Consider the following 55,039-nt stretch of genomic DNA (forward strand, 5'->3'; position numbering starts at 1 on the left):
TCCCCCCCCGCCGCCACCCACGCCGCCAACACCGGGCTGGCCTTCTTGGGGGACTCGCCGCCAGACCCCCCCCCCCCCCCCCCCCCCGGGGGGGGGGGGGGGGGGGGGGGGGGGGGGCGGCCCCCCCGGCGGAGGATGTGGCGCCGCCTGCACCTCAGTTCGGAGGCTTCTTCTTGCTGCGCTTCGGTTGAGCTACCGGCGCGGTCGCCGGGGCCGTTGTTGTCGGTGAACTGCCTAATTGCGACCTGCTCTCCTGCAATCGCCTGTCATAGCCGGGAGAGTTCATGACCGTCGGCGGCCGGGCCTCCGCGACCGAGGACGCAACGCAGAGCAAAGACAGCGCGAACCCGATCATCAGACGACGCTTCATCGTTGCTCCTCGCTTCGCCCAGCCTGAACTCATGCGTTACCCGCGAATCTGCTGCGGCGTCAGCCGCGGCGGGCCCTTGCCCGCGGCCTCAGCCTCATTGATCAGCGCAACAATGCGGCGCGACAGCGGCACGTCGACACTGTTTTGTTCGGCGAGCGCGATGATCGCGCCCTGGAGATAGTCGATCTCGGTCTTGCGCCCCTGGTTCAAATCCTGCCACATCGAGGAGCGCGCCTCGGGATCGATCTTCATGGTCCTTCCCAGGATCAGGTTGAAAATCGGATCAGGCAGTCTCAGCAAGGTCGGCGTCCAGGACGACGGGATCGGCGTCGCCGAGACCGGTGTGATGCCGGCGGCCCTCATCGCCGCCAGCCCCTCCGCCATCTGATCGGCGAACAGCCTTCGCCAGTCGCGGTTCGCCAATTGCGCGGCGAGCGGCACGTCGGACAAGGCGCTGAGCGCGTTATTCAAATTGATGATCAGCTTGCCCAATTGCACCCCGGTGATGTCGCGGCTTGCGCGCATGGTGAGCCCTGGCACCGACAGCGCTGCGGCCGTGTTCGTATCATCTTGGCCAACATGAATGTCGCCGGAGGTCGAGCGGTGGAAGCGGCCCTCACCCATCCCGACCACGTTGAAAGGCACCATGCCGGCGAGCACGCGGCGGTCGCCGAGGCGCTCGCGCAGCACCGCGACATTGCCGACGCCGTTTTGCAGCGAGACGATGACGGCGTCCTGCGGCGCATGCTGCGCGATCTGCTCCGCGACAGCGGCCGTGTCGGCGCTCTTGACCGTGACCAGCACGATGCCGGCGCTGTGGAAGATCGCGGGATCTTCCGACAGCGCGAGTTGCCCCGCGCTGAGCTTCTTCTCTGAGCCTTCGAAATCGGTCAGATGCAAGCCGAACCGCTCGATCTCGGCCTTCACCCGCGGCCGCACCAGGAGCGCGACGCGGCGGCCGGCAGCGGCCAGGGTGCCGCCGACGAAACATCCGATGGCGCCTGCGCCGGCCACCACGATCGGTCGATCCGTAACCACCTTGGCTTGCCCCCTCAACGATCTGCCCTCGATAGCAGAGGCTGTGCCTGCTGCCCATTCCCGCAGTTGCGGCGCAATCGCCTTGTAACCGTCATGACAGCCTCATATGTTTTCGAGCGGGGCTTGTTACGGCAAGAAAGCGCCAAAGGAGAACGCCATGGGTTTGCTCGACGTCCTCAACGGCATGCAGAACGGCCCGCGCGGCCCAAGCACGCCGAGTTCACAATCCTCATCCAGCGGCGGCATGTCGCCCATGACCATGGCGCTCCTTGGCCTGCTCGCCTGGAAGGCATTCAAGCATTTGAGCGGCAACCAGAGCGGCAGCGCGCCGCAGCCGTCCCCGGCACCGACGCCGACGCATCTCCCCCCGCCGGTGAATGCGGGCGCTGACGGCGGCCTCGGTGACTTGTTGAAGGGTGGCCTTGGCGGCCTGCTCGCGGGCGGCGCGGCCGGTAGCGTACTCAGCGGCGGTCTCGGCGATCTCCTCAACCAACTCCAGCAGAGCGGTCATGGCGATGCCGCCAATACCTGGGTCGGCAAGGGCGAAAACAAGGCGATCGCACCAGGCGATCTCGCCAATGCGCTCGGCGCCGACCAGATCGAGAGCTTGTCCGCCCAGAGCGGCCTGTCGCGTGACGAGCTGCTCTCGGGCCTCAGCCAGTATCTGCCGCAGGTGGTCGACCATCTGACGCCGGACGGACGGCTGCCGACCGAGCAAGAGATCGCGGGTAGAGTCTGATTTAGTTTAGTCAAAGCGAGGGAAGCACGGACATGAGCATGGGTGGCTTGTTGTGGATCATCGTCGTCGGCTTCGTCGCCGGCCTCATCGCGCGTTGGCTGGCGCCGGGACCGAACAATCCGAGCGGCTTCATCCTCACCACCATCCTCGGCATCGCCGGCGCATTTCTCGCGACCTTCATCGGCCAGGCCATCGGGCACTACAGTCCCGACCAAGGCGCGGGATTCATCATGGCCACGATCGGCGCCGTGGTGGTGCTGTTCATCTGGCACCGTCTGGTAGCGAGCGGCGTGATCAAGGGGTGACGCTTCAAAGCGTCGAAAGCGGCACACCGCCACCTCATCGTCATGCCCGGGCTTGACCCGGGCATCCACGTCTTTTGATCCGCGCGGGAACGCGTGGATGGCCGGGTCAAGCCCGGCCATGACGTGGAGAGAGTTTGGCGACCTCACGTCACCAAATGCATGCCCGCATCCATGCGCACGACCTCGCCGGTCATGTTGCTGGAGGCCGGCATCGCCAGGAAGCAGACGAGCTGCGCGATGTCTTCCGCCGATGACGCGACCTTCAGCGGCACCTTGGCCACGACGCTGTCGCGCACCTGCTTGGCGCCAGCCTCGCCGCGGCCCTTGGTGAACCAGGGGGTGTCGATATAGCCCGGACATACCGTGTTGACGCGGATCAGCGGCGCCAGCGCGCGCGACAGCGACAGCGTCATGGTGTTGAGCGCGCCCTTGCTCGCGGCGTACGCAATCGACGATCCGACACCGCTGATGCCGGCAACCGAGGAGATGTTGACCACGGCGGACGGCCGCCCAGAGGCCTTGGCGCCGGCCTCAAGCAGGCCGCGCGCCGCGCGCACCATCTGGAATGGGCCGATGGTGTTGACGCCGTAGAGGCGCTGGAAATCTTCCGCCGACAATCCGTCGAGATCGGCATGGGCGACATGCTTGGTGGTGCCGGCATTGTTGACGAGCATGTCGAGCCGGCCCCAGCCGCTGGCTGCCGCAACGATCTTGCGGCAATCGTCATCCTTCGAGACGTCGCCCTGCACGACCAGAACTTCCGGTGAGCCGGCCTTGCGGCACAGCTCCGCGGTCGCCTCGGCTTCCTTCTGGCTCGAGGAATAGTTGATGACGAGCCGCGCCCCGCTCCGTGCGAGAATTTCCGCGGTCGCAGCACCCAGGCCGGAGGCGGACCCCGTCACGATTGCGCACAAACTGTCCTTTGCCATCCGGATTTCCTTCCCCTTGATTGACTATCGACGTTCTGTTTAGCGAGTTTGCCGCGCCCTGCAAATCGAGCAAACTCCGCTAAGCGGAATTAGCTCATCGCCCATGTCCGCGCCGCAGGTTGACCTGCGATCAACGCTTGTCAGGGCCATGGCTTTTTTGGATCATCGGGCGCAAGAAGAACCCGCGTGCCCTGCCCTCCGGCCGGACGCGCCAATGGCAAAACACGGGGAACGCTGTGGCGGAGAGTGACAATATCGTCGTCGAGACCGCGGAGAAAATCTTCGCCGATCTCGCCGATCCGCAGACCGTCAACAACGACAAGAAGGATTCGTGGCAGGCGCCGCTATGGCAGGCGCTGAGCGAAGCCGGCTTGCCGTTGTCGTGGGTGCCCGACGATCTCGGCGGCTCCGGCGCGAGCCTTGCCGACGGCTTTGCGCTGCTGAACGCCGCCGGCCGTTTCGCAGTCGCGGTTCCCCTGGCCGAAACCATGCTGGCAGGCTGGCTGCTGGCGCAGGCGAAGATCGCATCCCCCGAGGGCGAGATGACGGTGCTGCCGGCATCCCCGAAGGATCGGATCACGCGCGATGCCGATGGTGCGCTCTCCGGCCGCGCCCGCGGCGTGCCCTTCGCGAAGGCGGCAAAGCACTTCGCGGTGCTGGCCCACGGCAAGGACGGCGCCTCGATCGCGCTGGTCGATGCGAGCAAGGGTCGGATCGAGACCGGACTCAATGTCGGCTACGACCACAGCGACACCGTCACGCTCGACAAGGTGCAGCCCGTCACCATCAAGCCCGCCCCGAGTGGCTTTGACCAGACCACAATGATGCTGATGGGCGGCGTCGCGCGCAGCCTTCAGATCGCGGGCGCGCTGGAATCGATGCTCAACATCTCCGTGCGCTATTCCAACGAGCGCGTCGCCTTCGAGAAGAAGATCTCCAAATTCCAGGCCGTGCAGCACAACCTCGCCCGCCTCGCCGGCGAGTCGGCTGCTGCGCTTGCCGCGGCGACCTCTGCGGCCGATGCCATCGCCAACGCAAAGTCGTTCAATGACGAGGTCTATCTCGAAGCTGCCTCCGCAAAGATCCGCTGCGCGGAAGCCGCGGAAAAGGGCGGCGCCATCGCGCACCAGGTCCATGGCGCGATCGGCTTCACCCTGGAGCACATCCTGCACCGCTATTCGCTGCGGGCGCTGGCCTGGCGCGACGATTTCGGTTCGGAAAGCCACTGGGCCGTCGAGCTCGGCAAGCTGGTTGCAAACCGCGGCGCCGACGAATTGTGGCCGCTCGTGGCTTCGCGCTGATCAGGGACGAGACAACAATGACCGCTGCCCTCCGTTTCGATCCGATCCGCCTGCCCGAGAAATGCGAGCAATTGCGCAAGGAAGTGCGCGCGTTCCTCGCGGAAGAGATCGCCGCCGGCACCTTCGATCCGCACAAGCCCAACCGCGAAGACACCGACGCGCCGGAATTTTCCCGCCGGGTCGGCGCCAAGGGTTGGCTGGGCATGACATGGCCGAAGAAATATGGCGGCCAGGAGCGCTCGTTCCTCGAACGTTACGTGGTGACGGAGGAGATGCGCGTCGCCAACGCGCCGACTCGGCGGTTCTTCGTCGCCGACCGCCAGAGCGGGCCGGTGCTGATTAAATACGCGCCTGAGCACATCAAGATGGACATCCTGCCGCGCATTTGCCGCGGCGAGATTTGCTTCGCGATCGGCATGAGCGAGCCGAACTCCGGCTCGGACCTGTTCGCCGCGAAGACCCGCGCGACCAAGACCGACGGCGGCTATCTCATCAACGGCACCAAGATCTGGACCTCGTCGGCGCATATCGCCGACTACATGATCGCGATCTTCCGGACGTCGCAGCCGACCAAGGAAAACCGGCGTCACGGCCTGACCCAGTTCCTGGTCAAGATGAAGCAGCCGGGCATCCAGGTGAACCCGATCGGACAGATCACCGGGCAGTACGAGTTCAACGAGGTCGTCTTCACCGATTTCTTCGTGCCTGACGATCATGTGCTCGGCGAAGTCGACGGCGCCTGGAAGCAGGCGACCAGCGAGCTCGCTTATGAACGTTCGGGACCCGAGCGCTTTCTGGAGACCTATTACGTGCTGACCGAGCTGGTTCGCGCCGTTGGCCCCAATCCAGACACCCGCAGTGCCGAAGGGATCGGCCGGCTGGTGGCGCAGCTCCACACCATGCGGCGCATGTCGGTCTCGGTCGCGGGCATGCTGCAGGCTGGCAAGGAGCCGGTCGTCGAAGCCTCCATCGTCAAGGACATCGGCACGGTGTGGGAGCAGCAGCTTCCGCACCGCGTGCGCGATCTCGCCGCCTTCGTCGAGGAGACCGCGACCAATCGCGAGACGCTGGAGCGGCAGCTCGACTTCGCCATCAAGACCGCGCCGAAACTCACCATCCAGGGCGGCACCACCGAGGTGCTGCGCGGCATCATCGCCCGCGGGCTTGGCTTGCGCTAATCATTCGAGGACATCATGAGCACTTACAAAGATATCGGCGTCGAAAAAGTTGGTCACGTCGGCACCATCGAGATCCGCCGCCCGCCGCTCAACTTCTTCGACATTTCGCTGATCAACCAGATCGCGGACGCGCTCGACGAGTTCGATCGCAACATCGAGATTCGCGCCTCGGTGCTGTCGGCGCAGGGCAAGGCGTTTTGCGCCGGCGCCAATTTCCAGGACCCGGCACGGCAGGCGCAAGAGGCGCGCGAAGCCGATAAGACGGCCAAGGGCGACCCCGCCGACAGCCTCGGCGCGATCAATCACCTCTACATCCAGGCCGTGCGCATCTTCCGCGCCAAGAAGCCGATCGTCGCCGCCGTTCAGGGCGCTGCCATCGGCGGCGGATTGGGTCTCGCGGTCTCGGCGGACTTCCGGGTCACCTGCCCCGAAGCGCGCTTCTCCGCGAATTTTACCAAGCTCGGCTTCCATCCCGGCTTCGGCCTGACCGTGACCCTGCCCGAGCTGATCGGCAAGAACAACGCCGAGCTGATGTTCTACACCAGCCGCCGCGTCACCGGCGAAGAGGCCTTTAAATGGGGCCTCGCCAACGAACTCGTGCCGCAGGACCAGGTCAAGGCGGCCGCACTGAAGCTCGCCGGCGAGATCGCCGAATGCTCGCCGCTCGGCCTCGTCTCCACCCGCGCCACGATGCGTGCTGGCCTCGCCGATCGCGTGATGGCGGCAACCAATCACGAGCTCGAGGAGCAGACCCGGCTGCGCGCGACGGAAGATTTCAAGGAAGGCGTGAAGGCCACGGAAGAACGGCGGGTGGCGAATTTCAGGGGGCGGTAGCTTTCAAATTTGGCCGGAGGGAGATGTTTGGCGAAGACTCTTAGTCGTTCTTCGGTATGAACACTGTGCTCCCTCGATAGATCACGCGGTATGGGTCCCGGCCCCCGTGCGCAATTGCGCACTAGGCCGGGACGACGGCGTTGATTGTGACTACTACTTCCGCCCCACCAAGCGATCAAGCAACAAGCCGGAACGTCACCCCGCCCAGCAGGAACTCATCGCCCGCGACCGGAAGACCCTTTGCCCTGGCGGCATGCAACACGCGCGCCGTATCCGCCACCCGAAACTCCAGCGCGCCCATGATTTCGCTGGCGCCCTTCACGAAACGGAAGGTCGCGTTGGGCAGCGCCAGTTCGGCATCGCCACTCGGCGCAACGCCGATGAGCTTGCCCCAATGCTCGGCCAGCCCTTTCGGGTCCGGGCTCTGCATTTCCACGCTCGTCAACGCCTGCGTCACGTCCTTGCGGATGAATTTCTGCCAGTCCGGCCCCGCCGGCGGATAAGGCCCTAAAATGTCGTCGCTGCCTTCGGTGTGGTTGAACTCGATGAAGGCGGCGCGGCAGTCGCGGGGATGGAGCTGCACGCCGTGATAGGGCGCGTGGTCGATGACGTTGGCGGTGCGCACGCCGAGCGCGTTGGCATTGCGACCGCGCTCGTCGGGATCGTTGCAGCAGAAGATCGCCATGTAGCCGCCGCGCCCGCCGCTCTTCTCGATGAAGCGGCCGGCGGTGGTGCCGTCCTTGAACGGCGCGACCACCTCCAGCAGGATGGTGTCGACCGGCAGCAGCGCGTTCTCAAGGCCGTATTTCGCGACGTTGCCGTCGCGGTAGCAGACAGCGAGGCCCATGATATCGGCGATGTCAGTGATCACGGGCGCGAGCTGCGGCGCGACCAGGCAGATCTGCCGCAGACGCATATAGGGCGCCATCGTCATGTGCCCTTGAAGGTCGGCTTGCGCTTCTCGACGAACGCCTTTGCCGCCTCCTTGTGGTCCTCGGTATCGCTGCAGCGAGTGTGGTGGATCGCCTCGCCGTCGAAGCAATCTTCCAGCGCGAGATGCTCGGCATTGTTGATGTTGCGCTTGATGAAGCCGAGCGCGATCGACGGGCCCTGCGCCAGCGACAGCGCGAGCCCGTGCGCGGCCGTGTCGATCTCGGCGTCGGGGACGACCTTCGTCACCATGCCGATCGCATGCGCTTCCTTCGCGGAAAGCACCGGCGAGGTCAGATAGAGCTCGCGCGCCCGCGCGCTACCGAGGAGTTGTGTGAGAAAATAGGTGCCGCCGTAATCGCCGGAGAAGCCGACTTTTGCGAAGGCGGTGGTGATCTTGCAGGATTCGGAGGCGACGCGGAGGTCACACGACAGCGCCATCGACAGACCCGCGCCGGCGGCCGCGCCGTCGAGCTGTGCCACCACAGGCTTTGGCATCTGGTGCAGGATGCGCGACACCTCCATGCCGCGGCGCAGGTTCGCCATCTTCACTTCGAACGGCAGCGGCGCCCGGCCCTCGGCCATCGACTTGACGTCGCCGCCGACGCAGAAGCTGCCACCCGCGCCCTTGAACAAGACCGCGCGCACCTCCGGATCATCCGCCGCGCGCCGCGCCGCCACGACCAGCCCGGCGACCATGTCCGGATTGAGCGCGTTCTTCCGCTCGGGCCGGTTCATGGTGATGGTGAGCAGCCCGCCTTCGAGCTTTTGCAGGACCATGTCGTTACTCATGGGGCGTCTCCCTTGTTGTTGTTTTGTATCTCCGTCGTTCCGGGGCTCGCGAAGCGAGAACCCGGAACCTCGAGATCCCGGGTTCGCTTCGCGCCCCGGGATGACGTCGTGACTGACGTTACGCCGTCACTTCTTCACCAGCGGACAGCGCGACTGCTCCAGCGACTGGAACGCCTCGCTGCCGGGCACAGTGGCGAGCAGCTTGTAGTCGTCCCAGCGGCCCTTGGATTCCGACGGCTTCTTGACCTCGAACAGGTACATGTCGTGCAGCATGCGGCCGTCCTCGCGGATCTTGCCGTTCTTGGCGAAGAAGTCGTTGATCGGCGTCTCCTTCATCACTTTCATCACCGTCGCAGCGTCGGTCGTGCCGGCCGCCTTCACCGCTTTCAGGTAGTGAGTCACGGAAGAATAGACGCCCGCTTGCGCCGAGGTCGGCGGCCGCTTCATGCGCTCCTGGAAGCGCTTCGAGAACGCGCGGGTGTCGTCGTTGAGATCCCAGTAGAAGGCCTCCGCAAGCAGCAGGCCCTGCGCGGTCTCGAGCCCGATCGAGTCGATGTCGGTCACGAAGGCGAGGAGCGGCGAGACCTTCTGGCCGCCCTTGGTGATGCCGAACTCGGCCGCCTGCTTGATGGCGTTGACGGTGTCGCCGCCGGCGTTCGCGAGCCCGATCACCTTTGCTTTCGAGGCCTGGGCCTGGAGCAGGAACGACGAGAAATCCGACGTGTTGAGCGGATGGCGCACGCTGCCGAGCACCTTGCCGCCAGTCTTGGTCACGACGGCGCTGGTGTCCTTCTCCAGATCCTGGCCGAAGGCGTAGTCAGCGGTGAGGAAGTACCAGGTGTCGAGGCCCGACTTCACGGCCGCAAGGCCGGTCACGTTGGCCTGGCCGTAGGTGTCGAACACGTAGTGAATGGTATAGGGACCGCAGGCCTCGTTGGTGAGACGGATCGAGCCCGGGCCGTTGAACATGATGATCTTGTTGCGCGCTTTCGCGATCTCTCCGGCGGCGAGCGCGGTCGCGGAGGCCGCGACGTCGTAGATCATCTCGACGCCCTGATTGTCGAGCATGTCGCGGGCGATGTTGGCGGAGAGATCGGCCTTGTTCTGATGGTCGGCAGCCAGCACCTGGATCTTGCGGCCGAGCACCTCACCGCCAAAGTCCTCCACGGCCATCTTGGCCGCGGTCTCGCTGCCGGGGCCGGTGATGTCGGCATACAGGCTCGACATGTCGAGGATGCCGCCGATCTTCAGTGGCGGTTTATCCTGGGCCTGCGCGGCGCTTGCACTCAGCGCCAACGCAGCAGCAAAAACGCCCGACAAAACATGCTTCATCGAAAAAGACCTCCCTTATCGCGCCGTACTCTGATGGCGGCTTGGTTGTTGCTCTTGGTTAAAGCTGTTGCCGCAATCATGCCGCATGCACAAGAGCGCATCAAGCGAAGCTGCGCTACGAGAACAGGATTGGCGCGCATGTTTTCCGCAAAGCGGAATGGCGAAGTACAGACAACTGCTTCCACCTCGTTGCTTCGCTGCGCTCGCAATGACGGAGCCTGACGAAGCCTCTTCGCGACACGCCACGCTTGAGTTAAGACTGGCACGCAACGCAACCTCACCGGGCAACGTGACGCAACGGCTTCGCCTGATCGCAATCCTTCTCGTCGCGAGTCAGAGCGCATTCGCGAGCCCGTGCCAGTTCGAGTCCCAAGGCGAAGGCCGCGTCACCGCGATCGATGCGCGCAGTCTGCGGCTCGATGACGGCCGGGAAATCCGCCTGACCGGCATCGAGCCGACCGCGACCACGAGGCAGGCGCTGACCGCGCTGCTGGTCGGGCGCGACGTGATCCTGCGCAGTGCCGACGACACGCCCGACCGCTATGGCCGCCAGGGCGCGCTGGTCTTTGTCGGCGAGAGCGATATCTCTGTGCAGGCGACGCTCCTCGCCCGGGGCGACGCCATCGTCTCCGCCGAGATCGCCGATAAGGACTGCGCGGCCGTCTTGATGGCATCGGAGGCCGAGGCGAGGCGCCAAAAAAAGGGCAATTGGGCTGACCCATCGGCCATAAAAAACGCGGAAAGTTCGGACGATATTTTGGCGGGGATCGGGCGTTTTGTGGTGGTCGAAGGCAAAGTTCTGTCGGTCCGGCAAGCTGGGGCAATGACCTACCTCAACTTCGGACGAAACTGGACACGCGGCTTCGCCGTGACTATTTCAAAGCGCATGGTACCCGCGTTCGAAAGTGCCGGGATTGCTCTTAAGTCTCTGGAAAATAAACGTATTCGTGTCCGGGGCTGGGCTGAGGGGAATACGGGGCCGCGTATCGATGTACGCCTCGTGGGACAAATCGAGTTGCTGGGCGCAAACGAGCCGACAGGGGTAAGGCCCTAAAAGGGGCCAGGCACGGGTTAAGCGACGTGAATGGGGTGCTAGGACGGCACGGACAAGGTGAACGCCGCCGCCTGCGGGCAGCGCCGGCTGCGCTATGCCTCGTGCTCGGTTCAGCCCTTGCCGGTTGCGGCGATATGGGCCGCTTCCAGACCGCGGCGGCGCCGCCGACCGTCGCGATGCCCAAGCCGAAGCCGGCCGTCGCGCAGACCCCCGCAACCGAGAAGGAGCACGAGCGCATCCTGGCGAGCTATGGCGGCACCTATGACGACCCAAGGCTCGAATCGCTCGTCAGCAAGACCGTCGACCGGCTGGTCGCGGCGTCCGACCGCCCCGACCAGGGTTACAGGGTCACGATCCTCAATTCCGGCGCGGTGAACGCGTTCGCGCTGCCAAACGGCCAGCTCTATGTCACGCGCGGTCTGCTTGCGCTCGCGAGCGACACGTCGGAATTGTCCTCCGTGCTCAGCCACGAGATGGCGCATGTGCTGTCCAAGCACGCCGCGATGCGCGAGGACCAGGCCCGCCAGGCCGCGATCGTCACCCGCGTCGTCACCGACATGAGCAACGATCCCGATCTCACCGCGCTCGCGCTCGCCAAGACCAAGCTCACCATGGCGAGCTTTTCGCGCAATCAGGAGTTCGAGGCCGACGGTGTCGGCGTCGGGATTTCCGCCAAGGCCCGTTTCGACCCTTATGGTGCCGCACGCTTTCTCTCGGCGATGGAGCGCAATGCCGAGCTGAAGGTCGGCAAGACCTCGCTCGATCCGCGCGCCCAGGATTTCACCTCGTCGCATCCGGCAACGCCCGAGCGCGTGCAGAACGCGCAGACCATCGCGCGGCAATACGCAGCGCCAGAGGGCGGCGAGCGCGACCGCGAGACCTATCTCGCCGCGATCGACAACCTCGTCTACGGCGAAGATCCCAGCGAAGGTTTTGTCCGCGGCCGGCGCTTCCTGCATCCGAAGCTCGGCTTCACCTTCCAGGCGCCGGACAATTTTACGCTCGACAATACCGCGCAAGCCGTGATCGGCGTGCGCGACGGCGGCTCGCAGGCGATGCGTTTCGACGTCGTGCGGGTGCCGGCCGAACAGTCGCTCGGCGATTACCTGAATTCCGGCTGGATGGAGGGTGTCGAGAAGGCCTCCACCGAGGACATCACCATCAACGGTTTTCCGGCTGCGTCCGCCACCGCCAAGGGCGATCAGTGGCAGTTCAAGGTCTATGCCCTGCGCTTCGGCAGCGACGTCTACCGCTTCATCTTCGCGGCACGGCAGAAGTCGACCGAGAGCGAGCGCAATGCGCGCGAGACCGTCGGTTCATTCCGCCGCCTGACGCTCGAGGAAATCCAGGCCGCGCGCCCGCTGCGCATCAAGGTCATCACCGTGCAGCCCGGCGACACCGTGGAATCGCTCTCCCACCGCATGGCGGGCGTCGATCACCCGGCCGAGCGTTTTCGCGTCCTCAACGGCCTCGATCGCAACGCGCAGGTGAAGGTGCGCGATCGCGTGAAGGTCGTGGCGGATTGACGTACGCTAAACTGCCGTAGGGTGGGCAAAGCGAAGCGTGCCCACCATTCCCGATCAGGATTGTTGAAAGATGGTGGGCACGGCGCTTACGCGCGTTTGCCCACCCTACAAGCTCCGCCCGATCAGCGCCCCGCGTCCATATCGCCGGCCTCGCGCTGGCCGCTGAGCCAGAGCGCGAGCAAGGTCCAGAACGCGCCCGACAGCAGGTACGCACCCGAGGCGATGACGCCGAGATTGGTCGCAAGCAACAGGGCGACGAGCGGCGCAAAGCCGGCGCCGAACAGCCAGGCCATGTCGGAGGTCAGCGCCGAGGCCGTGTAGCGATACGTCTGCTTGAAGTTCGAGGCGATCGCACCCGACGACTGGCCAAACGACAGACCGAGCAGGATAAACCCGATCACCATGTAGATGGTCTCGCCGAACGCGCCGGCATCGAGCAGCTGCGGGGCAAAGCCGCTGTAGATCGCGATCGCGATCGCCGATCCCATCAGCAGCGACTTGCGGCCGACGCGATCGGCGATGACGCCGGAGAGCACGATCGCGCCGACGCCGAACACGGCGGCGACGATCTCGATGATCAGGAAGCGCACCGGGCTTTCGCGGGTGAACAGGAACACCCAGGACAGCGGAAACACCGTGACCATGTGGAACAGAGCGAAGCTTGCCAGCGGCGCAAACGCACCGAGCATGATGTTCTGGCCTTCGCGCGCCACGGTCTCGGAGATGCGCGAGGGCTGCAATTCGCGGGTCTCGAACAGCGAGGCATATTCTTCCGTCGTCACCATGCGCAGCCGCGCGAACAGCGCCACGACGTTGATGGCAAAGGCGACGAAGAACGGATAGCGCCAGCCCCAATCGAAGAAATCGTCGGCCGAGAGATTCCCGGCGAAATAGGCGAACAGCCCGCTCGCCACGATCAGACCGAGCGGCGCGCCAAGCTGCGGCACCATCGCGTACCAGCCGCGCTTCGAAGGCGGCGCGTTCAGCGCCAGCAGCGAGGCCATGCCGTCCCAGGCGCCGCCCCAGGCCAGACCCTGTGCGATGCGCGCCAGCGCCAGCAGCCAGATCGCGGCAACGCCGATCTCGTGATAGCCGGGCAGGAACGCGATCGCGACGGTGGCGGTGCCGAGCAGGAACAGCGCCGAGATCAGCTTGGCCGTCTTGCCGTATTCGCGGTCGACCGTCATGAAAATGACGGTGCCGATCGGCCGCGCCATGAAGGCCAGCGCGAAGATCATGAAGGAATAGAGGGTGCCGGTCAGTTCGCTCGTGAACGGAAATACCAGGCGCGGGAAGACGATCACCGAGGCGATCGCGAAGACGAAGAAGTCGAAGAATTCCGAGGTGCGGCCGATGATGACGCCGATAGCGATCTCGCCGGGACTGGCCTGGTCGTGGCCGTGCTCGCCCGAGTGGTCTGCCATTGCGGGGGTCTGTGCCATCGCCATTCGTGCGCCCTTAACGTCCTGAAAACCAAAGCCGACCGCCCGGCAAGGCGCCAGGCAATCCAAGCCTGGATGGCGCAACATCCCGCACTGCAACATTGGACAAATTGTCCAATGTCCCGATTGCTGCGCCGCAGCTACCCCTTGGGTCCGCAAAGGAAACTCATTCTCATAAGGCTCGGCCCGTGTCCCGTTTCAAGATTCTGGCGCTGCTACCCCTGGCGGTTGCGCTCAGCGGCTGCAACTACGTCGTGCTGGCGCCGGCCGGCGATATCGCGGCGCAACAGCGCGACCTCGTCATCATTTCCACCGTCCTGATGCTCTTGATTGTCGTGCCCGTGATGGCGCTGACGGTGCTGTTCGCCTGGCGCTACCGCCAGTCCAACACCGACGCCCGGTACGAGCCGGAATGGGACCACTCGACCAGCCTCGAGCTGGTGATCTGGTCGGCGCCGCTTCTGATTATCGTTTGCCTGGGCGCGCTGACCTGGATGGGTACGCATCTGCTGGACCCCTATCGCACGCTCGGCCGCATCCATGCCGACCGCGCCGTGGACCAGTCAAAGGCCCCGCTCGAGGTCGACGTCGTCGCGCTCGACTGGAAGTGGCTCTTTATCTATCCGGACTACGGCATCGCCACCGTCAACGATCTGGCAGCTCCGGTCGATCGTCCCATCAACTTCCGCATCACAGCGTCCTCGGTGATGAATTCGTTCTACATCCCCGCGCTGGCCGGCCAGATCTACGCGATGCCGGGCATGGAGACCAAGCTCCACGCCGTCGTGAACCACGCCGGCACCTACCGGGGCTTTTCGGCGAACTACAGCGGCGCCGGCTTCTCCGGCATGCACTTCAACTTCCAGGGTCTCGACGACAAGGGCTTTGACGCCTGGATCGCCAGCGCCAAGTCCGGCGGCGGTTCGCTCGGCCGCGCCGAATATCTCCAGCTCGAAAAGCCCAGCCAGAACGAGCCGGTGCGGCGCTACGGCACGATCGATTCCGATCTCTACCGCCTGATCCTCAACATGTGCGTCGAGACCGGCAAGATGTGCCAGAGCGAGATGATGGCGATCGACGCCAAGGGGGGCCTCGGCCATGAGGGCCTGAACAACACGCTGCCGCTGGCCTACGACAAGTACGCCCGCCGCGGCACGGCGCTTGGGCCGGAGCCGACCTTCGTCGCCGGCACCTGCACGCCCGAGGCGCCGCAGGGCAGGACCACCGCCTCCATCACGGCACCTGTCGACACCGCGCCGCTGCTCGGCGCCGGCCTGAAGCGGCCGACTTTCACGCCGCTGAAGTCCTCGTCCTTCTTCCTCGGACAACGTCCGAAGTCAGATTCGTAAAGAGATCCCGCATGTCTCCTGATCTTCTCAAGCTCATCTTCGGCCGGCTCACCTTCGAATCGCTGCCGCTGCACGAGCCGATCGTCGTCGGCACCTTTGCCGTGGTCGCGACCGGCGGCCTCATCATGGTCGCCGGCCTGACCTATTTCCGCGTCTGGGGTTATCTCTGGAGCGAGTGGTTCACCAGCGTCGACCACAAGCGCATCGGCATCATGTACATGATCCTCGGCATCGTGATGCTGCTGCGCGGCTTCGCCGACGCGCTGATGATGCGGTTGCAGCAGGCGCTCGCCTTCGGCGGCTCGGAGGGCTATCTCAACTCGCATCACTACGACCAGGTCTTCACCGCCCACGGCGTGATCATGATCTTCTTCGTGGCGATGCCGCTGGTCACCGGCCTGATGAACTTCGTCGTGCCGCTCCAGATCGGTGCGCGCGACGTGTCGTTCCCATTCCTGAACAATTTCAGCTTCTGGATGACGGTCGGCGGCGCTGTGCTGGTGATGGCCTCGCTGTTCATCGGCGAATTCGCCCGTACCGGCTGGCTGGCTTATCCGCCACTATCGAACATCGGCTACAGTCCGGATGTCGGCGTCGACTATTACATATGGGGATTGCAGGTCGCGGGCGTCGGAACGACGCTGTCCGGCATCAACCTGATCTGCACCATCGTCAAGCTGCGGTGCCCCGGCATGACCATGATGCGGATGCCGGTGTTCACCTGGACCGCGCTCTGCACCAACGTGCTGATCGTCGCCTCCTTCCCGGTTCTGACCGTCGTGCTCGCGCTGCTCTCGCTCGACCGCTACGTCGGCACCAACTTCTTCACGAACGATTTCGGCGGCAGCCCGATGATGTACGTGAACCTGATCTGGATCTGGGGTCATCCCGAGGTCTACATCCTGGTTCTCCCCGCCTTCGGCATCTTCTCGGAAGTGACCTCGACCTTCTCGGGCAAGCGGCTGTTCGGCTACACCTCGATGGTCTACGCCACGGTGGTCATCACCATCCTGTCGTACCTGGTCTGGCTGCACCACTTCTTCACGATGGGGTCGGGCGCCAGCGTCAACTCCTTCTTCGGCATCACCACGATGATCATCTCGATCCCGACGGGCGCGAAGATGTTCAACTGGCTGTTCACGATGTATCGCGGCCGCATCCGCTTCGAGCTGCCGATGATGTGGACGATCGCGTTCATGCTGACCTTCGTGCTCGGCGGCATGACCGGCGTGTTGCTCGCGGTGCCGCCGGCCGACTTCGTCCTGCACAACAGCCTGTTTCTGATCGCTCACTTCCACAACGTGATCATCGGCGGCGTCGTTTTCGGCGCGTTCGCCGGCATCGGCTACTGGTTCCCGAAGGCGTTCGGCTTCAAGCTCGACCCGTTCTGGGGCAAGCTGTCGTTCTGGTTCTGGGTCACGGGCTTCTACCTCGCCTTCATGCCGCTCTATGTGCTCGGCCTGATGAGCGTGACCCGCCGGCTCCGTGTGTTCGACGACCCGAGCCTGCAGATCTGGTTCATCGTCGCCGGCATTGGCGCCTTCCTGGTCTTCCTCGGCATCCTCTCGATGCTGATGCAGTTCGCCGTCAGCTTCCTCAGGCGCGAGCAGCTCAAGGACGTCACCGGCGATCCCTGGGATGCGCGCACGCTGGAATGGGCGACCTCCTCGCCGCCGCCGGCCTACAACTTCGCTTTCACGCCCGTCGTTCACGACAATGACGCGTGGTGGGACATGAAGAAGCGCGGCTATCAGCGCCCGCTCCTTGGGTTCAAGCCGATCCACATGCCCAGCAGCACCGGCACCGGCATCATCCTCGCCGGCCTTGCCACCGCGATGGGCTTCGGTCTGATCTGGTACATCTGGTGGCTGGCGGCCGCGAGCTTCATCGCGATGCTCGCCGTCGGCATCGGTCACACCTTCAACTATCACCGCGATTTCGACATTCCGGCCGACGACGTCATCCGGGCCGAAGACGCGCGCACCAAACTGCTCGCCGGAGCCAAGTAAATGACTGTCGCTGTCAATCCCACGCAAACCGGCAAACCGGTGTTCTACCTCGCCGACGAACACCCGCATCCGGAAGGCTACAGCACCTCGCTGGGCTTCTGGATCTATCTGATGAGCGACTGTCTCATCTTCGCGATCCTGTTCGCCACCTTCGGCGTGCTCGGCGGCAATTACGCCGCCGGGCCGGCGCCGAAGGATCTGTTCGAGCTGCCGCTGGTCGCGGTGAACACCTCGATGCTGCTGCTGTCGTCGATCACGTATGGCTTTGCGATGCTGACGATGCAGCAGAACAAGATCGCGCAGACCCAGATGTGGCTGGCGATCACCGGGCTGTTCGGCGCCGCCTTCATCGGCATCGAACTGTCGGAGTTCGCCCACATGATCCATGAAGGCGCGACGCCGCAGCGCAGCGCCTTCCTGTCCGCCTTCTTCACCCTGGTCGGCACCCACGGCCTGCACGTCTCCTGCGGCCTGATCTGGCTGGTGACCCTGATGGTGCAGGTCTGGAAGTTCGGCCTGATCGAGGCCAACCGCCGCCGCCTGATGTGCCTGTCGATGTTCTGGCACTTCCTGGACGTGGTCTGGATCGGCGTCTTCACCTTCGTCTATCTCCTGGGAGTTTTGCGATGAACACCGATACTCACGCCGCCCACGCGGACGATCACCACCATGGCGATGGCCACGCTCACGGCTCGTTCTCGACCTACATGCTCGGCTTCGTGCTCTCGGTCGTGCTCACCGCGATCCCGTTCTGGCTGGTGATGAGCGGCGCGCTTCCGAGCAAGCAGATCACCGCGCTCGTCATCATGGCCTTCGCGGTGGTGCAGATCGTCGTGCACATGATCTACTTCCTGCACATGAACACGACGTCCGAAAACGGCTGGAGCATGATGGCGCTGATCTTCACCATCGTCATGGTGGTGATCGCGCTGTCCGGTTCGCTGTGGGTGATGAACCACCTCAACAGCAACATGATGCCGATCCACCAGATGACCGGGATGAAATGAACGAGACTAGGGCCGTGGCAAGCAAGACAGACGGGGCTCGCGGAAAGGCCGCGCGCCCGTCCTGGTGGCTCGCGGTCCTCTCGCTCGCGGCTATTGCGCTTCTGATCGCGCTCGGCGTCTGGCAGATCGAGCGCCGAGCCTGGAAGCTGGCGCTGATCGATCGCGTCGAGCAGCGCGTTCATGCTCAGGCCCAGCCGATCCCCTCGCCGGCGGCATGGCCGACCGTCTCCGCCGCAAGCGACGAATACAGGCACGTCAGCGTCAGCGGCCGTTTCCTGCATGACCGCGAGACGCTGGTTCAGGCCGTCACCGAAGAAGGCCCGGGCTACTGGGTGTTGACACCGCTCAGGCGCGACGACGGCACGCTGATCCTGGTCAACCGCGGCTTCGTGCCCTCCGACCGGCGCGACGCCTCGACGCGCCGGGACGGCAATCCGCAAGGCCCGGTCGAGATCACCGGCCTCTTTCGCGTGACGGAGCCAAAGGGCGGATTCCTCAGAACCAACGTGCCTGAACACAATCGGTGGTACTCGCGGGATGTCGCAGCGATTGCGGCGGCACGCGGCCTCGACCATTTCGCGCCCTTTTTCATCGATGCCGACGCTCGATCACAATCCGGCAGCGGCCCAATCGGCGGATTGACCGTGATCAGCTTTCCCAATAACCACCTGATCTACGCGGTGACGTGGTTTGCCCTGGCTTTCATGCTGGCCGGCAGACTTATCGTCACGTTCGGCGGCGGGCTGTTCCGCCGCAAGAAGCCCTGGAGCGGCTTCGTCCACGAAGCGGCCCGCGGCTCCGATGCTGTCGCCCGCAGGACGGGATCAGATGCTGGAACGATCGTCGAGCCCACCTGACGACGGAAGAACGCATGGCGCCGTCACGCTGCAATCGCAGGCGGACGCGCGCAGCGAGCTGATCGGCGCTGCGCCGACCGACGACGAGACCAACCGCAAGAACATGGCGCTGCTGATCCAGCTGCGCTGGACTGCAGTGGTCGGCCAGATCGTGACCATCGGCGGCGTGCATGTCTGGCTCGGCATTCCCCTGCCCCTCACCCGCATGGGCGCGGTGATCGGCGCACTGATATTTCTCAACATCTCCAGCCTCGTCTGGGTGCGCCATCGCGCCGCGATCACCAACAACGAGCTGCTGGTCGCCCTGATGCTGGACGTCGCCGCGCTGACCGCGCAGCTTTACCTCAGCGGCGGCGCTACCAATCCTTTCACCTCGCTGTTCCTGCTCCAGGTGACGCTGGGCGCGGTGCTGCTCGATGGCCGCTCGACCTGGTCGCTGGTCGCGTTGACCTGCGCGAGCTTCGTCTGGCTGACCGTCGCCTACCGGCCGCTCGATCTGCCGCCGAACCCGCTGAGCGAGACCTACACGCTCACGGTGGCCGGCATGCTGCTGGGTTTCGTGCTCAATGCCGTGCTGCTGGTGGTGTTCGTCACCCGCATCAACAGGAATTTGCGCGAGCGCGACGCGCATCTGGCGGCGCTGCGCCAGCATGCCGCCGAGCAGGATCATATCGTGCGCATGGGTCTGCTCGCCTCCGGCGCGGCTCACGAGCTCGGCACGCCGCTCGCCTCGCTCTCGGTCATCCTCGGCGACTGGCGCCGCATGCCCGACCTCGCCGCCGATCAGGAGCTGGCTGAGGACCTGGCGGAGATGGAGACCTCGCTGCAACGTTGCAAGTCGATCGTGACAGGCATCCTGGTGTCGGCGGGCGAAGCCCGCGGCGAAGGATCGTCGCCGACGACGGTGGCGGCTTTCGTCACCGCGCTGGTGGAAGAGTGGCGCGACGCGCGCTCGGCGCGCACGCTATATTTCGTCAACACCTTCGGCGAGGACGTAGCGATCGTCTCGGACGTCGCGCTGAAGCAGGTGATCTTCAACGTGCTCGACAACGCCTACGAGGTCTCGCGCGACTGGGTCGAGCTCGTTGCCGGGCGCGAGGGCGATCATCTCGTGCTGTCGATCAGCGATCGCGGCCCCGGCTTTGCGCCGGAGATGCTGGCACAGATCGGAAAGCCCTATCAGTCGAGCAAGGGCCGCGCCGGCGGCGGGCTCGGCCTGTTCCTGGTGGTAAACGTCGTGCGCAAGTTAGGGGGCAGCGTGACCGCCGAGAACCACAGGAAACGCGGCGCCACGGTCCGCCTTACGCTGCCGCTCGCCACGCTCGCGATCGGAGGCAGTTTTGACGCCTGACCGTTCGCTCATCGTCGTCGAGGACGATGCCGGCTTCGCCCGCACCCTGAAGCGTTCGTTCGAGCGCCGCGACTACGAGGTCGTGCTCGCCGCCTCGATCGAGGACGTGCGGAAGGTCCTGGAGGAGCGATCGTTCGGCTATGCCGTCGTCGACCTCAAGCTCGGCGGCGCCTCGGGGCTGGCCTGCGTCGAGCTGTTGCACACGCACGATCCGGAGATGCTGATCGTGGTGCTGACGGGCTTTGCCAGCATCTCCACCGCCGTCGAGGCCATCAAGCTCGGCGCATGCCACTATCTGGCAAAGCCGTCGAACACCGACGACATCGAGGCCGCCTTCAACAAGGCTGCAGGCAATGCCGAGGTCGCGCTCGACGCCCGGCCGACATCGATCAAAACGCTGGAATGGGAACGCATCCACCAGACCCTGATCGAGACCGATTTCAACATCTCGGAAGCGGCAAGACGGCTCGGGATGCACCGTCGGACGCTGGCGCGGAAGCTCGAGAAGCGGCCGGTGAAGTGAGGTTGGTCAACTTTGTAGGGTGGGTTAGCGAAGCGTAACCCACCACTTCTTTGCGGCAGCATGGTGGGTTACGCCTTCGGCTAGCCCACCCTACGGACCGAGCAAGATCATCCGGCGCCCAAAACAAAAAGCCCGGCCAAGCGGCCGGGCTTTTGCTTGGTTGTGATGAACGCGCGAGACGCTTACGCGGCCTCGTCGGCGACCGTGGCGCCGCCATCGGTCTCGTCGCTATCGCCCTCGGCGTCCGCATCGGCCTCGCCTTCGGCGGCTTCAGACTTGGCGCCGGTGCGGCGCGGGCTCTTGGCGAGCTGGGCCTCGATCTCCTTGACCGCTTCGGTCTCGGTAGAGTGCTGCACCACCGCGATCTCGCGGGAGAGACGGTCGAGCGCGGCTTCATAGAGCTGGCGTTCGCTGTAGGACTGCTCGGGCTGCGACTCGGAGCGATAGAGGTCGCGCACGACTTCCGCGATCGCGACGATGTCGCCCGAATTGATCTTCGCTTCGTATTCCTGGGCGCGGCGCGACCACATGGTGCGCTTGACGCGGGCACGGCCCTTCAGTGTCTCGAGCGCACGCTTCACCAGCGCGGGCTCCGACAGCTTGCGCATGCCGACATTGGCGACCTTGGCGGTCGGCACGCGCAGCGTCATCTTGTCCTTGATGAAGTTGATGACGAACAGCTCGAGCTTCGCACCGGCGATCTCCTGCTCCTCGATGGCCAGAATCTGGCCGACGCCGTGAGCGGGATAGACGACGAATTCGTTGGCCTTGAAGCCCTGGCGCTGGGTCACGACCTTCTTTTCCTCGACCTTCGGCGCAGCAGCCGCGGGCTTCACGGCCGGCTTGGCGACAGCGACAGGAGCCTTGGCAGGAGCAGCCGCAACAGGAGCCTTCGGCGCGGCGGGCTTGGCAGCTTGAGCCTTGGCAGCGGGAGCCTTGGCAACAGCGGGCTTGGCGGCAGGCTTGGCGGCAACAGGCTTGGCAACGGTCGCTTTCGCGGCCGGCTTGGCAGTCTTGTGAGGCATTGCGCTTCTTTTGTTCTTCGAGGACTTTGCAGCCGGCGCCTTCGTCGCGGTCCGACCCTTGGATGCGCTACGGCTGGCCGCGGCGACTTTCTTGGCGTCCTTATGGGAAGCCTTCGCTGAAGTACTCTTTTTACGCGTTTTCTGTGACACAGCCTGCGCGCGGAAACTGCCACGCCCCTGTTCGACATTTGGTTTCACGGGAACCCAACGGGGCCGACGGGGCTAACCAGGGTTCGGCTCAATGTGCCCAATATAGCACATTTCCCGCAAAAATCAATGATTTAGGGGTCTTAAGGGCTGGTTTTCAGCGGTTACGCCGCTAATAGGGTTAAGTTTGACCCGAATTAGTCGCCGGAGCCGGGGTTCGGCGAGAAATACTTGTCGAACTTGCCCTCCATGCCGTCGAAATCCTTGGCGTCGGCGGGTGATTCTTTCTTCTGGGTGATGTTCGGCCAGCTCTTGGCATAGTCGGCGTTGACGGTGAGCCACTTTTCCAGGCCCGGTTCCGTGTCCGGCTTGATGGCATCGGCGGGGCATTCCGGCTCGCACACGCCGCAGTCGATGCACTCGTCAGGATGGATGACGAGCATGTTCTCGCCCTCGTAGAAACAATCGACCGGGCAGACCTCGACGCAGTCGGTGTACTTGCACTTGATGCACGCTTCAGTGACGACGTAAGTCATCCAACGCTCCGAAAAGCTCTTTTAAAAGTCGCGGCTTGCGTAGCGCGGATGGCCCGGCGCCGCAAGCTCAGGAACGGCCGATCATGACGGCTTTATGCGCTTGATCGACCAAGAAATGAATTCAAAGCGCAATTAATTGCGCTGAGAATTCGGATGGCCTTCGCTCAGCTCTTCGTAGAGCACACGAGCCGAGGCAGCATCGCCGCGGCGCTCGTTGAAGGCGACGACTCTCAAGACGCGCACGGTGCGATCGAGCGCGACGGTGAGCACGTCGCCGATCTTGATCGCATGCCCCGGCGATTTCTCGCGTGCGCCGTTGACGCGAACATGGCCGGACTCGACAAGCTCGGCAGCGGAGGTGCGCGCCTTCACCACCCGCGCGTGCCACAGCCATTTGTCGATGCGCTGCCGCTCGGTCGTGACTCTATTCCTTCTGACGCGTCTTCTTCACGCGAACCGCTCCGCACTTCGCTTGAAAACGCTGCGCTACTCCTTGCGCCCGGACAGCTGCTCCTTCAGCGCAGCGAGCTTCGCGAACGGCGAGTTCGGATCGACCGGACGATCGCGTTCACGCGGGGTGGCGCTCGATGCGTAGGGGCGCAGCGACGGTCCACCCTGGCGGTCGCGGCCCTTGTCGCGGTCGCGGCCGCGGTTGTCGCGGCCCTTGTCGCGATCGCCGCCGAACTTGCCCTTGTTGCGATCCTTGTTGTCGCGGTCCTTGTTGCCGCCATTCTTGCCTTCGAAGCGACGGTTCTTGTCGTCGCGCCCCTCGGGACGTGGCGCGCCTTCGGCGCCGCCTTCGCGCGGCTTGCGGAAGTCTCTGCCACCATCGCGACGATGACCGCCGCCATGGCGATGACGCTCACCGCGCTTCTCGCCGTCGGCGGCAGGCTGGGCTTCGCCTTCGGCAGGAGCAGTGCCGGCTTCCGCAGTCGCCTGCGGACGCGGCTGGTGATGGCGCTGGTTGCGATGGCGCTCGTGGCGCGGCTTGCGATCGTCGTGACGGCCGGCGGGACGCCAGACCTCGATGAGCTCGGGCTCGGCGGGTGCGGCCGCGGCCTCCACGGGTGCTGCCGCATCGGCCGACGCAGCGGCTTCGGTTGCAGCAGTTTCTGCGGGCGCGGTTTCCGCAGGAGCGGCTTCGGCAGGAGCGGCAGCTTCAGTGGAGACTGCAGCTTCTTCTTCCGGTGGCGCGATGCCGGGAGCGTCTTCCGGCGTGACGGAAGCCTCAAGCGCCGGCTCATCCTGCGCGGGCTCGTCGTGCTGCTCCATCCCTGGCGCGTCTTCGACGGTCACAGGCTCGGCGGCGGCTTCGATCGAGGCATCCGCAGGCGCTGCGGCGTCCTCGACCGGCGTCTCTGCCGGAGCTTCGGTGCTTGCTTCCGCAGCCGGCGTTTCCGCAACAACCGGCTTCGCCGGCAGCGGCGGACGCTTGTCCATGCGATAGCCGAGCGCGCGCAGCACGGAGGCAAAATCTTCGCCGGCCGAACCGGTGAGCGACGTCATCGCCTGCGTCACGACAAAGCTGCGGCCGTCGAACGCACCGGCGGGCTTTTCGCCGGACGCGTTCTCGCGCCAGGCCAGCGCCGGACGGATCAGATCGGCCAGGCGCTCCAGGATGTCGACGCGGACGGCGCGCTCGCCGGCCTGCTTGTAGCCGAGCACGCGATAGGCGTCGCGCGGCAGCTGCTTGTCGACCGGGAACGAGGTGCGGCCGGAGCTCGCCAGATGCTGCGCGCCCGACAGCGCGGAGGGATCGACATTGTCCTGCTTCAGCGCCCAGAGCAGCGCGGCCAGCGCACGCCCGGCCGGCTTGAGCAGGCCGGGGAAATAGAGGTGATAGGCGCCGAAGCGGACGCCGTATTTGCGCAAGGTCGCGCGCGAGGGCTGGTCGAGGTCCTTCAGCTCGTTGGCGATCTTCGGGCGCTCCAGCACGCCGAGCGCCTCGACGAGCTGATAGGCGATGCCGCGGGCGATGCCGGTGACGTCCTCGGCCTTGCTGAGCTCGAACAGCGGCCCGAGCAGCTTTTCGATATGCGTCTTGAGCCAGAGGTCGAGCCGGGCCTGCACCTTGTCGCGAGGACCGCCCGTGAGGCGTTCGTCGGAGATGATGCGGATGCGCGGATGCAGCGCGTCCTCTGCGGCAGACAGCCGCGCCACGGCGTCGCCGGTCCAGCGGATGATGCCTTCCGAGGTCAGCACGAACTGCTCGTCCGGCGCATTGCCCAGTTTTTCGGCGCGCGCGTTGATCTCGCCGGCGAGCACGGCCTGCGCTGCAGCCTGCAACGCTTTCGCATCGGAGCCGGCTTCCGCCGCATCCGGTGCAAAGGTGAAGCCATCGAGGCGGCCGATGACATGGCCTTCGACGATGACTTCGCCGGTCTTGCCGATTTCCGTATTCAAGCTCGTGTTCTCCCGCAGGCGGCGCATCAATACACTGGTCCGGCGATCAACGAAACGCTCAGTCAAGCGTTCATGGAGCGCATCCGATAATTTATTTTCGACCTCGCGGGCGATCCCCTGCCATCGTTCCGGGTCTTTCAGCCAGTCGGGGCGGTTGGCGACGAAGGTCCAGGTGCGAATCTGCGCGATCCGGGCCGACAGCGTGTCGATATCGCCGTCGACGCGGTCGGCCTGGTCGATCTGGGTCCTGAACCAGGCGTCGGGGATGCATCCCTTCCGCATCAGGAAGCCGTACAGCGTCGTCACCAGCTCGGCGTGGGCGGCCGGCGACAGCTTTCGATAATCCGGGACCTGGCAGGCCTCCCACAGCCGTTCCACCGCGTCCTTGCCATGTGCGACATCGCGCACCTCGGCGTCGCGGGCGGCGTGGTCGAGCACGCGCATGTCCACGGCGATGGGCGCGCGCGTCAGCGCCTCGTGACCGGGGGCCAGGTTCAGCGAGACCTGGAGCGCGCCGAGGGAGGCAAAATCCAGCTTCGAATTGCGCCATTGCAAAACCTTCACGGGATCGAAGGTGTGGTTCTGCAGCGCATTGACGAGTTCGGGCTCGAACGGCGCGCAGCGGCCGGTGGTGCCGAAGGTGCCGTTGCGGGTGGCGCGGCCGGCGCGGCCGGCGATCTGGCCGAATTCGGACGGCGTCAGGCGGCGGAACTGGTAGCCGTCGAACTTGCGGTCGGAGGCAAAGGCGACGTGGTCGACGTCGAGATTGAGGCCCATGCCGACGGCGTCGGTGGCGACGAGGTAATCGACCTCGCCGTTCTGGAACATCGCGACCTGCGCGTTGCGGGTGCGCGGCGACAGTGAGCCCAGCACCACGGCGGCGCCGCCATGCTGGCGGCGGATCAGCTCGGCGATGGCGTAGACCTCGTCGGCCGAGAAGGCGACGATGGCGGTGCGGCGCGGCTGCCGCGTGATCTTGCGGTCGCCGGCGAATTCCAGCTGCGACAGCCGCGGCCGCGTGATCATGGAAACGCCCGGCAGCAGCCGCTCGATGATCGGTCGCATGGTCGCAGCGCCCAGCAGCAGCGTCTCGTCGCGGCCGCGGCGGTTGAGGATGCGATCGGTGAAGACGTGGCCGCGTTCCAGATCAGATGCAATCTGCACCTCGTCGACGGCGAGGAACGAGACGTCGAGATCGCGCGGCATCGCCTCGACGGTCGAGACCCAGTAGCGCGGCGATTTCGGCTTGATCTTCTCCTCGCCGGTCACCAGCGCGACGGCATCGGGGCCGACCCGCGCGGCGATCTTGTTGTAGACCTCGCGCGCCAGCAGGCGCAGCGGCAGCCCGATCATGCCGGAGGGATGCGCGAGCATCCGCTCAATGGCGAGATGGGTCTTGCCGGTGTTGGTGGGACCAAGCACCGCAGTGACGCCGGCGCCGGGAAGCCGATCGGAAGCGAAGGGGGAGGAGGAAAAAAGCATCTGGGGGATTAGGTAATGGCGATTGGGGCGAATGTCAGTGCTGTTTTGGGGCGGTGGCGCGAAGGGCTGGCCTCACACACTGCTGTCATCGCCCGGCTCGACCGGGCGATCCAGTATTCCAGAGGCGGCGCAGATCAAACCGAGAGGGCGCGGCGTACTGGATGCCCCGGTCAAGCCGGGGCATGACAGCGGAGAATGCGGCGCCCCTCCCCAGATCCCGCGCAACTGTCTCACTTTGCGACGCTTTTCCCGTTGGCTTTAAGCTTCGGAACGAGTTGAGAACGAATCGCGGCCGAATCGCTGACTCCCCCTTTGAGTCCTGTTCCGTTCACGCAAGATGTCGCGGGAGGCTTATTGGGTTCGCACTAGATGGAGTTTTGGCCCGCCGCACAAGCGACGTTTCGGTGGCGGATTCGTTAAAGCTGGGGACGGCGCGGAGTCGAATCAGAATCGGGGAGGAGTCAAATGGATTCCCGTCCTCGCCCCCCCTCCAAACAAAAAGCGCGAAAACAACCCCATGCACAGTAGGCATGTCGTTGAAATCATTCGTGTTTATTTTGCCAAAAAGGGGAGTTCGGCGCGGGACGCCAGCCCTACTGAGTCTTCGCCACCCTGGGCGGCTGCGCCGTGGTGATGAAGCTGGTGGCTTCCAGCATGGCCGGCCCGAGCGGGGTCGGCACTTTCAGCCAGAACGGGACCAGGATGCGCGTGCCGGCGATCGGCGCGAACGCGACCTCGATGTTGCGCTGGGCGGCGAGATATTTGATCACCGGACGGTCGGGGATGTAGCCGGCGATGGGCACGAAATACAGCGAGCAGACCACGACCTGGCCGTGATAGCCCTTTTCCGCCTTGACGTTTTCCATGCGCTTGAAATCGAGCTTGAGCTCGTAGCGCATGCGGCCGTCGAACACGGCGGCGCTGCCGTGGCAGGCGTCCGCCGACAGCACGTCGCCGGTGCCGGATACGCGCACCAGCGAGGCCGTCATCGGATCCCAGACGCCGCGGCGATGCGCGTCGGTGACGACGATGCGGTCTGGATCGACCGGCGGCTCCGGCAGGATGGCAAAATCCTTCACATTGCCCTTGTCGAGCGTGATGCGGATCTCTTCGGTCTTCTTCGAGGTGGTGGTGGAGGCCTGGTAGCCGGTCGCGACCAGCGCGCCGTTGACCACGCGGCCCTGCGAGGCGCCGGTGCCGGACCCGCCCGCGAACGATTTCAAAAGCCCCGAGGTGCCGCCGGAGGCCGCGGCCGCGAACACGTCGTCCTGGATGTCGATGTTCCAGGCGCCCTTGCCGACCGGAATGCCCGCCAGCGTCGCCTCGTATTGCGCCTCGAGCTTGCCTTGCGCCGCCGCGGGCTCCGCCGCCCACGCCAAGACCAGCCCGAAAAGGGCCACCATGACCCAGCGGCCGGCAGAGCGCGGATGACTTGCGCGCCGCTCCGCTGAGCGCAGCTCATTTGGGCGCAGCTCATTTGGACGCAGACTTGGCGCAAGATGAGGCGTTGTGAGCACGAAACAATCCAATCGGGGCGCGAACGGTTGTTACTTAAGCGAAAAACCGCGCCAGGCAATGTGTCCGGGCCTATCGGCGTCCGGAACTCCACTGGACTCTTCGGGCGCGAATACGCCCTTTATGTGATGGTAAGGCGCGATAATCATTGCCGTTTTGGTGATCGGGGCGGGTCAGAAGCGCGCACCTCTCTCCTCCCTTTCCACTGTCATGCCCCGGCTTGACCGGGGCATCCAGTACGCCGCGGCCCCTCTGGTCAGCCGTACCGTCTCGGAGTACTGGATCGCCCGGTCCCGGCTCCGCCAAGGCTACGCCGAGGCCCACACGGGTGCTCGGCCCGCCGAAGCTTCAGCGAAGGCGGCAAGGCGGGCGATGACACCGCTTTATGCCGCTCGAGATCCCGGTTTCGCGCTCTCGCGCGCCCACATTGCGCAAGCGCGCAATGGGGGAACGACGGGCCAAAAACGGCCCGTCGCCTTGACGTCCCGCCGCTTCCCCCCTATACGTCCGCCCGCTCCCTGCAAGGACAGAGAATTTGCCCGTGGCGCCCCGAATGGCGGCCGCACATCGTTGGGAAAGATTGAGGATTTTGCCATGTCTCGCCGCTGCGAATTGACGGCCAAGGGCCCCCAGGTCGGCCACACGGTCAGCCACTCCAACATCAAGACCAAGCGCCGCTTCCTGCCGAACCTGGTCAACGTGACCTTCATCAGCGAAGCGCTGGGCCGCAACGTGCGCCTGCGCGTCTCCACCAACGCGATCAAGAGCGTCGACCACAATGGCGGCCTCGATCCCTTCCTGCTCAAGGCCAAGGCGGCCGTGCTGTCGCCGCGCGCCCTCGAGCTGAAGCGCGCCATCCAGAAGAAGGTCGGCCCGACTCCCGCGCCGGAGAAGAAGGCGAGCTAAGAATTTTCGAATTGGGCGAGGGCTTGCGTCGGGTGGCGTAGGCTGAGCCGGAAGAGTTTTGCATTGCGGCCGGATCGGAAGATCCGGCCGTTTTTGTTTGCGATGCAACGTGAGCGCGGGGCGTGGATAGTCTGAAAGACTAGCTATCATTTAGGTTGCAGATCTGAAATTCGCTATCTTTCCGCCGCTGAGTTCTAGCCATGACTATCAAACCACCCCTCTTGGGCCAACTAAACCAAGGATCAATTTTCTCCTTTGCAAGGGCCGAACGGTATCCAAAATGTAGAGTTGACGGCATCGTTCTCACAGCGCGATGCGACCTTGAGCAGGACAAGTACAACGTTCTCAATTATGCGCCCATTGTCTCGCTTGCGGACTGGTTACGAGTAGATGGCTATGAACTAATCGTGTCGAGAATAGCCAGTGACCTTTCGTCGAGAACAGAATCTGCTCTAAAGACTATCGAACTAGCGGTATTGCTGGGCGAAGTACCCGGAGCCAACGTCTCAGCGTCTCTTAGAATCACATCACATGGCGAAGGCGTCTTCTTTGTGGGGCGCAAATTATCTCAAGAAAGTCGATATCTGGTCATCGATGAAGAGCAGTCGGGACTTATCTGGCGCAGAAGGCGCACACGTGACGGCTATGACGCAGTGCTGGTTGACGAGACGCATTTATTCAACATCAATGAGCTTCAGCTATTTCATTATTTTACCCGCCTGGAAGGGCCGCACCCTATCGCTTACTCGGTAGATAAATCCCAAGCCGTAGGAGACAGAGGGTGGAGTACCGAAGATATCGCAAACACGTTGGCGGATTCTCGCGGCATCCACGCGGATGAGCAAAGCGAAGTCGTTCGTACGGTATTCAGATCTTCGCCTGATATCGTAAATCTAGCGTTTGCCATTCTGTCCTCTGGGGCGACGCTTTTTACTAATTTCGATAATCCGATGGAAGCCGCAGCATCTGGCTTCACCGAAGTAGACGAACGACTTTGCTCTGAGCCGATCTACTACCATGTTGCAAATGAGCAGGCGTTGATTGCTGGAACGTTCGAGCGCGCCGAGATACTTCAAAGAGAACTTGGGTGTCGCCGGAGCGATATTTTGATCGTCAGTCTGAGCAAGGCTCTTGTGACCGAACTTACCGATTACGCGAAGGGTCGAAATAAGCCTACCCTTCTCTTGACTAAACGAGGCGACGCTAGCGCCGTGGGCGCCGCACGCGAGGCTGCACAGTGGGTCGTAGGTCACGCGGATTTCGTTGGAGGACTTGAGTTTCACGCCGCAATCATTGTGGGGGTTGACGGCGGCCGCGTCCCTCCAACGGCGGACAACGAAAACTTCAGCAGCAAGAGCTTTCTTTCCTATGTCTCACACAACCGATTATACGTCGCCGTCAGTCGCGCACGCTACCGGGTCGAGTTGCTAGGAGAGAAAGCTCGGGGGCCCAGTCGACTAATTGCGTCAGCCATCGAAAATGGGCTTCTCAAAGAGCTTGACCTTGAGGTTTAGATCGGTCGAACGATATTCCTCTTCCTTTCCGAGGTGACCGCGCCGATAGCGCCATCGGGAGAGGTATGCGGTTGAGCCGAACCGCAACATTCGACCACAAATCCAGGCCCAAAATCCTCGTGAACTGCTGACCGCGCCTGCAACGACACCTCGAAGGACATCTCCAAACGTCCTGAAACTCTATCGCTGCCCACGCAAGGACGGCGAGGACGCAGCCGACAGATGATGTCACCATCCTGGGGCATGGTGACGAAGGAAACGACGTGGCACCTGATCAAGGCAAAAGGTCCGATCTGGCTGGCTGGGGCCACCGGCTCCAAGCTAAATGATAGGAGACCGTCTATCGCATCAAGAGCTCTAACCCCGAAAATCAATGCTCCGCAGCACGATCCCCGGCGGCGTGCCTTCGAACTCCGTCGCCTGATATTTGCGTCCGGTGCAGGCTTCGATGCGTTCGCGCAGGCGCGTGAACTGCTCTTCGCGCTCGCTGGGCCTGGCGCGCGGGCCGCGCTCGAGGTCGTCCATGGCGGAGGTCGAGATCGCGCAGGCGATCTCCTTACTGCCGTCCTGCATCGAGAACTGGACGATGCCGCGGTCCTGGTCGTGGGCGATGAAGCGGCTGCTGGTGAGCGTCATGGGGTACTCCTTTTGCGTCCGCGCGGCGTGCCGGCCTTGTGCAACGCGCACACGGGGACGCCGGTCGGCGTTATCGAAGCACGCTGTGACACAAGGGTGCACGACAATTCACTTCGGTGGTTATGGGTCCCGGCCTTCGCCGGGACGACGCCGGTGTTTGCGCGACTTGGCCGGCTTCAGCCGTCGCCGTTGAGTCTTGCGAAATCGTCGAATAGCGCGGCCACCAGCGCGCGGTGGCGGGTGTCTTCGGCGGGCAGGCTCGCGGCATAGAGGTTGAGCAGATGGCGGGCCTTCACGGCGGCCTCGGGCCAGGACGTGGCGGGCACCGACATCATGCGGTTTTCGAGCTCGGCCTCGCGCTCGCGCAGCTCCCTGACCTGGGCCTCGACATCGGCCAGCGCGCGGCGCAGATCGGTTGCCTTCTGGGCGGCCATGCCGCGGTGGCTGTCGAGATCGACCGGGATGTCAGTCATTACAGGCACTCGCATCGATACGTTGGGCATCCGCCAGGTCGACCGAGCCGATCGACAGCATCTCCGTCGCACCGCGCACGCCTTCGGAGGGCACCGTGATCATGGTGGCGACGCGGCGATAGGACGCGAACGACAGGCCCTCGATCATCTGCTCGTCGGTGACGACCTCATAGGCGCCGGCCGGCAATTCGCGCTCGAGGCCGCGGATGTGGAATGGATGCTTGAAGGTGATGGTTTCTCGCCGCGAGCGGATGGTCATGCGCGCCTGCCTTTCGCAAAGAAGGGGCCCCAACCGACGCCAGCCATGGCGAACCATGCGCTTGTTACCCGGCAATAGCCAGCTTTATGTCAGCGCGGGCCGGGACTTAAGGCGCATCGCGATACTCGTGCGCGGCGTTTTAGTCCTCGCCATCGGCAGGACGCGGGCGTACGCTCGACCACGTCAGCGCAGCTCACGCAATTGCCGCGCGTCGATGTTGCGCTGCATCTTTCGCGCCTCGTGTGCGCGGCGGCGATCTTTCAATGGCTCGGGCAGGTGCATCTCGTCGCCTGGCCTAGCGACCATTGCAGCGCCGATCTCGCACGCGGACGAATTCGAAACCCAGGAGGAGACGACGTCATGGCCAAGGGACAGCAACGCAGCAACCGCGAGACCAAGAAGCCGAAGAAGGACAAGATCAAGACCAGCGCCGCAGCGCCCAGCCGCAAGGATGCGGCGTGGCAGCCGGAGATCGGTCAGAAGAAGAAGTAGCGGCGGATAGGAGGGCGGGCTCGGCGTATCGCCGGACTCCGTCATGGCCGGGCTTGGCCCGGCCATCCACGTCTTTCGCGCGGAAGCAAGAACGTGGATGCCCGGGACAAGCCCGGGCATGACGAGTTTGTGGCGCGATCACGCGTTCAATCTCGCCACCATCTCCTTCTCCCCACTCTTTTCCGCTATACTCGCCCGGGTAGCATCACCTGGAGGGGCGTCCTGTGGAGCACGAGCGCAACGCCGACCACACATCCGAGCCGAAGAATCTCGTCATCTGCTGTGACGGCACCGGCAACGAGATCTCGGAGAACATCTCCAACGTCCTGAAGCTCTATCGCTGCCTGCGCAAGACCGACAAGACGAAGCCGCGGCAGATGGTGTTCTACGATCCAGGCGTCGGCACCGTGACGGAGCCGTCGACGTGGCACCGCTGGAAAGCCAACGTCAATCTGGTGCTGGGGCTCGCCACCGGCTACGGGCTCGATGACAACGTGCTCTCGGCCTATTGCTTCCTGATCGAGCATTACGCACCCGGCGACAGGATTTACCTGTTCGGCTTCTCGCGCGGCGCCTACACGGTGCGGGTGCTGGCGGGGCTGATCCACAAGATCGGCTTGATCTCGCCGGAGCAGGCCAACCTCGCAGGCAGTGGCCTCGTCGCCTACAAGCAATATTCCGGCACCGGGCGCGGCAACGACGTCGAGGATCTCAAGGACGTCGCGATCGACGAGAGCGGGCCGCTGCCAAAGGACGCGTTCGACCTCGCCGCGCAATTCGCGCGCATCACCTCGACACGCTGGCCGACCATCCACTTCATCGGCGTCTGGGACACGGTGGCGAGCGTGATCGTGCCGCGGCGCGACAACTTCTTCTTTCTGTTCAGCCTGGAGGAGCTCGCCTTCACGCTGCGCAATCCCAGCGTCAACATCTTCCGCCAGGCGATCGCGATCGATGAGCGCCGCTGCATGTTCCGCCTCAAGCAGTATGAGGAGCCGCAGGATTATTGGCGCAACCGCTATGTGCCCGACGAGAAGAAGGAGCCGCAGGACATCCTGCAGGTGTGGTTCGCCGGCGTGCATTGCGACGTCGGCGGCGGCTATCCGGAAGTCGAGAGCGGCGAGTCCAAATATCCGCTGCTCTGGATGATCGAGGAGGCGACGAAGGCCGGGCTGAACTTCAACCCGCGCACGGTGAACCAGCTCGCCTGGGGCATCCAGCGCAAGAACTCACCATTTCAGTACGTGCCGCCGGCCTACACCGGCAAGACCGGTGAGCTGCACAATTCGATGACGGCGCTGTGGCGCGTGCTGGAGTATCTGCCGAAGAGCGCGACGTACAAGGAATGGCCGGAGCGGAAGGTGTTTCTGGGGTTCTACATCCCCGATTGCGAACCGCGCCCCATCCCCGAAGGCGCGCATGTGCATGAGAGCGTGGTGAAGCGGATGGCGGTGGAGCCGGACTATCGGCCGGTGAATCTGCCGAAGGATTATGTGACCGTGCCGATGCCCGTGCCGCCGCATGTGGGGATGGCGGCGGAGGCGGGGGAGATCGTGGTGGGGTGAGGTTTGCTTGGCGGTACTGCCGCCCCAAAAAAGGTGTCGTCCCGGCGCAGGCCGGGACCCATAACCACAGGGAGCAGTTTGGCGAAGACTCGTCGCTCGGTACTCCTACTTTCCGCAACCGAGAGATCACGCGGTATGGGTCCCGGCCTTCGCCGGGACGACGGCGAATTTGGAGCGCCCGCCGCACCCCGCTACCGCTGCTTTCTCCATTCACCGACACATTTCATTAAAATTCTCCGCCCCGCCTTAGCCGGATCGCATCAACTCCTCTGCATCATCTGCCAAACCACCCGCGCCATCCGCGGAAATTGGAGGAGAGTGCCAATGCATCCGCGACGACATGCCCGCGTCAAACCCGCGGGCCTCGTATCCCGCCAGGCCAAGATCATCACCGACCCGCGCGCGCCGGTGATCCCCTGCACGCTGATCGACTATTCGCCCGGAGGGGCCTGCGTCGATCTCGGCGGACAGGTGAAGATTCCCGATCGGTTCGAGCTGCTGCACGTCAACACCAAGAAGCGCTGCCGCGTGGCGTGGAAGCGCGGCACGAAGGTAGGCGTGGTGTTTTAGAGGGAGCGAGACGTCAGCTTAATCACCCTCTCCCCTTGTGGGAGAGGGTGGCTCGCCGCAGAGCGGCGAGACGGGTGAGGGGTCTCTCTCCGCGGGTACATCTCTCACAGTTGGATCTGCGGAGAGAGACCCCTCATCCGGCGCCATAGCCGATGCGAAGCGTCGGCGTTTTCAAGAACGGCGGCCGAAGGCCGCCTATGCCACCTTCTCCCACAAGGGGAGAAGGAAGAAGCCTACGTCCGCATCCGCGCCTTCGCGCCCGCGACGATCTGCATCGCCACGCCCGCGATCCAGCCAAACAAGGCGAACCAGCTCCACGCGATATGCGGCTCGAGGCGGAGCACGATGATGGCGACGGAGGCGAGCGCGGTGAACGTGGCGCAGAGCGTGCCGGCGGAGCTCAACAGCTCCGCGGCGTCGATGTCACCGTGGGCCTCGTCGAACGGCAGCTGCGGCGTGTCGATGCCGAGATAGAAGCCGACAAAGCCCAGCACCATCATCAGCAGCAGGAAGCCCTCGGTGGTGAGCGCGGGAATCGCAGATCCCACGTAAGCGCCGACGAACAGCCCGCACGCCGCGCCCGCCATCGCAAGACCCACGCGCTCGATGACGTGGGCAGCTTTCCGGATACGAAACCGCATGGCGGGCCTCCGTGAGGCGTTGAACGCGCGCGAGGTTAGGCCAGATTTGGCGGAGGTGGAAGGTGAGGGGATCTACGGATGCGTGAGGCGGGGTGGAGTGGGACGTGACGACCCAAGCCCCACTCTCGCGTCGTCCCGGCGAAGGCCGGGACCCATAACCCCAGGGAGATGTTTTACGAAGACTCAGAGTTTAGTTGCACACTGACAACTCCCACCACGCCTCGTCGTTAGATCACGCGGTATGGGTCCCGGCCTTCGCCGGGACGACACTGTAAATGCGGCGTGGTCCTCGCGCCACACTCGCTCCCCTCACCGCGCCCCGAAACTGGTCTTGCCGAACAGCGCCTTCTGCGTCGAGGGCTGCGAGCGCCAGTATTGCGGCGGGGCTTCGACCTCGCCGCCGAGCTCCGCTGCGGCGTGCCAGGCCCAGCGGGGGTCGTAGAGCAATCCACGGGCGAGCGCGATCATGTCGGCCTTGCCGGATGCGACGATGTCTTCGGCCTGCTTCGGCTCGGTGATCAGGCCGACGGCGATGGTGGGCAAACCCGTCTCGCGCTTGATGGCCTCTGCAAACTGCACCTGGTAGCCGGGGCCGAGCGCGATCTTCTGCAGCGGCGAGACGCCGCCGGAGGAGGCATCGATCCAGTCGACGCCGCGCGCCTTCAGCGCATTTGCGAATACGATGGTCTGCGCCAGTCCCCAACCGCCCTCGACCCAGTCGGTCGACGACACCCGCATGCCGACCGGCTTGTCGTGCGGGAACACCGCGCGGACCGCGTCGTAGACCTCCAGCGGGAAGCGCATGCGGTTCTCGAGCGAACCGCCATACTCGTCGGTGCGCTTGTTCGAGATCGGTGACAGGAATTGATGCAGCAGATAACCGTGCGCGCCGTGCAGCTCGATGGCGTCGATGCCGATCCGGTCGGCGCGTTTGGCGGCATCGACGAAGGCGTCGCGGATGCGCTTGAGACCGGCGGCATCGAGTGCCAGCGGCGCGGCTTCGCCCTCCTTGTGCGGCAGTGCGGACGGCGCCACGGTCTGCCAGCCGCCCTCGCTCTGCGGGATCAGCTGGCCGCCGTCCCAGGGCCGCGCGCTGCTGGCTTTGCGGCCCGCATGCGCGAGCTGCATCGCCACCGCTGTCGAGGAATGTTTCCGCACCGAGGTGAGGATCTGCTTCAGCGCGGCCTCGGCGGCATCGCTGTAGAGCCCGAGGCAGCCCGGCGTGATGCGGCCGATCGCCTCGACATGGGTCGCCTCGATGCAGAACATCGCCGCGCCCGACAGGCTGAGATTGTTGATGTGGGTGAAGTGCCAGTCGGTGGGGACGCCGTCCTCGGCCGAATATTGGCACATCGGCGACACCACGACGCGGTTCTTCAAGGTCAGGCCGCGCAGCTTGATCGGGGAAAACAGGGCGCTCATGCGGGGGAGTTCCGAGGGATGGAGGGCGGGAGTTGGGGAGAGTGTAGTGGGCGATGCGCCAATTGCCAGCCGCGCGGCGGGAATGGCGGCTCGCGGGGGATGCATTGCGGCTATTCCACCAGCGCGAACTGCAGCAGCAGCGTGCGCTGGAGCATCGAGAAATTGTCGTCGGACACCAGCGTCAGCACGGTCTCGCCGTCGGCGGTGAAATGGGCGTCGATGCCTTCCATGTTGTCGATCTCGTGGCCGAGATCGGCCTTGAACAGCACGGGGCCGTCGACCAATGCGCCCGGCGCAATCGATTTCAGGGGGATCGCGCGGATGCGGATATCGACGCCGGTGAACCAGGAGAATTTGCGTTCGAGGATCAGGAGATCGCCCGAGGGCAGCAGCACGGCGTCGCTGATGAGCTGCTGGTCGGTGCGGCGAATGCTGAACTGGCCCGGTGTGGGGCCGCCGATCAGAAATCCGATCAGGTTGCCGTCGGCATCGAAGCCGCCTTCCGACAGCGCGATCAAGGTCCCCGCGAGCGGCTGCCCCTTGGGGACGAACACCAGCGCCTCGAGACCCTTGTTATAGGGCAGTTTCCGCAAGCCCGGCGGCGTCGGCAGCACCTCGCCGCGGGCGCTTGTGCCGCCCTTTGAAAAATCGAACCGCATGATCTGGTTGACGCGCTCGAGCCCGACATAGACGAGGTCGCCGTCACGCGCGAGCGCCTCGGTATCGTACCACAGCCGCTTCTCCGTGATCGGCCGCCCCTGCGCATTGAGCACCGGCGCGGCCTCGACGTCGTCGAGACCCGCCATGCTCCGCCCGGAATAGCGGATGCGACCGGTGAACCAGGTGCCCTGGTCGGACATCGCGAGGAAGCGCTCGCCTTTGCTGTCGAGGAAGCGGAAGCCGGACAGGCCGCCGAAGCCGCGATGCGGCGAGGTCAGCACCAGGCCGCCGCGATAGTCCAGCGAGCCGAAACGCGTGCGCGCGCGGTCGCGCGGCTCGAAATTGGGAATCGGCCGCGCGTTGACCTCGATGCCGACAGGCGCGGCGACGGCGTGCTCGATGAGCGCCGGCTTCGGCGCGGGCTGGGCCTGCGCCAAGCGAGATAGTGCGAGAGTGGAAAATCCCGCCGCCGCGTGGCCGATAAAGCTGCGGCGGGATCGATGGTTGCTCACGAATGCAGTTTGCGTCGCGGGCGACCGGCCGGCTGCGTGGGCGCGGTGTTGGTCTCGCTGAAGAGTTCGGCAAGTTTTTCGGTGATGGCGCCGCCGAGCTCTTCGGCGTCCACGATCGTCACCGCGCGACGATAATAGCGCGTCACGTCATGGCCGATGCCGATCGCGATCAGCTCGACCGGCGAGCGGGTCTCGATCTCCTCGATGATGTGGCGCAGGTGCCGCTCGAGGTAGTTGCCGGGATTGACCGACAGCGTGGAATCGTCGACCGGCGCGCCGTCCGAGATCATCATCAGGATCTTGCGCTGCTCGGGCCGGCCGAGCAGGCGCTTGTGCGCCCAATCGAGCGCCTCACCGTCGATGTTCTCCTTCAGCAGCCCCTCGCGCATCATCAGGCCGAGATTCTTACGCGCGCGACGCCACGGGGCGTCGGCCGACTTGTAGATGATGTGGCGGAGATCGTTGAGGCGGCCGGGACTGGCCGGCTTGCCGGCGGCAAGCCACGCCTCGCGCGATTGCCCGCCCTTCCAGGCGCGCGTTGTGAAGCCGAGAATCTCGACCTTGACGCCGCAACGCTCCAGCGTGCGGGCGAGGATGTCGGCGCAGGTCGCCGCGACCGTGATCGGCCTGCCGCGCATCGAGCCGGAATTGTCGAGCAGCAGCGTCACCACGGTGTCGCGGAACGTCGCCTCCTTCTCGTGCATGAAGGACAGCGGGTGATAGGGATCGGTCACCACGCGCGACAGCCGCGCGGGGTCCAGGATGCCCTCTTCGAGATCGAACTCCCAGGCGCGGTTCTGCTGCGCCATCAAGCGCCTCTGGAGGCGATTGGCGAGACGGGCGACGATGCCCTGCAGATGCGCGAGCTGCTTGTCGAGATAGGCACGCAGGCGCTCCAGCTCGTCATGATCGCAGAGGTCTTCGGCGGCGATGACCTCGTCGAATTTCGGCGCGAAGGCGTGATATTCCGGCCCGCGCGGCTCGTTCTTGCCGTGCGAATTCGGCCGCGTCGCCTCGCCCGGCGTCTCGTCGTCACCGAGCTCGCCATCGTCGAAGGTGTCGGAGGTCGAAGCCTGCGCGCTTTCCATCGCGCTCTCGCTCATCTCCTCGCTTGATGCCTGGGCCTGGTCGGCGCTCATCTCCTGCGCGGCGTCGGAATCGGGCGAGCCCTCGGCGCCGGACTGATCGTTGTCGCCGTCCTGGTTCTCGTCGTTCTCGTCATTGTCTTCGCTGTCGGCGCTGCGCTCGTCGCCAATCTCGAGCGCCGTCAGGAGATCATGCACGGCATCGCCGAACCTGGTCTGGTCCTCGACCACGGTGTCGAGCCGGTCGAGGCGCCTGCCGATCTTGTCTTCGAGGATGGGACGCCAGAGATCGACCATCTTCTTGGCGGCCGTCGGCGGCGCCATGCCGGTCAGGCGCTCGCGCACCAGCATCGCCAGCGCGTCGGCGAGCGGCGCGTCGGCGCGATCGGTGATCTCGTCGAACTTGCCGCGATGGAAATGGTCGTCGAGCATCGCGGTAAGGTTTTTCGCAACCCCCGCCATGCGCCGCGCGCCGATCGCCTCGACACGGGCCTGCTCCACCGCCTCGAACACGCCGCGCGCCTGCGGATTGCCGGGCATCAGCTTGCGATGCACCTTCGGATCGTGACAGGCGAGCTTGAGGGCTATCGAATCGGCATGGCCACGCACGATCGCGGCATCGCGCCTGGTCATCTTTCGCGCGGGCTCGGGCAGCCGCGCCTTGCCCGGTGCGAGCCCGGGACGCTCGGCGGCGAAGCTGACGTCGAGCTCGGGCGCCTTGGCGATCGCCTTCAGGCAGGAGGCCACCGAGCGCTTGAACGGCTCGGTCGGGGCTTCCTTGGTGTTGCGGAATTTGGAGTTGGAGGTGGTCATTTCACCCTATCCGTCGTCCCGGCGAAGGCCGGGACCCATAACCACCGGCCGTTGTCGGTCAGGGAAAACTATCGGTGTGGCTTCATCGAGAGACCTCGCGGTATGGGTCCCGGCGTTCGCCGGGACGACATATCGCGAGAGTAATCAGCTGAGCGCCACGTTCACCGCCGATTCCGGCAGCTCCGCGTTGAAGCAGCGCTGGTAGAACTCGGCGACGAGGGGACGTTCGAGTTCGTCGCACTTGTTGAGGAAGGTGACCCGGAACGCAAATCCGATGTCGCCGAAGATGTCGGCGTTCTCGGCCCAGGTGATCACCGTGCGCGGGCTCATCACCGTCGACAGATCGCCATTGGCGAAAGCGTTGCGGGTGAGATCGGCGAGGCGAACCATCTTGTTGACGATGTCGCGGCCCTCCGTGGTGCGATAGTGCTTGGCCTTGGCCAGCACGATCTCCACTTCCTCGTCATGGCTGAGATAGTTCAGCGTGGTGACGATCGACCAGCGGTCCATCTGGCCCTGGTTGATCTGCTGGGTGCCGTGATAGAGGCCCGAGGTGTCGCCGAGGCCGACGGTGTTGGCGGTCGAGAACATGCGAAATGCCGGATGCGGCTTGATCACCTTGTTCTGGTCGAGCAGCGTCAGCCGGCCGGAGACTTCCAGCACGCGCTGGATCACGAACATCACGTCCGGGCGGCCGGCGTCGTATTCGTCGAACACCAGCGCGACATTGTGCTGGAGCGCCCAGGGCAGGATGCCGTCGCGGAATTCGGTGACCTGCTTGCCGTCGCGGACCACGATCGAGTCCTTGCCGACGAGGTCGATACGGCTGATGTGGCTGTCGAGGTTGACGCGCACGCAGGGCCAGTTCAGCCGCGCGGCGACCTGCTCGATATGGGTGGATTTGCCGGTGCCGTGATAGCCCGTGACCATGACGCGGCGGTTGTGGGCGAAGCCGGCAAGAATGGCGAGCGTGGTGGCGCGATCGAAGCGGTAATCGGAATCGACTTCGGGGACGTGAGGATCGACTTCGGAATAAGCGGGGACTTCGAGATCGCTGTCGATCCCGAACACTTGGCGCACCGACACCTTCATGTCGGGCAAACCGGAAACTTCCTCAACTTTGGACATCGCGGCGGTCGTCATCAATCCTCCGAGGTCCCGGGCGATCCCGAGACCAGTTATTGCACGTTGGCTGCGGCTGGGTGCTGTTGCGAACCTATCAGAGACAACGTGCGGGCAGAAGCCCGCCCCCCAATCAAAGTTCCGTTGTCTTTTCATTTAGATAGGCAAGGAACGCGATTTTTGGAAGGCTGCCCTGCGAATCACGCCTGAATTTCGTGCGGAAGGCACGTCCTGCCCACGTGGGTGGCACTTTTACCGCCGCTCGTTACTTATGTAGGGTCCGAATGCAGGGTCCGAACCCCGAGGCCCAATCCCACCATAGAGACGACGTGACGTCCTTTCTCGATCCCCTCATTTCATTCGTCTCGGCCCATGCGTGGCTGGCCTATCTGACCCTGTTCCTGGCGGCTCTGCTGGAGGCGGTTCCAGTGGTGGGGTCGGTGATCCCCGGCTCGACCATCATCCTGGCGCTGAGCGCCCTGGTTCCGGGCGGCGAGCTCAGGCTGCAATGGGTGTTGCTGGCGGCGGCGCTCGGCGCAGTGCTCGGCGACGGTTCGGCTTACTGGATCGGGCACCGGCAGCAACGGGAGATCCTCAACACCTGGCCGCTGACCAGCTATCCGCGCGTAGTCGAGCAGAGCGAGAATTTCTTCCACCGCTTCGGCACCTGGGCGGTGTTCTTCGCCCGCTTCGTGCCGCCGATCCGTGCCTTCGTCCCGGTCACGGCGGGCGCGCTGGGCATGCCTCCGGCCCGCTTCTACGTCATCAACATTCCGGCGATCCTGGTCTGGGCACCGGCGCATGTGCTGCCGGGTGTTTTGGCGGTGTCGGCCCTGCACGAATATGCCGGGCTGCACCACCATGGACATGTCGGCAAGCACATCTGGATTTTGACTGTGGCTGCAGCGGCGATTTTGCTGGGCGTAGCGGCGTGGGTCTACCGCCGGCGGAACGGCGGCGCGGTCGCCGCGGCGAAGCCGCAGATCTAGCGCCGGCGTCGCGACCTTCTCTCAAGGCGTATTGAGAAGTACCCACAGCCGCGAGATTCTACCATTTTCGACTTCAGCCACGTCGGCCCCTGTCACGGTGGTCGGGCCGTGCTCGGGCCCGGCGTGCCAGGCTAGATGGCCCAAGCCGTGATGCCCGACAGCCGCGCCATCGGGTACGAACCTGAAAGTCGGCCCGAACTGCTTCAAAAGATCTCCCGCGATCCTCGATATTTCTGCCCGCCCGCGGACGATATTCGTCGGCTCGTACATGACGGGCTCATCGACGAACAACACGGCTATGGCCGCTCGCCGCTTGTCCTCGTCACGCTCGTTGAACACGCGCTCCAGATTTGAACGAAGCAGATGGTCGAATTCGATACTACCGGTTGTCATGTCGTAGCCTTTCTTCACATTATTGGTCGGCGAATATCCGCGACGGATCATCAATCGAACTTGACCAGGTTCAACGCGGGAAGCGGGCCACCCGGAAACTGGGTCAACCTTCCGCCGATCGCGAGCGAGCCAAGATCGATGCCGAAGAATCCGAGTTGTTCGATCAGCGCGCCGATGGCGGTCTTAGCTCCGGCATCATCTCCCGAGTAGAACAGCACGCGCTTGCCCCCATCGGTGGTCGGGTCAGCTGCGAGGAGTTCTGACAGCAGATGATTGAATGCCTTCACTACCCGCGCTCCGGGCACCAGATCGGCGAAGACCTCCGACGAGGCGCGACCACCGAGTTCAGCCGGCTTGAATAGCGGCGCCTCGATCGGATTGTTGGCATCAACCACGATGCGGCCGCCGAACGGCGGCAGGCCCGCAAGCGCGCCAGGCAGCTTCGACCAGTTGACCGCGACCAACACGATATCCTTGGCAGCCGCCTCCTCGCGAGTGCCGGCGGTCACGAGCCGACCGATGTCGGCCACAGCCGTCGCCAAGCTCTCCGGACCGCGGCTGTTAGACAAGGTCGTGGCGATGCCCTTACGCGCGAACGCCCGGGCGATGGCGCGGCCGATATTGCCCGCGCCGATAATGCCGATGGTGGACATGGAAGATGCTCCCGAGATGTATGGAGATCAGATCGACTGATCAGTGACCTCAAAATGGCGCAACCATTCCCTCTTGATTAGAGGGAACTTGGTAGTAAGATTTTCAACGATTACTTTCGAATGAGCTGATGGAAACGCTGGCTAATCTGGAATCCTTCCTCCGCAGCGCGGAATGCGGCAGCTTTTCCGAGGCAGGTCGGCGTCTCTCGGTGACGCCGGCTGCTGTCAGCCGCAATGTCGCGATGCTGGAGCGCAATCTGGGCGTCCGGCTGTTTCATCGATCCACGCGAAAGCTGACGCTGACGGAGGCCGGGGAGACGTTCCGCGCAGCGATCGCCGACAATTTGGAGGGACTGCAGGCAGCGATTACTGGGATATCGACGGGGAGCAATGAGCCGGCTGGCCTTCTCAAGGTGAGCCTGCCGCCGACATTCGGCATAGGCCATATCCTGCCGCTGCTTCCCGGTTTCCTGGCCCGTTATCCGCGGGTACGCGCCGAGTGGCACTTCGAGAATCGCCAAGTCGATCTCGTCGGTGAAGGCTACGACGCCGCGATCGGAGGCGGATTCGAGTTGTCCCCCGGTCTCGTGAGCCGAACACTTGCGCCGGCACACATCGTCGCCGTGGCGTCTCCAGCCTATATGTCGGGACGAACATTTCCGACCAAGCCGGACGAATTGGCGACACTGGACGGCATCGTCATGCGCTCGCTGCAGACCGGGCGCATTCGGCACTGGTCGATGCGCGACGTTTCAGGTCGGGAAATTCAGGCCTCGCTCTCCGAGGCGATCGTGGTGAACGATCCCGCTGCGATGCGTGAGGCGGCATTATTGGGCCTCGGGGTCGCCATGCTCGCAACCGCCGACACCCTGCCCGCGCTTGAAAACGGTTCGCTGCTGCGCCTCGTGCCGCGCTGGTACTGCGACGCCGGCGCGATCTCGATCTACCATGCCTCGCGCAAGCTGGTGCCGGCAAAGACGAGAGCCTTCGTGGACTGGGTGGCGGATGCATTCAAGAAGAACAAGCTCGCGGAACGCTTTGCGGGGAGTCTGAGCTGACACGCATGCCCGCACGTATGATCTAGGCCTTTGCGTCCGGCTCCCCTGCCCGTCGCCCCGGTGCAGGCCCAACATAACGCGCCCTTGGCCTGATCAGCTTGCCGAACTGCAATTGCTCGCTGGCATGGGCGATCCAGCCGACGCTGCGGGCCATGGCGAACAAAGCCAGCTCGCTGCCTCCAGGCAGGCGCAGCGCGTGCACGAGCACCGCGAGCGCGTAGTCGATATTGACGAGTTCGCCTGTCGCCTCCGCGATCCGCTCCGGCACCTCCTTGGTGAATTTGCGCGGTGCGCCGGCGCGGGCCAGGGCATTCAGGAGCGACTGCGCGCGCCGATCGCCCCGCTTGTAGACGCCGTGACCGAAGCCGGCAAAGCGTTCGCCGAGCGCGACGCGTTCGCGGACCATTGGCTCGACGTCACGATCCACCAGCGCCTTGACGAGCTGCGAGGCGAGCACGCCCGCACCGCCGTGCTTCGGTCCCTTCAGCGCGGCGAGGCCGGCGATGACGGAGTCATAAAGATTGAGGCCGGTCGAGGCCGCGCAGCGCGCGGTGAAGGTGGACGCGTTCAATTCATGCTCGGCGAGCAGAACCAGCGCGCGGCGGATGAGTTCGGCCGCGTGCTTGTTGTCGGGCGCCCAGGCCCTCGCGATCTGCTGGTGCAGCGGCTCGGCAGACGGCTCCGTATTGAGCATGGTCGCGACCAGGAGCCGGACGATGCGCGCACCGACCATCGCGCGTCCATCATGCGCGCGGGTGAAGGCGCGGGGATCAGCGCTCGATGCGAGCGCCAGCACGGCAATGGCGCGATCGATCGGCGCGGCGCGGTGCGCCGCCTGCGCGATCAGGCGCATCTCATCGGACACCGCGGGCTGATTATCCGGCGCAAAGGGATCGACGCCGGAGACGTCCCACAGAAGCGTCGCGGTGTGCTCCAGCGTGTCGTGCTCGGCGAGATCGACGCAATTGACGCCGCGATAGATCGCGCCGTCCTCGGTGATGGTGGAGATCTCCGTGTCCATGACCGGCAGATCGGCATCGAAGCTGCGCAGACCGCGCGGCTCCGGCGACGGCACCCGGCGCTCCTTCAGCGCCCGGACGTCCTCGGCGCGATAGCGGTTCTTGCGCGAGTCCGGCGTCGGCTCGGAGCGGACCAGGCCGCGGCTGACATAGGCGTAGAGCGTGGCCGGCGAGATCGTGAGCTCGGCGGCGGCTTCCCGGGCCGAGAGGTATAGCTCCTCGGAATTTTTCATATTGATTTATGTAATCAAGATTGATCAATCTGTCGAGAGGCCCGACCTTTGGCTTGTGCAAAGGAGATTTGGGCCATGAACATCCACCTCACCAAAAGCCAGATCGGGCTGGACGGCGTTCCCGCGGCCGAAACCGTGCTGAGCCATGTCGACGGCGAGCGGGGCGAGTTGATCATCGCCGGCGAGCATGTTGGCCGACTGGCGAGCCAGTCGAGCTTTGAGGGCGTCACCGCCCGGCTCTGGAACGGCGCCAGCACGACCACGCTGAGCGAAGCCAATGTGCGCGCAAGCCTGGGCGCCGCACGCGAGCGCGCCTTCGCGCGGCTGGATGAGTTGCTGCCGGCAACGCGCGGCATGGGCGTCATCGACGGGTTTCGCGCGGCGGTCGCGGGACTTCGCGCCGAGCACGGCCTCGCTCATGAGGCGACGATCGTCGGCGCATTCCCGGTGATTGCGGGCGCGCTCGTCCGCCGCGCTAGGGGTCTCGATCCCGTGGCGCCCGATCCGAACGTGAGCCATGCTGCCGATACGCTTCGCATGCTGCACGGGCGCGCGCCTGAACCACGCGAGGTCACGGCGCTGGACGCCTACCTCGTCACCGCGAGCGACCACGGCATGAACGCCTCGACCTTCACCGCGCGCGTGGTGGCCTCAACGCAGGCAGATCTGTTTGCCGCCGTCACCGCCGGCTATTGCGCGCTGACGGGTCCGCTGCATGGCGGCGCGCCGGAGCCGGTGCTGGAAATGCTCGACGCGATCGGCTCGCGCGAGCGCATCCAGCCCTGGGTGGACGCGGCACTCGCCCGCGGCGAGCGGATGATGGGTTTCGGCCACCGCGTGTATCGCGTGCGCGATCCCCGCGCCGACGTGCTCAAGACCGCGATCGAGGCGCTGGCCTCGGACGGCGCCGACCTGCCGTTTGCCGGCGAGGTCGAAGCCTATATCCGCAGCGCGCTGCGCAAGAAGAACCCGGACCGGCCGCTGGAGACCAATGTGGAGTTCTTCACCGCGATCCTGCTCGATGCGCTGGCGATCCCGAGGCAGGCCTTCACGCCGATCTTCGCGGTGGCGCGCGCCGCCGGTTGGACGGCACATGCGCGCGAGCAGCAGCGGACGGGACGGCTGATCCGGCCGAGCTCGTCATATGTGGGGGCGATGCCGAAGGCGTGATGAAACGTAGCCTGGATGGAACGGCGTTCTTTCCCTCTCCCCTTGTGGGAGAGGGTGGCTCGCCGCGCAGCGGCGAGACGGGTGAGGGGTTCTCTCCCCGCACATTCCCTTGCATTGGAATTTGAGGAAGCAACCCCTCATCCGGCGCTTCGCGCCACCTTCTCCCACAAGGGGAGAAGGGAAGACAGAGGCGCGGCCTCAGGCCTCGCGCACCACGGTCTTCAGGTAATTATACGCCTTGATGATCTCGATCAGGCGGTCCTCGGTGGAGCGGTCGCCGCCGTTGGCGTCGGGGTGGTGCTGCTTCACCAGCGCCTTGTACTTGGACTTGACGTCGGCGAGCGTGGACTCGGGGCCGAGGCCCATCACCTGGAGCGCCTTGCGCTCGGCATTCATGATCTTGCGCGTCTCGGCCTTGGGCGCGGCCTGCGGCCCGGCGCGCCAGCCGGTGCGGCCGTTGAGCTCCTGGAACATGCTGAACGGATCGAAGGCGCCGTCGATCTCGGCTTCCGCGCCTTTCTTGACGCCGCCATTGGCGCCCATCTTCCAGGTCGGACGATGACCGGTCAGTGCATCCTTCTGATAGCGCGCGACAGCGTCGGCATTCATGCCGGAAAAGAAATTGTAGTTCTGGTTGTACTCGCGCACGTGGTTCAGGCAGAAGTGCCAGTACTCACGCTGATTGTCGCGACCCTTGGGCGCACGATGCGCGCCCTTGTTCTGACACCCGGTCCATTCGCAATTGACCACGGCGTCGCGCGGCTTCACTTCCGGCTGCTTGCCTTTCGGCTTGACCCGGATGGAGTCGAAGAACTTTGATGAATCAATCGGCATGGCTGACTTTGACTACGCAATGCAAAAACCTTCAAGTCTTGACATTGCAATTAGCTGAAAACACATAGCCGAAGCTTCGCCTCGGCGTCCTGAAGAACGGCTACCCAAGGGCAGCCTACGCAATTGACGGAGTGCGGTCGCGCACCTTAAGGCACACCCATGGCTATGAGAGACACTATCAGCAACAAGTTGCAGGAAGCTTTCACGCCGGAAAGCCTGCAAGTCGTCGACGAGTCACATTTGCATGAGGGCCACGCCGGCCATCGGCCGAGCGGCGAGACGCACTTCCGCGTATATATCGTGTCTCAGGGCTTCAAAGGGAAGAGCCGGGTCGATCGCCACCGCATGATAAATTCGGCACTGGCCGCGGAACTCGCAGGCAGCGTGCACGCGCTGGCGATCCACGCGCAAGCGCCGGGAGAAAATTAGCTTGGTCATTCCGGGGCGGCTCGAAGAGCCGAACCCGGAATCTCGAGATTCTCAGGTGCGCAATTGCGCACCATAGTTCGATGCTTCGCATCGCCCCGGAATGACCGAGGAATCAAAACGACGTCCCGGCCCGCCGCCGCTTGGCTTCTTCCATTTCCGTCTCGCGCGGCACCGGTGAAATACGGAGTGCGGTGATGCGGTTGCGTTCACGGCGGAGGACGCGGAAGCGGAAGCCGTGGAAGGTGAAACTCTGGCCGCGGTCGGGGATCGAGCGCGCCTCGTGAATGACGAGGCCGGCGACCGTCGTTGCCTCTTCGTCAGGCAGGTGCCAGTCCATGGCGCGGTTGAGGTCGCGGATCGGCACCGAGCCGTCGACGACGACCGAGCCGTCCGGCTGGGCGCGCACGCCCGCGACCACGACGTCATGCTCGTCGGAAATGTCGCCAACGATCTCTTCCAGAATGTCTTCCAGCGTCACGAGACCTTCCACTTCGCCGTACTCGTCGACGACCAGGGCGAAATGGGTCTTGCGGCGGCGGAACGCCTTGAGCTGCTCGGAGACGGGCCGCATCTCCGGCACGAACCAGGGCGGTAGCGCGATGGTGGAGACGTCGATGCGCGAGGTCTCGCCGTCGGCCGCGCGGATCGCGCGCAGCAGATCCTTGGCGTGGAGCACGCCGATGATGTTTTCCGGCTTCTCGCGCCACAGCGGGATGCGGGTGTATTCGGCCGCCAGCACCTCGCGCACCAGATCCTCCGGCGGCAGATCGGCGTTGATCATCGTCATCTCGGTGCGATGGATCATGACGTCGGAGACCTGGAGCTCGCGCAGATCGAGCAGCCCGCCGAGCATGTCGCGGTCCAGCTTCTCGAACTTGCCTTCATGATGCAGCAGGTCGACCGCGCCGCGGAGGCGCTCGGTCGGCGACAGGATCGCCTGGTGCTCGCCGGCAAGGCCAAACAGGCGCATCAACAGCCGCACGATGACTTCCACGATCCGCAGCAACGGCCCCAGCACGTACATCGTCAGCCGCATCGGGCGGGCGACTGCCAGCGCCATGCGGTCGGGCGCGTTGATTGCGATGGTCTTGGGCAGCACCTCGGCGAAGATCACGACCAGTGCGGTCATCAAGCCGGTGGCATAGAGCACGCCGACGTCGCCGAACCAGGCCGTGAAGATACTGGTGGCCAGCGCGGATGCACTGATATTGGCGATGTTGTTGCCGAGCAGCAGCGCACCGATCAGGCGCTCGCGCATGTCGAGCAGCTGCGAGACCACGTCGGCGTCGCGATTACCCTGCTTGGAGAGCCGCAGCATGCTGGCGCGCGAGGCGCCGGTCAGTGCGGTCTCGCTCGCGGCGAAGAAGCCGGAGACGAGCAGGCAGAGAATGACGATGGTGAATCCGAGCCAATCCATGAACCACTCTGGTTTCTTGTTTTGACGCGTTTTCTTGACGCGAACCGGTACCCACTTCGCTCGAAAACGCTTTAACGCCGTTCAGCCGCGTGTCACGCCTTCTGGGCGAGCTTGTCCTTGAGGAAGTCGCGCACCGGAGCCGGCTCGACGTTCTTCACGACGACGGCCCGCCCCACCGCCTCCAGCAGGATAAAGGTGAGCCTGCCGCGCTCGACCTTCTTGTCCTGCGCCATCAGCGCCATCAGCGCGTCGGCATCGGCAAGCCCCTCCTGCGCGAAGCCCGCGATGTCCTGCAAGCGCGTCGGCAGGCCGGCCTCAATGAGGTGACGCTCGACTCGCGTCGCATCCGCCTCGCCGATCATGCCGAGCCTGGCCGAGAGCTGCGCCGCCAGCGTCATGCCGATCGAAACGCCCTCGCCGTGAAACAGGCGGTCGGAGAAGCCGGTCGCGGCTTCCAGCGCATGACCAAACGTATGGCCGAGATTGAGCAGCGCGCGCTCGCCGGTCTCGCGCTCGTCGCGCGAGACGACGCCGGCCTTGGCGCGGCAGGAGGTCGCGATCGCATGCTCGCGCGCCGAACCGCCTTTGGAGATGTCGGAATGGTTCTTCTCGAGCCAGGCGAAGAAGGCCTCGTCGCCGAGCACGCCGTATTTGGCGACCTCGGCATAGCCGGCGCGGAACTGCCGCGGCGACAACGTGTCGAGCACGGCGGTGTCGGCGATCACCAGCACCGGCTGGTGGAAGGCGCCGAGCAGATTCTTGCCCTGCGGCGAGTTAATGCCGGTCTTGCCGCCGACGGAGGAATCGACCTGCGCCAGCAGCGAGGTCGGCACCTGCACGAAATCGACGCCGCGGCGCAGGATCGCCGCGGCAAAGCCGGCGAGATCGCCGACCACGCCGCCGCCGAGCGCGATGACCAGATCGTTGCGCTCGATCTTCGCGGCGATCAGGGCCTCGCTGACCTTTTCGAGGCCGGCATAGGTCTTGGAGATCTCGCCTTCCTCGACGACGATGCGCGATGTCGGAATGCCCGCGGCTGCGAGCGATGCCTCGGCGGGCTCGAGCCAATATTTCGCGACCGTGCGATCCGTCACGATCGCGGTGCGCACGCCGGGACGCAGACGCGCGACCCGTTCGCCGAGCGAGGCCAGCACGCCGCGGCCGATGACGATGTCATAGGCGCGATTCTCCAGCGCGACTTCGACGTTGACGGGATCGGAATGTTTCAAGGGCGCGGTCATCGTGCGGCACTCGCGACGTCGGCTGGTGGCGGGGACGCCTGTTCGCCGCAAAGATGCGCGCGCAGCGTTTCGATGGTCTCATCGACGATCTTGTCGTGCGGCACGTCGCGCGAGGCGATGGTGAGGTCGGCATGGCCGTAGACCGGCTCGCGCTCGGTGAGCAGGCGCGTCACGGTTCCCTCGGGATCGGCGGTCTGGAGCAGCGGACGGTCGGCGCGCCGGCGCACGCGGCGCATGATGACATCATGATCGGCCTTGAGCCAGATCGAGATCGCCTTCGCCGCGATGCGGCCCCGCGTCTCCTCGCGCATGAAGGCGCCGCCGCCGGTCGCCAGCACGATGGGACCGCCGTCAAGCAGACGCGCGATCACGCGGGCCTCGCCGTCGCGGAAATGCGGCTCGCCGTGGCGCTCGAAGATTTCCGGTATGGTCATGCCGGCCGCCGCCTCGATCTCGGTGTCGGCATCGATGAAGGGCAGCTTGAGCCTGAGAGCCATGCGGCGGCCGATGGTGGATTTGCCCACTCCCATCATGCCGACGAGCACGATCGAGCGCGTCCCCAGCGCCGACAGGATGTCGGCCTCGGGCGAAGCTTGGATCGGCAACGCGGCGTCGGGCATTTGTCTCGCTCGATTGGGTCTCGCTCGATCTGCCGCCAAAGGCGGCATCCTTTGGCCACCTATACGACCCCGCAGGGGCCCTCGCCAGAGGACTCTTGCCACGAAACAGCGAACGTGTTGGATGATTTCATTGGTTAATTTGCCCGCCGAGCCCCTGACCGAGACCCCTCCGAGATCCTGCCGATGCCCAGCCTGTTCCGCTTCCTGACGGTCGTCGCCGTGATCGCCGGCATCGTCTATGGCGTGGTCTTCGCGCTGGCGAACTTCGTCAATCCGAAGCCGCGGGAAATGACGGTGACGATCCCGCCGGATAAGTTTCTCAAGAAATAGGGGCTAGGCTGCCGGGCATGCGTGCCAGATCTTCCACCAGCAAGCCCTCAGATACAAAACTCACCGGCCTGTTCCTCGACATGCTCGCGGCGGAACAGGGCGCCGGCCCCAACACGCTCGATGCCTACCGCCGCGACCTCACCGACTTCTCCGAGTTTCTCGGCCGCGTCGGCCATGCATTTGAGGATGCGGAAACACAGACGCTGCGCGACTATCTCGCCGATCTCGACACGCGAGGCTTCAAATCCACCAGCGTCGCGCGGCGGCTGTCGGCGATGCGGCATCTCTATCGCTTCCTCCTGAACGAACGCATCAGAACCGACGATCCCGCGGCGATCCTGTCCGGCCCGAAGCGCGGCCGCGGCCTGCCGAAGGTGCTGTCGATCGCGGATGTCGACCGCATGCTCCGCCGCGCCAAGGAATTGAGCGAGGCGGAGGATGCCTCGCCGTCGAAACGGCTGCGCGCCCTGAGGCTCTATTGCCTGCTCGAGGTGCTCTACGCCACCGGCCTGCGCGTCTCCGAGCTGGTGGCGCTGCCGCGCACGGCCGCGAAGCGCGACGCCCGCATGATCGTGGTGCGCGGCAAGGGCAACAAGGAACGGCTGGTGCCGCTCAACGAGGCCTCGCGCCAGGCGATGGCCGATTATCTCGCGGCGACGGAGGCGGCCAAGGACAACAGCAAGACAGACAAGAAGAACAGCGTGGCGGCCTCGAAATGGTTGTTCCCCTCGTTCGGCGAGAGCGGACATCTGACGCGGCAGCATTTTGCCCGCGACTTGAAGGAGCTCGCGGTTGCTTCGGGGCTGCAGGCCCGGCTGGTCTCCCCCCACGTGCTGCGCCACGCCTTCGCCAGCCACCTGCTGCACAACGGGGCCGATTTGCGCATCGTGCAGACGCTGCTCGGCCACACCGACATCTCGACGACTCAGATCTACACCCACGTGGTCGAGGAGCGGCTGAAGAGCCTGGTCCGCGACCTGCACCCCCTGGCGGAGAAATGAGTCTCCGGTAGCCCGGCTACAGGCCACAGCCCGAAACCGCCTTGACTTCGGCCACATCTCCGCAGAAAGAGCCGGGGCCTCACGATGATTTGGCCTGCGCTCGTTGCGAGCACACAAGCCAACTCATTGACGAACCTACATTTCTTACCGCGACATCGAATCCGCTTCGCCGCCTCGCCCCGTTCTTCCTATATTGAGTTGATGCCAGACCAGATGCGCAGCTATCTCGATTTCGAAAAGCCCGTCGCCGAGCTCGATTCCAAGCTCGACGAATTGCGGACGCTTGCGGCCTCCGGCAGCGACATCGCCGAGGAGATCGGGCGGATCGAGGACAAGGCCGCGCAGGCGATGGCCGACCTCTATCTGAACCTGACGCCGTGGCAGAAGACGCTGGTCGCGCGGCATCCGCAGCGGCCGCATTTCAACGACTTCATCAAGGGCCTGATCACCGAGTTCACCCCGCTCGCCGGCGATCGCAAATTCGGCGAGGACGAGGCGCTGGTGGCCGGCTTCGGCCGCTTCCGCGGCGAGGCCATCTGCGTGATGGGCCAGGAAAAGGGCGATTCCACCGAGAGCCGCATCAAGCATAATTTCGGCATGGCGCGGCCCGAGGGCTATCGCAAATGCGTGCGGCTGATGGAGATGGCCGAGCGGTTCGGCCTGCCGGTGCTGTCGCTCGCCGATTCCGCCGGCGCCTATCCCGGCATCGGCGCGGAAGAGCGCGGCCAGGCCGAGGCGATCGCGCGTTCGACCGATGCCTGCATGGCACTGACAGTGCCGAACGTCGCCATCATCACCGGCGAGGGCATGTCCGGCGGCGCCATCGCCATCACCACCGCCAACAAGGTCCTGATGCTGGAGCACGCGATCTACAGCGTGATCTCGCCCGAGGCGGCGTCCTCGATTCTGTGGCGCGACGGCTCCAAGGCGCAGGAAGCCGCCAACAACATGAAGATCACCGCCCAGGACATGCTCCGCTTCGGCGTGATCGACAGCATCCTGAAGGAGCCGGTCGGCGGCGCCCATCGCGACCCCGCCGCCATGATCGCCACCACGGGCGACGCCATCGCCAAGGCCTTTGATGAGCTCCGGGGTCTGGACGGCGCCGCCATTCGCAAGCATCGACGGCAGAAATTCCTCGATATTGGCCGGAAACTGGGCTGATTCGGGCAGGTTTGGGGCCCGTCGGCCGCGTCACCCTCCTTGGGGTAATGGGTCCTGGCTTTCGCCAGGACGACACTGAGTTTGAGGCCGGCCAAACCGCGCCGTAGGCCCCGGTAACCCCGCGTTAACCCTTTTTTTGCCCAAATCAGCGATCTCTGTACCGGTTTGGCCGCGAGGCCCAAGTTACGGCCCAGTTTAAGTCTTCGTTGACCACACCTTTGGGCCAACGGGCTCGTGATCCCCGCTCGGGTTGCGACCACATGCCCCAGAGGTTAGAATTTTAATCAATGGCTTCAGGGCATAAGCGCTGGAGCGTGATTGCGAAAAAGCCCGTCGCGACGGGTCCGGGTCTCCGGTCGGATCATGCTTCAAGATTGGGGTTTGCGCGCGATGCCCTGGACGGTGTGGGGTCCATCTTGATTTCTCGTTCGCTTGCTCGCGCGTTTTTGGTTTCGGTGGCGCTTGCCGCCAGCTTTGTGCTGGCCGGCTGCGACACCGACCAGGTTTCGCTTGCGACCAATGCCAAGGCCAACCAGCCGGTGCCGCCAAAACTTCTCGCCGCGATGGTCGAGAAGAACATGGACCTGCAATCGCCGATCCTGGTGCGCCTGTTCAAGCAGGAGGCCGAGCTCGAGGTCTGGAAGCAGACCCGCAACGGCCAGTTCGCGCTGCTCAAGACCTATCCGATCTGTCGCTGGTCGGGCGACCTCGGGCCGAAGGTGCGCGAAGGCGATCGCCAGGCGCCGGAAGGATTCTACTCGATCAATCCGGGCCAGATGAATCCGCAATCGGCATACTATTTGTCGTTCAACACGGGCTATCCGAACGCGTTCGACAAGGCCTTGGGCCGCAGCGGCTCGCAGCTGATGGTGCATGGCGATTGTTCGTCGCGCGGCTGCTACGCGATGACGGACGAGCAGATCGCCGAGATCTATTCGCTCGGGCGCGAGTCCTTCTTCGGCGGCCAGAAGGCGTTTCAGCTGCAGGCCTATCCGTTCAAGATGACGCCGGTGAACATGGCCAAGCACCGGAACAATCCGAACATGCCGTTCTGGAAGATGATCAAGGAAGGCTATGATCATTTCGAGGTGACGCGGCAGGAGCCGAAGGTCGATTTCTGCGAGAAGAAGTACGTCTTCGACGCCGCCAAGCCGCCCGACGCCAAGCGCGATCCGGTGTTCGACGCGTCTGCAAAGTGCCCGGCCTATGTGATCCCCGAGGAGATCGCCAGCGCTGTGCGCGAGAAGGATGCGCGCGACCAGGCGGAGTACAGCAAGCTGGTTTCGCGTGGCACGCCCGTTGCGCGCATGAACACCGGCATCGACGGCGGCATGAACAAAATCTTCGCCGCGAAGATTCCGGAAGGCTCGACCGGCCTGTCGGAGGGCGCCGAAGGCACGACGTTGCAGATGCTGGCCATGGCGAAGGCGCCGGGCACGATCCCTGGGCACGTCAATCCGCCGAAGCCGAATCTCGATGCAGCCGCGCCCTCGCCGCAGGAGGAGCCGGTTGTCGCCGTCAGCGCGCCCGCCGCCAACACCCGCGTCGCCACCGCTGCTGCACCTGAGAAATCCGGCTTCTTCTCGAATCTCGGCCGCAAGATGGGCATGGGCAACGCCGAGGCCACGGCGACCACGCCTTCGCCGCAAGCCACGGCATCTGTCGCCCCGGCCGCGACGACCACGACGCCGCCGAGCGCGGCGTCCCGGCTGAAGGCCGCGGTGACCCGGTTCGTGCCGGGACACGACAAGTCCAAGGATGCAGCGAAGGATGCGCCGAAGCCGGCTGTTGTCGCTGCCAAGCCCGCCGAACCTGCGAAGCCCGACACCCGTCTCGCCGCAACC

54 protein-coding genes (1 of these 54 cut by a window edge) are annotated in these 55,039 nt (G+C 64.6%); 27 read left to right on the forward strand and 27 right to left on the reverse strand.

The features are described from left to right. Positions 1–154: 154 nt before the first annotated feature. Positions 155–370, reverse strand: a complete 216-nt coding sequence (locus tag ABIB66_RS34625) for a hypothetical protein (protein WP_354063486.1) — start codon at positions 368–370, stop codon at positions 155–157. 36 nt (positions 371–406) lie between these two features. Next, positions 407–1,408, reverse strand: coding sequence for a 2-dehydropantoate 2-reductase (locus ABIB66_RS34630; RefSeq protein ID WP_354207504.1), 1,002 nt, complete (start codon positions 1,406–1,408; stop codon positions 407–409). Between the two features lie 157 nt (positions 1,409–1,565). Between ABIB66_RS34630 and ABIB66_RS34635 the strand changes: the two genes are divergently transcribed. Continuing rightward, entirely contained in the window at positions 1,566–2,147 is a 582-nt protein-coding gene (locus ABIB66_RS34635; RefSeq protein ID WP_354207502.1) for a YidB family protein, read from the forward strand. 32 nt (positions 2,148–2,179) lie between these two features. After that, positions 2,180–2,452 carry a GlsB/YeaQ/YmgE family stress response membrane protein gene (locus tag ABIB66_RS34640; protein WP_196236584.1) on the forward strand — a complete coding sequence of 91 codons (273 nt, stop codon included), beginning with the start codon at positions 2,180–2,182 and terminating at the stop codon, positions 2,450–2,452. 143 nt (positions 2,453–2,595) lie between these two features. On the opposite strand, the gene ABIB66_RS34645 is transcribed toward ABIB66_RS34640, so the two are convergent. Continuing rightward, positions 2,596–3,381 (reverse strand): SDR family NAD(P)-dependent oxidoreductase, encoded by a 786-nt coding sequence (locus tag ABIB66_RS34645; protein ID WP_354207500.1) that lies wholly within the window; start codon positions 3,379–3,381, stop codon positions 2,596–2,598. A 236-nt stretch (positions 3,382–3,617) separates the two neighbouring features. On the opposite strand from ABIB66_RS34645, the gene ABIB66_RS34650 reads away from it, so the two are divergent. From ABIB66_RS34650 to ABIB66_RS34660, 3 genes are read left to right on the forward strand one after another with little or no spacing between them, the layout of a single operon-like run. After that, positions 3,618–4,682: an acyl-CoA dehydrogenase family protein gene (locus tag ABIB66_RS34650; protein WP_354207498.1), complete on the forward strand. Its 1,065-nt coding sequence runs from the start codon at positions 3,618–3,620 to the stop codon at positions 4,680–4,682. A 17-nt stretch (positions 4,683–4,699) separates the two neighbouring features. Further along, positions 4,700–5,860 carry an acyl-CoA dehydrogenase family protein gene (locus ABIB66_RS34655; RefSeq protein WP_008133127.1) on the forward strand — a complete coding sequence of 387 codons (1,161 nt, stop codon included), beginning with the start codon at positions 4,700–4,702 and terminating at the stop codon, positions 5,858–5,860. A gap of 15 nt (positions 5,861–5,875) precedes the next feature. Continuing rightward, positions 5,876–6,694, forward strand: a complete 819-nt coding sequence (locus tag ABIB66_RS34660) for an enoyl-CoA hydratase/isomerase family protein (protein ID WP_354207496.1) — start codon at positions 5,876–5,878, stop codon at positions 6,692–6,694. 175 nt (positions 6,695–6,869) lie between these two features. Here the strand turns inward: ABIB66_RS34660 and ABIB66_RS34665 are convergent, their stop codons facing one another. The 3 genes from ABIB66_RS34665 to ABIB66_RS34675 form a co-directional block, all read right to left on the reverse strand. Beyond that, positions 6,870–7,622, reverse strand: a complete 753-nt coding sequence (locus tag ABIB66_RS34665) for a VOC family protein (RefSeq protein WP_354207494.1) — start codon at positions 7,620–7,622, stop codon at positions 6,870–6,872. A 2-nt stretch (positions 7,623–7,624) separates the two neighbouring features. Continuing rightward, positions 7,625–8,416: an enoyl-CoA hydratase gene (locus ABIB66_RS34670; RefSeq protein WP_354207492.1), complete on the reverse strand. Its 792-nt coding sequence runs from the start codon at positions 8,414–8,416 to the stop codon at positions 7,625–7,627. 126 nt (positions 8,417–8,542) lie between these two features. Further along, positions 8,543–9,748 (reverse strand): ABC transporter substrate-binding protein, encoded by a 1,206-nt coding sequence (locus ABIB66_RS34675; RefSeq protein ID WP_354207490.1) that lies wholly within the window; start codon positions 9,746–9,748, stop codon positions 8,543–8,545. A 208-nt stretch (positions 9,749–9,956) separates the two neighbouring features. Between ABIB66_RS34675 and ABIB66_RS34680 the strand changes: the two genes are divergently transcribed. Together ABIB66_RS34680 and ABIB66_RS34685 are read left to right on the forward strand one after the other, a co-directional pair. Beyond that, positions 9,957–10,802, forward strand: a complete 846-nt coding sequence (locus ABIB66_RS34680) for a thermonuclease family protein (protein ID WP_354207925.1) — start codon at positions 9,957–9,959, stop codon at positions 10,800–10,802. A 134-nt stretch (positions 10,803–10,936) separates the two neighbouring features. Then, a complete protein-coding gene (locus ABIB66_RS34685; RefSeq protein ID WP_354207923.1) occupies positions 10,937–12,328 on the forward strand; it encodes a M48 family metalloprotease in 1,392 nt (463 codons plus the stop codon). Positions 12,329–12,450: 122 nt separating this feature from the next. Here the strand turns inward: ABIB66_RS34685 and ABIB66_RS34690 are convergent, their stop codons facing one another. Beyond that, positions 12,451–13,776, reverse strand: coding sequence for an MFS transporter (locus tag ABIB66_RS34690; RefSeq protein WP_275172760.1), 1,326 nt, complete (start codon positions 13,774–13,776; stop codon positions 12,451–12,453). A gap of 182 nt (positions 13,777–13,958) precedes the next feature. On the opposite strand from ABIB66_RS34690, the gene cyoA reads away from it, so the two are divergent. The 7 genes from cyoA to ABIB66_RS34725 are packed head-to-tail and all read left to right on the forward strand — an operon-like array spanning position 13,959 to position 20,866. Then, positions 13,959–15,119, forward strand: coding sequence for a ubiquinol oxidase subunit II (cyoA, locus tag ABIB66_RS34695; protein WP_354063468.1), 1,161 nt, complete (start codon positions 13,959–13,961; stop codon positions 15,117–15,119). 11 nt (positions 15,120–15,130) lie between these two features. After that, positions 15,131–17,128, forward strand: a complete 1,998-nt coding sequence (cyoB, locus tag ABIB66_RS34700) for a cytochrome o ubiquinol oxidase subunit I (RefSeq protein WP_354207487.1) — start codon at positions 15,131–15,133, stop codon at positions 17,126–17,128. Then, positions 17,129–17,758, forward strand: a complete 630-nt coding sequence (gene cyoC, locus ABIB66_RS34705; protein ID WP_354207485.1) for a cytochrome o ubiquinol oxidase subunit III — start codon at positions 17,129–17,131, stop codon at positions 17,756–17,758. It abuts the gene before it with no gap. Beyond that, entirely contained in the window at positions 17,755–18,135 is a 381-nt protein-coding gene (gene cyoD, locus ABIB66_RS34710) for a cytochrome o ubiquinol oxidase subunit IV (protein WP_275172757.1), read from the forward strand. Before cyoC ends, cyoD begins: the two co-directional genes overlap by 4 nt. After that, complete coding sequence (locus ABIB66_RS34715; protein WP_354063460.1) at positions 18,132–18,992, forward strand: SURF1 family protein; 861 nt, start codon at positions 18,132–18,134, stop codon at positions 18,990–18,992. The genes cyoD and ABIB66_RS34715 overlap by 4 nt, the downstream gene beginning before the upstream one ends. Further along, entirely contained in the window at positions 18,964–20,343 is a 1,380-nt protein-coding gene (locus ABIB66_RS34720; RefSeq protein ID WP_354063458.1) for an ATP-binding protein, read from the forward strand. The genes ABIB66_RS34715 and ABIB66_RS34720 overlap by 29 nt, the downstream gene beginning before the upstream one ends. Next, entirely contained in the window at positions 20,333–20,866 is a 534-nt protein-coding gene (locus ABIB66_RS34725) for a response regulator transcription factor (RefSeq protein WP_007599266.1), read from the forward strand. The genes ABIB66_RS34720 and ABIB66_RS34725 overlap by 11 nt, the downstream gene beginning before the upstream one ends. A gap of 182 nt (positions 20,867–21,048) precedes the next feature. Here ABIB66_RS34725 and ABIB66_RS34730 read toward each other — a convergent pair whose 3' ends face one another. From ABIB66_RS34730 to ABIB66_RS34750, 5 genes are all read right to left on the reverse strand, one after another. Continuing rightward, a complete protein-coding gene (locus ABIB66_RS34730; protein WP_354207480.1) occupies positions 21,049–21,891 on the reverse strand; it encodes a CarD family transcriptional regulator in 843 nt (280 codons plus the stop codon). 344 nt (positions 21,892–22,235) lie between these two features. Continuing rightward, on the reverse strand, positions 22,236–22,574 hold the full coding sequence (gene fdxA / locus ABIB66_RS34735) for a ferredoxin FdxA (RefSeq protein ID WP_275172752.1): 339 nt from the start codon (positions 22,572–22,574) through the stop codon (positions 22,236–22,238). 132 nt (positions 22,575–22,706) lie between these two features. Then, positions 22,707–22,976 (reverse strand): RNA-binding S4 domain-containing protein, encoded by a 270-nt coding sequence (locus ABIB66_RS34740; RefSeq protein WP_354063698.1) that lies wholly within the window; start codon positions 22,974–22,976, stop codon positions 22,707–22,709. A gap of 84 nt (positions 22,977–23,060) precedes the next feature. After that, a complete protein-coding gene (locus ABIB66_RS34745) occupies positions 23,061–26,459 on the reverse strand; it encodes a helicase-related protein (RefSeq protein ID WP_354257716.1) in 3,399 nt (1,132 codons plus the stop codon). Positions 26,460–27,052: 593 nt separating this feature from the next. Then, on the reverse strand, positions 27,053–27,862 hold the full coding sequence (locus tag ABIB66_RS34750; protein WP_354207475.1) for a DUF3108 domain-containing protein: 810 nt from the start codon (positions 27,860–27,862) through the stop codon (positions 27,053–27,055). Between the two features lie 706 nt (positions 27,863–28,568). Between ABIB66_RS34750 and rpmB the strand changes: the two genes are divergently transcribed. Next, the gene (rpmB, locus tag ABIB66_RS34755) at positions 28,569–28,880 is read left to right on the forward strand and encodes a 50S ribosomal protein L28 (protein ID WP_026232426.1); all 312 of its coding nucleotides are present in this window, start codon (positions 28,569–28,571) and stop codon (positions 28,878–28,880) included. A 200-nt stretch (positions 28,881–29,080) separates the two neighbouring features. Then, positions 29,081–30,394 carry a DEAD/DEAH box helicase gene (locus tag ABIB66_RS34760; protein ID WP_354257719.1) on the forward strand — a complete coding sequence of 438 codons (1,314 nt, stop codon included), beginning with the start codon at positions 29,081–29,083 and terminating at the stop codon, positions 30,392–30,394. A 357-nt stretch (positions 30,395–30,751) separates the two neighbouring features. On the opposite strand, the gene ABIB66_RS34765 is transcribed toward ABIB66_RS34760, so the two are convergent. The 3 genes from ABIB66_RS34765 to ABIB66_RS34775 form a co-directional block, all read right to left on the reverse strand. Beyond that, entirely contained in the window at positions 30,752–31,030 is a 279-nt protein-coding gene (locus ABIB66_RS34765; RefSeq protein WP_007604598.1) for a DUF1488 family protein, read from the reverse strand. A 176-nt stretch (positions 31,031–31,206) separates the two neighbouring features. After that, positions 31,207–31,503: a hypothetical protein gene (locus tag ABIB66_RS34770; RefSeq protein WP_007599252.1), complete on the reverse strand. Its 297-nt coding sequence runs from the start codon at positions 31,501–31,503 to the stop codon at positions 31,207–31,209. Further along, positions 31,496–31,762 (reverse strand): hypothetical protein, encoded by a 267-nt coding sequence (locus tag ABIB66_RS34775; protein ID WP_354207470.1) that lies wholly within the window; start codon positions 31,760–31,762, stop codon positions 31,496–31,498. Before ABIB66_RS34775 ends, ABIB66_RS34770 begins: the two co-directional genes overlap by 8 nt. A gap of 360 nt (positions 31,763–32,122) precedes the next feature. Here ABIB66_RS34775 and ABIB66_RS34780 point away from each other — a divergent pair, with 360 nt between their 5' ends. The 3 genes from ABIB66_RS34780 (at position 32,123) to ABIB66_RS34790 (ending at position 34,389) form a co-directional block, all read left to right on the forward strand. Further along, complete coding sequence (locus tag ABIB66_RS34780; protein WP_007599247.1) at positions 32,123–32,254, forward strand: hypothetical protein; 132 nt, start codon at positions 32,123–32,125, stop codon at positions 32,252–32,254. A 224-nt stretch (positions 32,255–32,478) separates the two neighbouring features. Next, positions 32,479–33,819: a T6SS phospholipase effector Tle1-like catalytic domain-containing protein gene (locus tag ABIB66_RS34785; protein ID WP_354207468.1), complete on the forward strand. Its 1,341-nt coding sequence runs from the start codon at positions 32,479–32,481 to the stop codon at positions 33,817–33,819. A 324-nt stretch (positions 33,820–34,143) separates the two neighbouring features. After that, complete coding sequence (locus ABIB66_RS34790) at positions 34,144–34,389, forward strand: PilZ domain-containing protein (RefSeq protein ID WP_007599245.1); 246 nt, start codon at positions 34,144–34,146, stop codon at positions 34,387–34,389. Between the two features lie 233 nt (positions 34,390–34,622). Here the strand turns inward: ABIB66_RS34790 and ABIB66_RS34795 are convergent, their stop codons facing one another. From ABIB66_RS34795 to cobS, 5 genes are all read right to left on the reverse strand, one after another. After that, the gene (locus ABIB66_RS34795) at positions 34,623–35,030 is read right to left on the reverse strand and encodes a hypothetical protein (protein WP_275172742.1); all 408 of its coding nucleotides are present in this window, start codon (positions 35,028–35,030) and stop codon (positions 34,623–34,625) included. Positions 35,031–35,339: 309 nt separating this feature from the next. Continuing rightward, positions 35,340–36,452, reverse strand: a complete 1,113-nt coding sequence (locus ABIB66_RS34800; RefSeq protein WP_354207466.1) for an NADH:flavin oxidoreductase/NADH oxidase — start codon at positions 36,450–36,452, stop codon at positions 35,340–35,342. Positions 36,453–36,562: 110 nt separating this feature from the next. Continuing rightward, positions 36,563–37,624 (reverse strand): esterase-like activity of phytase family protein, encoded by a 1,062-nt coding sequence (locus ABIB66_RS34805; protein ID WP_354257722.1) that lies wholly within the window; start codon positions 37,622–37,624, stop codon positions 36,563–36,565. Then, positions 37,621–39,522, reverse strand: coding sequence for a cobaltochelatase subunit CobT (gene cobT / locus ABIB66_RS34810; RefSeq protein ID WP_354207464.1), 1,902 nt, complete (start codon positions 39,520–39,522; stop codon positions 37,621–37,623). Before cobT ends, ABIB66_RS34805 begins: the two co-directional genes overlap by 4 nt. Positions 39,523–39,666: 144 nt before the next feature. Next, positions 39,667–40,665, reverse strand: coding sequence for a cobaltochelatase subunit CobS (cobS, locus tag ABIB66_RS34815; protein WP_275172738.1), 999 nt, complete (start codon positions 40,663–40,665; stop codon positions 39,667–39,669). Between the two features lie 308 nt (positions 40,666–40,973). Here cobS and ABIB66_RS34820 point away from each other — a divergent pair, with 308 nt between their 5' ends. Beyond that, positions 40,974–41,633, forward strand: coding sequence for a DedA family protein (locus tag ABIB66_RS34820; protein WP_354207461.1), 660 nt, complete (start codon positions 40,974–40,976; stop codon positions 41,631–41,633). Positions 41,634–41,654: 21 nt separating this feature from the next. Here the strand turns inward: ABIB66_RS34820 and ABIB66_RS34825 are convergent, their stop codons facing one another. Both ABIB66_RS34825 and ABIB66_RS34830 read right to left on the reverse strand, forming a co-directional pair. Continuing rightward, on the reverse strand, positions 41,655–42,077 hold the full coding sequence (locus tag ABIB66_RS34825; protein WP_354207921.1) for a nuclear transport factor 2 family protein: 423 nt from the start codon (positions 42,075–42,077) through the stop codon (positions 41,655–41,657). Beyond that, on the reverse strand, positions 42,077–42,679 hold the full coding sequence (locus ABIB66_RS34830; protein WP_354257725.1) for an NADPH-dependent F420 reductase: 603 nt from the start codon (positions 42,677–42,679) through the stop codon (positions 42,077–42,079). The genes ABIB66_RS34825 and ABIB66_RS34830 overlap by 1 nt, the downstream gene beginning before the upstream one ends. 128 nt (positions 42,680–42,807) lie before the next feature. On the opposite strand from ABIB66_RS34830, the gene ABIB66_RS34835 reads away from it, so the two are divergent. Beyond that, positions 42,808–43,737 (forward strand): LysR family transcriptional regulator, encoded by a 930-nt coding sequence (locus tag ABIB66_RS34835; RefSeq protein WP_275172735.1) that lies wholly within the window; start codon positions 42,808–42,810, stop codon positions 43,735–43,737. 22 nt (positions 43,738–43,759) lie between these two features. On the opposite strand, the gene ABIB66_RS34840 is transcribed toward ABIB66_RS34835, so the two are convergent. After that, positions 43,760–44,989: a citrate/2-methylcitrate synthase gene (locus ABIB66_RS34840; protein WP_354207459.1), complete on the reverse strand. Its 1,230-nt coding sequence runs from the start codon at positions 44,987–44,989 to the stop codon at positions 43,760–43,762. 75 nt (positions 44,990–45,064) lie between these two features. On the opposite strand from ABIB66_RS34840, the gene ABIB66_RS34845 reads away from it, so the two are divergent. Further along, positions 45,065–46,159, forward strand: a complete 1,095-nt coding sequence (locus ABIB66_RS34845) for a citrate synthase/methylcitrate synthase (protein ID WP_354207457.1) — start codon at positions 45,065–45,067, stop codon at positions 46,157–46,159. Positions 46,160–46,357: 198 nt separating this feature from the next. Here the strand turns inward: ABIB66_RS34845 and ABIB66_RS34850 are convergent, their stop codons facing one another. Next, entirely contained in the window at positions 46,358–46,993 is a 636-nt protein-coding gene (locus ABIB66_RS34850) for a J domain-containing protein (protein ID WP_007599228.1), read from the reverse strand. A gap of 159 nt (positions 46,994–47,152) precedes the next feature. Here ABIB66_RS34850 and ABIB66_RS34855 point away from each other — a divergent pair, with 159 nt between their 5' ends. After that, a complete protein-coding gene (locus ABIB66_RS34855) occupies positions 47,153–47,422 on the forward strand; it encodes a BolA family protein (RefSeq protein WP_354063424.1) in 270 nt (89 codons plus the stop codon). A 112-nt stretch (positions 47,423–47,534) separates the two neighbouring features. On the opposite strand, the gene ABIB66_RS34860 is transcribed toward ABIB66_RS34855, so the two are convergent. The 3 genes from ABIB66_RS34860 to ABIB66_RS34870 form a co-directional block, all read right to left on the reverse strand. Continuing rightward, positions 47,535–48,839, reverse strand: a complete 1,305-nt coding sequence (locus ABIB66_RS34860) for an HlyC/CorC family transporter (RefSeq protein WP_275172731.1) — start codon at positions 48,837–48,839, stop codon at positions 47,535–47,537. Positions 48,840–48,931: 92 nt separating this feature from the next. Beyond that, on the reverse strand, positions 48,932–50,080 hold the full coding sequence (gene aroB / locus ABIB66_RS34865; protein ID WP_354207454.1) for a 3-dehydroquinate synthase: 1,149 nt from the start codon (positions 50,078–50,080) through the stop codon (positions 48,932–48,934). Continuing rightward, positions 50,077–50,700, reverse strand: coding sequence for a shikimate kinase (locus ABIB66_RS34870; RefSeq protein ID WP_275172729.1), 624 nt, complete (start codon positions 50,698–50,700; stop codon positions 50,077–50,079). Before ABIB66_RS34870 ends, aroB begins: the two co-directional genes overlap by 4 nt. Positions 50,701–50,883: 183 nt before the next feature. On the opposite strand from ABIB66_RS34870, the gene ABIB66_RS34875 reads away from it, so the two are divergent. The 4 genes from ABIB66_RS34875 to ABIB66_RS34890 all read left to right on the forward strand — a co-directional run. Then, positions 50,884–51,030, forward strand: a complete 147-nt coding sequence (locus ABIB66_RS34875; protein ID WP_035669499.1) for a hypothetical protein — start codon at positions 50,884–50,886, stop codon at positions 51,028–51,030. Between the two features lie 17 nt (positions 51,031–51,047). After that, the gene (gene xerD / locus ABIB66_RS34880) at positions 51,048–52,031 is read left to right on the forward strand and encodes a site-specific tyrosine recombinase XerD (protein ID WP_354207451.1); all 984 of its coding nucleotides are present in this window, start codon (positions 51,048–51,050) and stop codon (positions 52,029–52,031) included. 201 nt (positions 52,032–52,232) lie between these two features. After that, complete coding sequence (locus ABIB66_RS34885; RefSeq protein ID WP_354207449.1) at positions 52,233–53,195, forward strand: acetyl-CoA carboxylase carboxyltransferase subunit alpha; 963 nt, start codon at positions 52,233–52,235, stop codon at positions 53,193–53,195. A 416-nt stretch (positions 53,196–53,611) separates the two neighbouring features. After that, positions 53,612–55,039: the 5' portion of a L,D-transpeptidase family protein gene (locus tag ABIB66_RS34890; RefSeq protein ID WP_354207447.1), read on the forward strand. Its footprint extends 117 nt past the window's final position; only the first 1,428 of its 1,545 coding nucleotides appear in the window; the start codon lies at positions 53,612–53,614; the stop codon falls past the right edge of the window.

It is taken from the genome of Bradyrhizobium sp. F1.13.3 (assembly GCF_040548265.1).
Classification (GTDB): domain Bacteria; phylum Pseudomonadota; class Alphaproteobacteria; order Rhizobiales; family Xanthobacteraceae; genus Bradyrhizobium.

Coding starts and splice junctions, on each gene's coding strand:
- ABIB66_RS34625 (WP_354063486.1), bottom strand. CDS start 370: ATGAAGCGTCGTCTGATGATCGGGTTCGCGCTGTCTTTGCTCTGCGTT.
- ABIB66_RS34635 (WP_354207502.1), top strand. CDS start 1,566: ATGGGTTTGCTCGACGTCCTCAACGGCATGCAGAACGGCCCGCGCGGC.
- ABIB66_RS34640 (WP_196236584.1), top strand. CDS start 2,180: ATGAGCATGGGTGGCTTGTTGTGGATCATCGTCGTCGGCTTCGTCGCC.
- ABIB66_RS34645 (WP_354207500.1), bottom strand. CDS start 3,381: ATGGCAAAGGACAGTTTGTGCGCAATCGTGACGGGGTCCGCCTCCGGC.
- ABIB66_RS34655 (WP_008133127.1), top strand. CDS start 4,700: ATGACCGCTGCCCTCCGTTTCGATCCGATCCGCCTGCCCGAGAAATGC.
- ABIB66_RS34660 (WP_354207496.1), top strand. CDS start 5,876: ATGAGCACTTACAAAGATATCGGCGTCGAAAAAGTTGGTCACGTCGGC.
- ABIB66_RS34665 (WP_354207494.1), bottom strand. CDS start 7,622: ATGGCGCCCTATATGCGTCTGCGGCAGATCTGCCTGGTCGCGCCGCAG.
- ABIB66_RS34670 (WP_354207492.1), bottom strand. CDS start 8,416: ATGAGTAACGACATGGTCCTGCAAAAGCTCGAAGGCGGGCTGCTCACC.
- ABIB66_RS34675 (WP_354207490.1), bottom strand. CDS start 9,748: ATGAAGCATGTTTTGTCGGGCGTTTTTGCTGCTGCGTTGGCGCTGAGT.
- ABIB66_RS34680 (WP_354207925.1), top strand. CDS start 9,957: ATGACGGAGCCTGACGAAGCCTCTTCGCGACACGCCACGCTTGAGTTA.
- ABIB66_RS34685 (WP_354207923.1), top strand. CDS start 10,937: ATGGGCCGCTTCCAGACCGCGGCGGCGCCGCCGACCGTCGCGATGCCC.
- ABIB66_RS34690 (WP_275172760.1), bottom strand. CDS start 13,776: ATGGCGATGGCACAGACCCCCGCAATGGCAGACCACTCGGGCGAGCAC.
- cyoB (WP_354207487.1), top strand. CDS start 15,131: ATGTCTCCTGATCTTCTCAAGCTCATCTTCGGCCGGCTCACCTTCGAA.
- cyoC (WP_354207485.1), top strand. CDS start 17,129: ATGACTGTCGCTGTCAATCCCACGCAAACCGGCAAACCGGTGTTCTAC.
- cyoD (WP_275172757.1), top strand. CDS start 17,755: ATGAACACCGATACTCACGCCGCCCACGCGGACGATCACCACCATGGC.
- ABIB66_RS34715 (WP_354063460.1), top strand. CDS start 18,132: ATGAACGAGACTAGGGCCGTGGCAAGCAAGACAGACGGGGCTCGCGGA.
- ABIB66_RS34720 (WP_354063458.1), top strand. CDS start 18,964: ATGCTGGAACGATCGTCGAGCCCACCTGACGACGGAAGAACGCATGGC.
- ABIB66_RS34730 (WP_354207480.1), bottom strand. CDS start 21,891: ATGCCTCACAAGACTGCCAAGCCGGCCGCGAAAGCGACCGTTGCCAAG.
- fdxA (WP_275172752.1), bottom strand. CDS start 22,574: ATGACTTACGTCGTCACTGAAGCGTGCATCAAGTGCAAGTACACCGAC.
- ABIB66_RS34745 (WP_354257716.1), bottom strand. CDS start 26,459: ATGCTTTTTTCCTCCTCCCCCTTCGCTTCCGATCGGCTTCCCGGCGCC.
- ABIB66_RS34750 (WP_354207475.1), bottom strand. CDS start 27,862: ATGGTGGCCCTTTTCGGGCTGGTCTTGGCGTGGGCGGCGGAGCCCGCG.
- rpmB (WP_026232426.1), top strand. CDS start 28,569: ATGTCTCGCCGCTGCGAATTGACGGCCAAGGGCCCCCAGGTCGGCCAC.
- ABIB66_RS34760 (WP_354257719.1), top strand. CDS start 29,081: ATGACTATCAAACCACCCCTCTTGGGCCAACTAAACCAAGGATCAATT.
- ABIB66_RS34765 (WP_007604598.1), bottom strand. CDS start 31,030: ATGACGCTCACCAGCAGCCGCTTCATCGCCCACGACCAGGACCGCGGC.
- ABIB66_RS34770 (WP_007599252.1), bottom strand. CDS start 31,503: ATGACTGACATCCCGGTCGATCTCGACAGCCACCGCGGCATGGCCGCC.
- ABIB66_RS34775 (WP_354207470.1), bottom strand. CDS start 31,762: ATGACCATCCGCTCGCGGCGAGAAACCATCACCTTCAAGCATCCATTC.
- ABIB66_RS34780 (WP_007599247.1), top strand. CDS start 32,123: ATGGCCAAGGGACAGCAACGCAGCAACCGCGAGACCAAGAAGCCGAAG.
- ABIB66_RS34790 (WP_007599245.1), top strand. CDS start 34,144: ATGCATCCGCGACGACATGCCCGCGTCAAACCCGCGGGCCTCGTATCC.
- ABIB66_RS34795 (WP_275172742.1), bottom strand. CDS start 35,030: ATGCGGTTTCGTATCCGGAAAGCTGCCCACGTCATCGAGCGCGTGGGT.
- ABIB66_RS34800 (WP_354207466.1), bottom strand. CDS start 36,452: ATGAGCGCCCTGTTTTCCCCGATCAAGCTGCGCGGCCTGACCTTGAAG.
- cobT (WP_354207464.1), bottom strand. CDS start 39,522: ATGACCACCTCCAACTCCAAATTCCGCAACACCAAGGAAGCCCCGACC.
- cobS (WP_275172738.1), bottom strand. CDS start 40,665: ATGACGACCGCCGCGATGTCCAAAGTTGAGGAAGTTTCCGGTTTGCCC.
- ABIB66_RS34825 (WP_354207921.1), bottom strand. CDS start 42,077: ATGATCCGTCGCGGATATTCGCCGACCAATAATGTGAAGAAAGGCTAC.
- ABIB66_RS34830 (WP_354257725.1), bottom strand. CDS start 42,679: ATGTCCACCATCGGCATTATCGGCGCGGGCAATATCGGCCGCGCCATC.
- ABIB66_RS34835 (WP_275172735.1), top strand. CDS start 42,808: ATGGAAACGCTGGCTAATCTGGAATCCTTCCTCCGCAGCGCGGAATGC.
- ABIB66_RS34840 (WP_354207459.1), bottom strand. CDS start 44,989: ATGAAAAATTCCGAGGAGCTATACCTCTCGGCCCGGGAAGCCGCCGCC.
- ABIB66_RS34845 (WP_354207457.1), top strand. CDS start 45,065: ATGAACATCCACCTCACCAAAAGCCAGATCGGGCTGGACGGCGTTCCC.
- ABIB66_RS34850 (WP_007599228.1), bottom strand. CDS start 46,993: ATGCCGATTGATTCATCAAAGTTCTTCGACTCCATCCGGGTCAAGCCG.
- ABIB66_RS34855 (WP_354063424.1), top strand. CDS start 47,153: ATGGCTATGAGAGACACTATCAGCAACAAGTTGCAGGAAGCTTTCACG.
- ABIB66_RS34860 (WP_275172731.1), bottom strand. CDS start 48,839: ATGGATTGGCTCGGATTCACCATCGTCATTCTCTGCCTGCTCGTCTCC.
- aroB (WP_354207454.1), bottom strand. CDS start 50,080: ATGACCGCGCCCTTGAAACATTCCGATCCCGTCAACGTCGAAGTCGCG.
- ABIB66_RS34870 (WP_275172729.1), bottom strand. CDS start 50,700: ATGCCCGACGCCGCGTTGCCGATCCAAGCTTCGCCCGAGGCCGACATC.
- ABIB66_RS34875 (WP_035669499.1), top strand. CDS start 50,884: ATGCCCAGCCTGTTCCGCTTCCTGACGGTCGTCGCCGTGATCGCCGGC.
- xerD (WP_354207451.1), top strand. CDS start 51,048: ATGCGTGCCAGATCTTCCACCAGCAAGCCCTCAGATACAAAACTCACC.
- ABIB66_RS34885 (WP_354207449.1), top strand. CDS start 52,233: ATGCCAGACCAGATGCGCAGCTATCTCGATTTCGAAAAGCCCGTCGCC.